Consider the following 57,671-nt stretch of genomic DNA (forward strand, 5'->3'; position numbering starts at 1 on the left):
CTCTTTCGCGAAAAAATGACATCGATTAAATTAATGGCTGTCACATTAGCTGTCATCGGCTGTGTACTAGTCAGCGGGCTTTTTGAAAATGCCATTGCTTTCTCCCTCGCTGGAATTTTATTAGGAATGGCTGCCAGTTTTGGATATGCTTTATATAGTATTTTTACCCGATTTGCAATGAATAAAGGGTATGACTCACTAACAATTAATGTGTATAGCTTTCTATTTGCCAGCTTAGGCGGTGCTATTTTTACTGATTTTGGGTCTATCACTCTAGCTTTAAAAGAATCACCTGTCTACTTCGGCTCTTTTTTACTATTGCATGCGGTCATTGCTAGTGTGGCCCCCTACCTTTTATTTACCTGGGGAATGAAATATGTCGATACCGGCCGTGCCTCTATATTATCCTCCTGTGAACCGGTAGCCGCCACATTATTTGGTTTATTTATCTATCAAGAGGTACCTACGCTGTTTGCCATAATCGGGATACTGCTAGTTTTAGGAGCTATCACCCTATTGAATTTGCCGAGAAAACAGGCTGTATTGGTTCAATCACAGCAGTATCATGAGCAGTAGATTGGAACCATAGTGGTGGAACCACGGTGGAACCACGGGGACGGGTTTCTTGTTAGATTCTTGCTCAAGGAATCCTAGTTCTGACAGAGTCTTGATTTCTAGCTCTATCCTTGTCAGAACTTGAGCCTTCTTCTGACAGACCTTTAATCTCTAGCGCTATCCTTGTCAGAACATAAACCTTCTTTTGACAGACCTTTGATTTCTAGCACTGTACTTGTCAGAACTTGAACCTTTTTTGACAGAGTCTTAATCTCTAGCTTTATTCCTTGTCAAAACTGGACGATTCTCTATTGATCTGACATTTTTTCATTTTAGGCTTTGTCCTTTTCAGTGATACATAGAAAAAAAGCGCCAGGAACCTTCCATTTTTTAGGGAAGCTCCTAGCACTCTATTTTTTATCTTGCGTTTACCGACTGCGGATTTAATGCTCGACTCAGTGCTTGTACATATTGATTTGTGGCACGCTGTCCGATTTCGGAAGTTGGATTAAGGAATTCGAACGCATGGTAGCCTCCTGGATAGATATGAAATTCTACCGGTACTCCCGCCTGTGCCAAGCGTGCGACATATTGGATGGTTTCATCACGGAAAGGATCCAGCTGCCCTACGCAAGTATACGTTGGCGGAAGGTTTGCTAGATTCTTCGCACGTGCCGGCGCTGCATAAGGAGAAACCTCACCGTTCCCATGCTCGCCCAAATACATATGCCATGCAGCCAAATTATTTCCCCGGTTCCAGATAGCCCGTTCATCAGTAATCTCATAGCTTGAAGGTGTTTCATTTCGGTCATCCACCATTGGATACAGCGGCATCTGGAATGCGATAGCAGGACCCCCGCGATCACGAGCCATCAGCGCCAAGGCAGCGGTTAATCCTCCCCCCGCACTCATACCGGCAATCGCCACGCGCGACAAATCAATATTCAATTCTTCCGCGGCATTCGTCATCCAGACTAAAGCCGAGTAACAGTCTTCAATGGCTGCCGGATATCGATGTTCAGGTGCCAGCCGGTAATCAACAGAAACAACGACACAATTTGCTTCCTCCACAAATGTCTGGCAAATTCCATCGTCTCCATCCGGATGTCCGATAACATAACCACCGCCATGAATCCAAAGCACAGCAGGAAGATTTGAACCATCTTGCCTTGCCGGTTCATACAGTTTAACTAACATTTCCTGGCCATCTCCGCCAGCAATGTAACGAGTAGAATTACGTACATAATTAGACTCCGGTACAGGAATAACGGGTGCCTGCCTTGCTGCTTCCAAGCCTGCAGGAAGATTTAGCGGCGGAAAAATCGTCAGCAATTCTCTTAATTCAGGGTTTACTCTATTCATAAAATCCATTTACAACACTCCCTTTAAAATAAATTTTATTACATTGATTGTTCATTTTGTACAGTGTTTTTAGAATAGGGTTGTAACTTGAATCCTTCATAACCCTTTAAGGCCATTTCGGTAATCATTTGATTATACGGGCCGTAACCACCTAGATAAATATTGAAGCTGCGCGGCTTGCCTTCGATATTCGCACCCGTATACCAAGAATCCGACTTCGCATAAAGCGTTTTTTCAACAACATCTTTACAATGCTCGCTCCAATTCTCTTCAGCAGTCACATTTGCTTCAATCGTTTTGATGTCATGCTCACGCAAATAATTTAGACAATCAGATATCCATTCCACATGCTGCTCAATAGCTATAGGCATATTACCTGCAACCGAAGGGCTTTGCGGGCCGGTAATCATAAACATATTTGGAAAGCCTGCAGTCGCAAGTCCATAATATGACCTTACTTGTGATCCATTGTCCCATTTATCCTTTAAAAGCACGCCGTCTTTTCCTCGGAGATCCAGTTTAAACAATGGACCTGTCATTCCGTCGTAGCCTGTGGCAAAAATCAGGATATCAAGTTCATACTCTTCTCCGTCAGCTGTACGAACTCCCTTCGCTGTAATCTCTTCGATCGGAGTATTTTTCACATCAACAAGAGTTACATTGTCACGGTTAAAGGTCTCATAATAATTCGTGTCTATAACCGCGCGTTTCGTGGCATAAAAATACGTTGGCATCAGCTTCTCTGCAACCTCAGGTTTTTTGACGGTTTCACGGATTTTGGAGCGAATAAATTCATTAACGGTTTCGTTCGCTTCCTCATCAGACATCAAATCTCGATAAACATAGGAGATTACTCCGCCTTTCTGCCAAGCTTTCTCGTACACTTCCCGGCGCTCTTCAGGGGTATCCTCAAGCGCAGAGCGTTCACCAAATTGCAGCGGAACGCCAGCCATAGATTCGTGTACCATCCGCCTCATTTCATGAAAATTTTCTTTCGCTTGTTTGATATATTCATGATCATACGGGTGATTTTGGGCTGGTGTCGTATATTGCGGTGTCCGTTGAAAGACATATAGATGTTCTGCCTGTTCGGCAACGACCGGGATGGTTTGAACCCCGCTGGAGCCATTTCCGATAACACCGACACGCTTGCCCTTTAAATCAACACCTTCATGTGGCCAAAATCCGGTATGATACCAGTTGCCTTCGAAGTTTTCTATTCCTTTAAAATTCGGAATATTCGTGGCATTAACAGAGATACAGCCCATTCCTGTGATAAGATACTTAGCTGTCACACTGCTGCCATCTGTAAAATAAATGCGCCATTTATTATGTTCCTCACTATAGTGGGCGCCTGTAATTTCGGTGCTAAATTGGATGTCTTTTCTCAGGTCCAGCTTATCGGCTACAAAGTTCAGGTAGCGCAGAATTTCCGGCTGCTCGGGATATCTGGAAGTCCATGTCCATTCTTTATAAAGCTCTTCTGAAAAAGTATAGTTATAATAGATACTTTCGGAGTCACAGCGTGCGCCCGGATATCGGCTCCAATACCATGCACCGCCTACACCGTCACCCTTTTCAAAAACACGGGCAGTGAACCCGTCCTCACGTAAACGATGCAGCATATACAATCCGGAAAATCCCGCTCCGATTACAACGGCATCATAATCAGTAATTTGTTCTAATGGAAGCTGCTTTTTAATAGAAGTCATGGTAAATTTCCTCCCCAATATTTTTCTTTGCTAGGTTCCAAGCTGCTTTCCTTATTCTCTGCCGTTTTAATCACAAATGCTTTCGATTCCATCGGTCCCCTTCCATTCGAAGGATTGATTGGACCATTTATAAATCTACCAAACTACTAACCATTTTCAGTCATTAAGACCTGTGATATTTCACCCTTTCTACCCTTAATAATTTTTTGAATATTTTAACTATTCAAATATATACAAATTATAAATCCTCTTGTAAAATAAAACTATTCCCCATAATAGACTGATTTGCAGGCTCCGATTAACCAAAAAGGTAGGAAAGCGTGGTGCCACAGTACCCCTTCTAAACCCTGTCCCTGTTTCGGAATATGAATGATACATTCTGCAAAACTGTCTTATATTTCATTTAGCATAGATTACTTCATTGACGGTTATTTGAAAAAGGATTTAACACCTACTATTTAAAGGTACAGATCTATCAATCAATTTTCCAGATTAAGCAAGGAATGACCATTCACTTATACAATTTAGTTGAATAAGGAGTTGAAAGCGTTGCCATTGAAGCCCATCCATTTTACAATGCAGCAAAAGCTCGAAAAGCTTGCTGAGATATCCTCAAGCGAAGAAAGAATTGTACAGCTTCTACAAACCTATGTAGAACTTTTTCCAATCAGAAACGCTCTCTTATTTAGATATTCTCCTTTAGGTCATCTTGCCGAAGGAATCATCTCCATTGATTCAACGGGAATCAATTATATTTTATCTATTCGTGATGATGTCCGCTCACTGCCTGGAATCTATGATGCTATCCAGGAATTCGGAGCAAAATATATCCCTTCAAAGGATTATTTTACCAAATTAGGCAGTAAATATATTCTAAACTCGGAATCCTTATACTCCGTGCTAGTCGTACCAATCTGCACAGGCTCTTCCGTCATCGGCTACATATGCAGTAATGAATTTGATGAGGAAACTGTCTTTGATCAGGAGCTGCTATCCGACCTCACTCGTTTTGGAACATTATCAGGCAAGCTTTTTAAGCCAATGAACAAAAAAGACACCAAGCATGGCCTAAGCAAAAGAGAGTTGGAAGTGATGGAAGAGCTTGCAAAGGGAGGGGTTATCAAGCAGCTGGTGGACACGATGGGAATCAGCGAAACAACCATCAAACAATACGTCAAATCGGTTATCAAAAAATTAGGCGTACAAAATCGCACCCAAGCCGTTGCAGAGTTGGTGAAACGAGGAATTATTTTTTGAAGCAAGGGTTCTGCCGCTTCATTTTAGTAAGAATGAAGCAGCAGAACTCTTGCTTCTTGTCAGGAAACCAGCAAAAATGTTCCAATGGTGATGATCAAGCCACCTAAAATGGTATGTTTCGTAGTTTTTTCTTTTAATATCACAAAACCTAAAATCATGGTGATGACGACACTGAACTTGTCAATAGGTGCGACAACTGACACTTTACCGATGGCGATGGCTGCGAAATAGCACAGCCAGGAAAGTCCGGTGGCCATCCCTGATAATATTAAAAAGAGATAGCCTTTCTTTGATATCGATTTCATGTTTTTATATGTACCTTGGAAAAATACAATGGACCATGCAAACACTAAAATTACGATGGTTCTTAGGAAAGTCGCAACATTCGAATCAACACCCTCCATCCCGATTTTTGCCAAAATGGATGTAAGTGCTGCAAAGACGGCCCCTATTATGGCATACACAATATAAATTTGAGAGCCGGTAAATCGTTTCTTTTCTTCATTTTTCCCGATTAATACAAAGGTACCAATCGCGATTAGAGCCCCTCCTGCTAATATCTGCGGAACAGCCTTCTCACCTAAGACGACTATAGATAATATGATCGTTAAGACAATGCTGGATTTATCTATCGGAACAACCTTTGAAACATCCCCCATGGCAAGCGCCCGAAAGAAAAACAGCCAGGATAAACCCGTTGCAACACCAGAGAGGGCAATATAGGTCAGTGCTTTTGTAGAGATAGTTGGAATTGTATCTAGCTGCCCTGTAACAAGTACAACAATAAAAGACATAACTAATACAATGACCGTTCGAATGGCTGTTGCCAAGTTGGAATTCACATTTTCCATCCCGATTTTTGCCAGAATACTAGTCAGTGAAGCAAATAAAGCTGCAAATAAGGCTAATGTAACACTCATACACTTCCCCTTCTTTTCCCGTTCTTTATAAAGGGATACCGTCAGAATCGCTGCAATCGGTACCCTTTACTGATACATCTTATATTATTGTTTGTCCATTTATACCTTTAGTTACTATAAGGTGATAGATTATAATTAACACTGTATACATTTGTATACAAATAGTCAATTAAAGTATTTCAATTTTTTAAAAAAATAATATAAAAAAGAAGCTGTCCTCAAAGGACAACCTCGTTATAATATAAAGTCATATATTTGAACTATTATTTTTAAAAATTAGCTCTAAAAGGGGCTAATTCCTCTTATTACATTAACCTATGAAACAGCTAATCCATTAAACATAATTATTGATAACTTACAGCCTGCTGTCCCATTTGAACCCATGCTGCCTCGAAGTTTTCCCTTGAGATTGCTGTGTACGGTTCCTCCGCTAAGGGATCATTAATGTAAACTGTATCTTCGTCATACCCAACAACTACGACACTATGCTCTCGATACGTAATTTGAACGTCGCCTGATTCTGTCTCCCATTCTTGAAATTCATCCTCCGGAAGAGAATTAAACCTTGAATTGACAATGACCCATACTGGAGATCCGTTTCTTATCATTTGATAAACAGAGTCTATACTTTGACCTGTCAAATCTACGATTCTATCTGGCAAATAACTTTCCGCTAACTCAGCTATTGGGCTATGATAAACCCCATAACCAGAGTTTTCAAACGTGTAAATATCCCCCACGAATCCCTCATTTGGATTTCCATAAAGGCCATACTGATCAAGGAATGGAACGGTCGTAATTTCCTCTGCAAGCGTCATTTTGTCAACCGAAACTCCCGCATACTGCAGGAGCATCGCCAGACTGGTAACTTCACACCCCCGAGCTAACTCAGGCATCTGCTGGATATGAGGAACATCATTGATGATGATTTGATCATCTTGATCCTGAATATCTGTTTGGATCTCATTTTCATCAGACACTTCAAAGTGTTCAAGCGTTGTATAGGAGAGTAATTGTTCTTTAAACTGATTCTCATTAAATAAATCTATCTTTGACAAATCCATATAGGCACCGGTTATCATAATCCCTACGGCCAATATAGCAGCTGGAACTTTAAGCTTCATCCTTAACCTCCTATTTCGGACCACGGGAACGAGTACCTCGGTTCAGCAATATTTCTTTTGGAAAAGCTACCCCCGTGTTCAAGGTATGAATCACATTATTAAGGACAAACCTTAAACATTCCTTAAAAAAGAAAAAAGACCACTTGTTTGTGATATCTAGTTTAAAAGGTTTAGTTTCCAAAAATTAACAAATTGTCCATATTCCTTTAGTAGAATCCTGATAATTTTTAATAAAATAGGCTTATAGAATAAGAAAGGAAGTGGCATATGTTACTAAAACGTAGAATGGAGTCAGATGAGTTAATGATAATAAGATCATTAAACACACGCATGGAGTTAACGGACAAGGAAAAGTTTCATTATTCAAACCTTGAAAAAGGCTATGCAGGGGAAGTTAAGTTTGATCAACTGGCAGAATGTCTTCAAGAGGAACGGTTTATCATCAATGACCTGTTACTTGAAATAAACAACTCTTTTTTTCAGATTGATACTCTAATGATTTCACAAAGTGGGATTCATCTCTTGGATATAAAAAATTTTCATGGCGACTTTTACTTAAACTCGGACAAACTTTATAATGCCGGCACCAATCGAGAATACAAGAATCCTATGGACCAATGAAAAAGGAGCACGACCCTACTCCGCCAACTGCTTCAAAACCTCAAGGAAAATTATCTTGTTAGTTCTGCTGTTATCTTCATCAATCCCGAATTCACCTTATATCAGGCTCCAATGGACCAACCCTTTATCCTACCAACACAATTAAATCGGTACTTGAATGATTTGAATAAAACTCCGACTAAGTTAAATGAAGGACACAAGAAACTTGCCCAAAAGCTACTTTCGCTACATCAAACAAAAAATCCACATACGAAAATTCCTCATTATCATTACGACCAGCTTCAAAAGGGCATTTACTGCAAAACTTGTAAATCCTTTCTGATTTCTACTAAAAATTATGGCTTTGAATGCAAGCAGTGCGGGGAGTTTGAAAAGAACGAGCAAGCAATTTTACGGAGTGTAAGGGAATTTCAGCTGCTGTTTCCTGACAGGAAGTTGACCACACAGATTATTTTGGAGTGGTGTAATGCGGATCTACATAAAAGGACATTCAGTAGAGTTTTAAAGAAGTACTATACTTTGAGTGGAAATACTAGTGATACCCATTATAAATAGGAAAAGTCCATTTATTTGACTTTGTCTGGACAAGGACCCGCTTTTGACAGATCCTTCGTGTTCACCTTTGCCTTTGTCTCGAGAAGGCATCGCTTCTGACAGATTCTTTTGTTTTCACCTTGCCTTTGTCTCAAGTTGGCCTTGCTTCTGACAGATCCTTTGTGTTCACCTTTGTCTTTGTCTCAAGATGGCCTTGCTTCTGACAGATCCTTTGTGTTCACCTTTGCCTCTGTCTCGAGAAGGCCTCTCTTCTGACAGATCCTTCGTATTTTCCTTTGCCTTTGTCTCGAGAAGGCATCGCTTCTGACAGATCCTTCGTATTTTCCTTTGCATTTGTCTCGAGAAGGCCTCGCTTCTGACAGATCCTTCGTATTCTCCTTTGCCTTTGTCTCAAGATGGCCCCGCTTTTGACAAATCCTTTGTTTTCACTTTTGCCTTTGTCTCAAGATGGCATCGCTTCTGACAGTTCCTTTGTTTTTCCCTTTGCCTTTGTCTCAAGATGGCATCGCTTTTGACAGATGCTTAGCTTCCACTTAAACTGTGTCGGGATTGAGATCAATAACCAGACAGAACCTTTGTTTAATACACATCAACTATTTATATTTTTCTCAAACAGCCTATTAGCTTTGTAGCTAAAGAAAAGATGTAAAATCATCATAACTGGAATAACAGCCCATGAAATGCCTCTCATAAGTGCAAAAGGAGTTTCAAATAGAAAAGCTCGCCAAAACGTGGCTCCCGACAGCTCCCATAATCCCGGTGTTAAATATAACTGTTTAGGATTCACGATAGCTTCCATATCAATAAGATCAGTGGTGATAAGGACAACTAAAAGTGGTAAAAAGCTTGTGGCCATTTGAATAGACATGGCAGATAATCGTTTGTATTTCCCTGCTTTTGATAGTTTGTCTGAGAAGATGTCCTCTTCACTCTGCCCATCCATTTTTTTAAAATATTGCGTTCCTGAGCTTTTTTTACCTGCAACATGCTCCCAGCCGCTGTCTTCAAATAATGTACAATAATCAATGAAATCTGATTGATTCTTAAATATGCGATAATCCACTTTGATTGTAGCATTTTCCGGTTCAGCTCGACGGAATTTATATCCAAACGATTTGTACACTAACTGATAGCCTTGTTTTGCCATTTCATTTAACCATTTTTCCTCTTTATCAAAGTCGATAAAGAATTTGAATTTTCTCATTTACATCCCTCACCTTACAAGTTTAATAGGCTTTTTGTCACACTAATCATGTGCTGCATTCGCGAAAAGTCTAGGTGCAAAACCTCTATCCCTTTTTCTGTAATGACATAGGTTTTTCTCCGTTTATCCTCACTTTTGACTGATTGAATCAATTGCTGCTTTAATAAATTCTCAATGGCTCCATAAAGGGTACCGGCCGCTATCCTTACTTGTTGGTTACTTAATTCCTCCACCTTTTGCATAATTAAATACCCGTGGGCAGGCTCTAATAAAGATAAAAGAATATAGTAGGTGGTTTCTGTTAATGGTAAATTTTTATCACGATTCATACTATCCTCCGGTCTCTTATAAAGACTAACTATACAGTTGAACTATATAATTTTAGTATATACAGTTAGACTGTATAAGTCAAAACTATTTCTTCAAATGAATAAAAAAGGGCGCGACCCAAAAATGAATCGCGCTAATTAATGAAAACTAAAGAAGAATGCTCGGCATCTTCCGAATTGAACTAAAAAAATGAGGAAACTCTAGATAATTCCCTTGAGACCTTTTTCAACTTTGGCTCGGGAACTATCACTCCTCGATAGTTCCCTTGGGACTCTTTCTAACCTTCGCTCGGGCACTATCACTCCTCGACAGTTCCCTTGGGACTCTTTCTAACCTTCGCTCGAGCACTATCACTCCCCGATAGTTCCCTTGAGACTCTTTCTACTCTTCGCTCGGGCACTATCACTTCCCGATAGTTCCCTTCAGACTCTTTCTAACCTTCGCTCGGGCACTATCACTCCCCGATAGTTCCCTTGAGACTCTTTCTACTCTTCGCTCGGGCACTATCCTTCCTCGATAGTACCAAATCAAATCACACTCTTACTTACTGACTTACATGAAGGGAATCTCCATAACTAGAAATAAAAATATCCCCATTTCTCGTTAAATAAATTCTTGTCCCCAATTGTGTTAGGGCATCTACTACCTCTTTTTCCTCGGGATTTTTATCCGAGGAAGTGATAACAGCGTAGGACAAACCTGAACTTAACCTTAAACAAGTTCGCTTATCATAAATGAGACCTCTTCTGCAAAAAGAAGAGGTCATTACAAATGGCCGTAAAACTATAGGGCTTTTCGTTTATCGATTCATCCTTATAATTCAAACCTTAATACTCCAATTCACTTTCAAAAAAACGTCCTGTTTCCTTTAGTCACCGACTCTTTCCCCATTAATATAATAAGCAGGCTCTAAAAAAGGAATAAACACAACCTCTACTTCATCCGCACCAGTTGACATAATATGCTTTGTAATGGATTGGGCGAACCGATCACGAGTTTCCTGTCCCCGTTCAAACCATTTGACTTCAATCAGCGGGAAGGATGGGATTTCTTCTCCATTAAATACAAAAGTGGACTGTGGCACTTCGAACGTAAAATTATCTGTCCCGCATCCACAAATATCTGCAAGCTCCCTTGCCAATTGCAGGCTGATTCTTTTCATTTCTTCCACTGTTACTCCTCGTATTACTAAGTGCGGCATTTGCATCTCCTCCGTTTTGCATAATATTCGGTAGCTATTCTATATAAATCTATTTCAACTATCAGGATTACTTGAAAAGCGATAATAGCCATATTTGATAAGAAAGCCTTAGTAAACCATATTAATCCTTACTTTCCAACCCATCTTTACTATAGTAGAATACAGGGGAAACATCAAAGGTTTATACTTAAACGTTTTTTCTTGTTGTCTACATTATTAAGATACAACAATTGGGAACAAAACAACCAAGTATTGTTTTGAAAAGATATAGAAATCAATGGATTAAAAGAGGAGAAATATGAGTAGAAAACTGTTTTTATCAGTATTAACTGTATTCTTAATTTTCATATCGGTTGGCTGTAGCAAACCAGAGGTACAGGAGGAAACCTATGCAGAATTCTGGAATCAGCTTGATAGAAACCAGAAGCAATGGCTCGTTTCAACCGAGCTGGAGAAGTTAAAAGCCAGTGGGTATTCAATCATCGTGGAAGAATATTATTTTATTGATCGGTTGGACCGTTACTATACGGATGATCCTCCTGGCGATTTACCTGTAAAGGAAGCCTTAAAGAAAATAGGGCTTTCTTCCGGAGTGATACAATTATAGGCTAGTCAATAGCTCATAAGTTTACCACTTCCTTACTTTCTTAAACAGTGACCGAGACCATTTTATATAATGTAATTCTTCCTGCTACGAAAAAACCTTCTTAAAATAAAGGAACGCACTCAGACTTTTTATGTATATGGAGCTAGGTTTAAAATGGAGTAATTTCCCTTCCTTGTGACACACTACAAGTAAAAAGTCTTGGAGGTTATTCGTTTTGGTTCAAACCAATCCAATCAGTGCTCCAGAGGTGGGGACGCTTTGGCTCACGTACACAGAAAAAACCCTTAATATGAGAATGTTGGAATACTTTATCGAAAAGTCAGATGACCAACAAGCTAGGAATATTACGGGTGGGTTGTGGCAGGAGCTGAATTTTTTTGTTTTACAAATGGAAGAGATATTTATAGACCAAAAAATGGTGAAGCCTGTTGGATTTACAAAAGAAGACGTAAACTTAGAAGCTCCTAAGCTATACGATAATGGATTTGATATTATGTTTGTCCGGGTATTAAAAGAAGTGAGTATGGGGATGTACACCATTAATATGAATATGGCCTATAACGATAAAATTATGCAGATTTATGAGGGACTCACTTCTGTTACTCAAAAAATTTATAAGCTATCTACCCTTTATCTGCTGGAAAAAGGAATTCTAACCCTTCCACCAAAAGTGACCATGCCAAAAACAAATGAATTCATTAAAAGCAAAAGCTATTTGAACGGGTTTAACCCTTTTAATGAAAAAAGGGCTTTAAATGACATTGAGCTTGGATTTCTTCACCATGGAATCGAGACAAATAATATTGGGTTGCAGCTGATTACTGGATTTGCACAATGTGCGGAGAACAAGGATGTAAAAAAATATTTTGTAAAGGGCATGGAGCTTTGTAAGAAACAAATTAAAGCATTTGAGGATATTCTTTTAGAGAGTAATGTACAATTTTCTGCTACATCTGGAAGCACGGTAACGAATTCAACAGTCGCTCCATTTTCCGATAAGCTTATGATGCATTGCGTCTACCTTCTTAATGGTTTTGGACTTGTCGGAAATAGTTTTGGTACATTTTTCAGTTTACGAAATGATATATCTATGAAAACAACCTTACTTGCCAAGGATGTATATTTCTATGGACAAGAAGGAGCTGAAATTAAGATTAAGCATGGCTGGTTTGAGGAACCGCCACAAATGGAGGATAGAGCTCAAATCATCAAAGGTGATTGAATCAATTTGTTTTTTTAGCCTAACAATAAGGTTAGTGTTATTTGATAGCACTACATTAAATGTGGAGGGATATATGATGAATACTTCACTTAAAGGCCTATTATCAACCTTGCTCTCTTTGTTGATTAAAGTTTTATTCTTAATTGAAAAGGTAAGCGCTAAGTTAAACTACTCATTAAGAAAACCAACTTTAGCCTAAGCATTAAGTATTCCAAGGTATATTTTTTCAATTCCACATTGCAATAAAAAGAGAAGTGGGTTTAGCCTCACTTCTCTTTGTTTCATATTGTTAAGCAACTTTCTCCTCAGCAATGGCTTTATATTTTTTCATTCGGAAAGATGCGATGATCAGCACTGTGGAAAGAACTAGACCAAGGTAGCCAAATAATGGATAGAAGATGGATACAAGACTTGTAAAACCAACAAAGCTAAGTCCGAAACCTGCTACGATGGAACCGATGGTAATGACTTTAAACTTTTTTGTTCCCGTGTGAGCGAAACGGGCACCAAATGAGTAAAACATACTAAGTCCTGTATTGAAAACCATTCCATATAGGATCAAGGAATAAATAAAGCCTAAGACTGGTGATAGATCATCTACGATTTTTAGCATTGGCATATCGTAGCCTGCAACAGCTTCGATGTTTGCAAGAATCGCATAGTGACTCAATAATATAAGAACACCAATCCCTAAGCCTCCAGCTAATCCTCCCCATGCGGCTATCTTTTCATTTTTTTCATCTCCGCCCATGACAATCGCCATGGATGCGCCAACCGCGATATTAAACGATACATAGTTAATCGCTGATAATGCCCAATTTGGTAAGGCCTTTGGTTGTTGGGCAGCAATCGTACTCAGTTGGGAAAGTGAACCATCCATCGTAGCTACCGTATAAATGGCTACAAGAATAACCGAAACGATTAGAAATGGTGTAATGCTCCCGATGATATTCACGACCCGACTAACATTATTGACTGCAGCCACACTTATTAGAATGACCATCAATAAGGCCCCTACCCAAAACGGTAATCCAAATTGCTGCTGAAGGGTAGATCCACCTCCAGCGATCATAACCACTCCCACTCCGATTAATACGGCCACAAGAATATAGTCGATAACTATACCAATAAATCTTCCACTAATTTTATAAATCACATCACTGTGGTTATTTGCCTGCATGCGGCTCCCCAATCGCGTTAGGATCATTCCAATATAAGCAAATAACGCTGTAGCAATAACAACTGCTATGGTTCCGATTAATCCGAAACTAGTAAAGTATTGTAAAATTTCTTGCCCTGAGGCAAATCCTGCTCCAATAATGATACCAATGAATGCACTGGCAATTTGCAATACTTTCTTCATGTATGTTCCCCCAATAAAATTTGACTTCAATGAATGGATCTGGGTTTGATTATAAGAATGCTTATGAATGACTCCCTACTGCTAAAAGATATCTCTTATTTTTAGCAACAAAAAAATAGTATTTTTAGAAATATTCATTAGTACCATTTATTTTAATATATTAAACCATAGATTTATAGAAGCAAATTAACTATGTAAGCGATTTTCATAAAAAGCATCTATAATTAGGTCAATCTACCTCCTCTATATGATGTTATTTCGTTTGATAGATTACGTAAGGCAAATTACCAACTTGAACACTAAAAAAGCTCTACTCCTCATTGAAGTAAAGCATGGTTTCTTGTAAGCCTATTTAATTCGAAAAAATGACGACATATCTTCCCGATTATGGTGGACATAAAAATAATCATTACTAGCTGGATCATAAACGTAGTCCTTTTTCCATTCATCCTTGTTCGCTATTATATCCTTTATCGCCTGAGTAAAAATTAGGATTTCTTCATCTGTCATAATGGGGTGTAGTGAAAATCGGACCCACCCTGGTTTAGCGGACAAATCTCCATGAGAGATTTTTTCCACAATTTGTTTGGATGCAGCTTGATCAATGTGTAAGAGATAATGGCCATACGTTCCTGCACATGAGCATCCGCCTCTTACTTGAATTCCATATCTGTCGTTGAGAAGACGCACGATTAAATTATAATGAAGGTTTTCAATATTAAAAGAAACAATCCCTATTCTATCCTTAATATTTCCAGCTAGAATGTGGACCTCGGGAAGCTTTTCCAATTGGGAAAATAAAAGACGTAGCTGCTCTTTTTCTCTTTTTAACATATTGTTTATGCCCATTTTACTTTTCAGATTCAAACAAAGCGCTGTCCGAATGGATTGGAGAATTCCGGGAGTACCACCATCCTCCCGCATTTCTATGCTATCAAGATATTTGTGTTCTCCCCAAGGATTGGTCCATAACACCGTTCCACCTCCCGGATGATCTGGGACTTTATTGGCGTACATTCTTGAATCAAAGACCAATACGCCGCTTGTGCCGGGTCCACCTAAGAACTTGTGCGGGGAGAAGAAGATGGCATCCAATTTCTCAAGCGGATCTTCCGGATGCATATTGATCTCGACATATGGTGCTGATGCCGCAAAATCAACAAAACACAGGCCTCCGTGTTGATGCATCAGTTTGGCGAGCTTGTGATAAGGAGTTTGAATGCCTGTTACATTCGAACAGGCTGTAAAGGAACCAATCTTCAGACGACGGTCCTCGTAAACAGTAAGCAGCTGCTCTAAATGATGAATGTCCACCTTTCCCTCCTTATCCTGTTTAATCAGCTTGACTTCTCCAAGAGTTTCAAGCCAAGAGGTTTGATTCGAATGGTGTTCCATCGATGTCATGAAAATGACTGGCCTCTCCCTTTCTGGAAGCTGCAGATGGTTTCTCCACATCTCCGGTACTCTCAGACCTAAGATCCGTTGCAGCTTATTGACAACCGAGGTCATCCCAAAGCCATCAAGGATGACAACATCATGCTGATCAGCATTGACATGCTCCTTAATAATTTTCCTTGACTGATTGTACAACCCAGTCATCATGGAGCTGGTTATATTCGACTCTGTATGGGTATTCGCCATAAAAGGTCCGAAATCAACGGTTATTTTTTCTTCAATTGGCTGATATAATCGCCCGCTTGCTGTCCAGTCGGCATAAATGATTTTCTTTTTCCCAAAGGGGGAATCAAATTCTTGGTTTAATCCAATCACATGTGAACGGAATGGTTGAAAATATTCTTCAAGGGTTTCAGCGTAGCGAAACGTTTTACTTCCAATGTTAGCCTTGATCATTTGCCCCACACCTTACACTTTTTATTTTGTATTTAATGTATGCAAGGCGCCTTTGGACTGATTATTATTTCACGTACTGCCTCATCAATGTAATATACCTCACCGCTCTACCCTAGAACTATGTTTGTGTATATTTTTTGAAAATTCTAATAACCATGTTGTCTGGATATTAACGTTATGATACTATTAGATATATGATCGCGATCACTTTTATATCATGATTTTTACTGTACAAGGCCTAAACTGCTAGTAAACGATACAAACAGAAAAGAGAAACTATTATTAAGGGAGGAGATTGACATGTTAAATAGCCATGACAGACCAATCAAGCTCGGTATGCACACCTACACCCTGCACTTTTTCGGTTTGGGCGAAAGCTGGGGGTTTGGAGAGGACTATGCCCTCCCTCAGACAATGAATCTATTGCAGCTGATGAATTTTGCCGTTGAATGGGGGCTGGACGGTCTGCAAATTACAAAGGTAGATTTGCAGAATCTCGACCCCGCGTATCTTGCCGAGATCAAAGCCGCAGCCGAAGAACGCGATTTGTTTCTGGAGTTCAATGCTTCATTCGATGCGCCAAGTGATTCGCGGGTAAACTGCACTGTACGGGAAGCACTGCAAATCGCTAAGGCAATCGGCGCAGATTTGGCAAAGTTCAGTCTTGATGTAAAGCGCCCTCGTCCACACTATGGCACCTGCTTTCATCCGGATGTCATGCGGCAGCTTGCCATCCGCTATGATGAATTCAAAGAAGCGCTGCCTCTGGTCGAAGAGCTTGGACTAAAGGTTGCCATTGAAAATCACTGCGACACCTATGCAGATGAGGTGCTTTGGCTTGTCGATCAGATTGATCATCCGTTGGTTGGCACCTGCCTTGACACAGTCAACTCCATCTCTATCACAGAGGGCCCGGAGGAAGCGGTGAAGAAGCTCGCGCCCAGTGCGTTCTCCTGTCATTTCGCCGACAATAAGCTGGTCATCGATCCCCTTGGCGCACACTGGATCGGCGTTCCACACGGTTCGGGCGATATCGACCTGTCGAAGGTCCTAAAGGTACTAAGAGAGCAGTCCACTTTGGATCGCGTTATTTTTGAGAATGAAATCCCCTTCCTCCGTCCGGATGAACCGCTGGAGGAAGCAAGAGAAAGAGAACTTCAAGCCTGCAAGAAGAGTATTGCTTATCTAAGAAACGTACTCCAGCTTGGTGTCAGAAATTGATAAGCATAAAAACAAAACGGACCAAAAATGGTCCGCTTTGTTTTTTATACAATAGTTCTATTTTATCAATCCTAAAAAGATCCCGAAATGTTTATTTTCGCGATCTTTATAGGATAAAAAAATACCACCTATTCACCTGTAACATCAAGTACAATTTTACCAACCAGTGTTTTAGAAAGGAAGGCCTTTTGAGCCTCTACAATATCCTTTAGTGGAAATTCTTTTGCTATTATTGGTTTAATTTTTCCTTCTTCGATAAAGCTAATCAGATTCAGGAAGGCTTCTCTTGTTTGATAGGTGCTTCCAAAGAGACTCAAATCTTTCAAATAAAGATCACGGACATCCAGTTCTACAAGAGGTCCACCAATAGCTCCAACCACTCCGTATTTTCCACCTTTTTTCAAGACTTCCAAAAGCTCTGGCCATTGATTTCCAGCAACCACATCTAAAACAACATCCACTTTCATTTTCCCAATCTTTTCAACATAGCTATCTCCTCTGAAGACAATTTCATCTGCACCGTAGCTTTTAACTCTTTCTGCTTTACTCTGTTCACAAACAGCGATAACCTTGGCACCTCTTACTTTTACTAATTGTACAAGTGCAGAACCCACTCCACCAGATGCTCCAGTGACTAGAACAACATCATCCTTTTCAACCCCTACTCTACAAATAAGGTTCTCAGCCGTTCCATATGCGCAAGGAAACGTTGCCAGCTCTTTATCAGATAAATGTGAATGGATGACAAAGGCTTCTTCTGAACGTACGGTTGTATATTCAGCAAATGTACCATCACGTTCTGACCCGAAAGTAGTACATTCTAACCCATTCTGACTTAATTCGCTTTCTTGTACATTACGTATTAAGACTCTTTCACCTAGTCTGTCTTGACTTACACCCTCTCCAACAGCGACAATCGTACCACAACCATCAGCTCCTTGAATTCTAGGAAATTCCATCGCTTGCCCAAGCCATGAACCATCGTCTTTAACGTCTTCATTAAATCCTGATGCCCCGCCTGTATTGGTTTCTGATTTTACACTTTTTGAATACCAACCTATACGTGTGTTCACATCAGTATTGTTTACAGCTGCTGCACCAATTTTCACCAATACTTCCCCTTCTCTTGGTGTTGGAACGTCTATATCAGAGCGATACTCTAATTTTTCAAATCCACCATTACCTGTTAAAAATACTCCAGACATTTTTTTCGGGATTGTGTACAAATCTCCACGTATTGTTTTTGGTATTATATTCATCATGTTCTCCTAAAAAATTTATTAGCAGGATGACCATCCAAGAGAACCTAGCTCAGCTTTCATTTTAGGCGGCCATCCTAGCAGATGTTTAACCTATTCCCTTCAAGCGAACAAATCATGATATAAATATGATCGCGATTTCCTACAGGAATAAAAAAATGCCTTTATTCTTATGAAACAATACTAGCGTGAGTTTCAACTAGCGAAACCCTTTTCGGTTCGATAGCAAGATACAAAACGATTGAATCTCCTTCCTGACGTACATCATAAGTCTTTAATCTACAATGTGCATCATTAAAAATGGATTCTCCTGTTTTAATATCAAATCCCCATCCATGTAGTGGACAACGTAAAATCTCTTCATGTCTTCCGTACTGATACGTATGTGGGTCACTTGGTAACATGGTTCCGCTTACTGTACCATAGACCATTGGTACACCCTGATGCGGACATTTATTTCGCACCGCATACAACTGACCCTTTAGATTAAAAATAGCAATTTCTGTTGCATCCACTTTAACTAATTTTCGTTGACCATCTTGTAACTCCTCTGCTGGACAAACGGTAACACTGATTAATTCACTCATGTTTCATTCTCCTTTCTATTATCAATTAAAGTTATAGGTATTTAAAGCGTTTTCATAGAAAATTTTATTTCGTAATTCTTTTGGAAAATGATTGAATACACGATCTGCTTGATCCCCATCCCAGTGTGGATAGTCACTGCAATAAAGAAGCATATCTTCGATTCCTCCCATTTGAATCAGTGCTACTAAATCCTTTGGACCATACGGTTCTTCAATTGGCTGCGTTCCTAAGCGGACATTTCGTTTAATATATTCGCTAGGTAATTCTTTTACCCATGGCACTTCTTCACGGAGTGTTTTCCAGTTTTTATCGATTCTCCATAACAGCGGCACAATTCCAGCGACGCCATATTCGACAAATACAAATTTCAGGTCAGGGAACTTTTCAAAAACCCCTTCAGAAACTAAACTTACTATATTTCTATGGGCATTTAACCCTAAACAAGTATGCCATTCCATATACGTTGATGCGGGACCTACGGCTTGTGCTGGAGCATTTTCCCCTGAGGCCTCCGAATCTGGATGGATCAACATTTGCAGTCCATAGTGTTGTGCTGCTTCATAAATCGGATACAAACTTCTATTGCCAAATGGGATTGTCGTCGTTTGTAAATTAACGGCTACCACGCCTGGTTTCTTTCCAATTCTTTCAATTTCTTTAACCGCTGCCACAGGATCTAGTGGGGAGACAAGCATAGACATTTTATAGCGGCTGTCCTTTTCAATCCAATTCTCATATTGCCAATCGTTAAAGGCTGAATTAAAGCCATTCGCGATATCTATATTGTGAAATCCACCCATTGTTGCATTACATGAATTCAAAATTCCAAATTGCGTGTTTGAACGATCAAACAAATCCTTTGCTACAAATGCAGGATCAGAACCTGGGATTGCCCCTTCAGGTGAGAACGCATCCTGACGTACGACTGAAACCGGGTTGATATATCGACATTCTGGAAAGCGAAATTCTGCCGCAGAGATTAACTTCCCGTTAAAGGCTTGTCTTTTAAATTTACCAATATTTAAACGTTTTTGAAGTGACTCATCACAATAGGGTACAAGGTCGTCAAGTGAATTTAAGTACGAATGAACATCAGAATCAATCACCAGCTGTTTTGTTTTTAAATCTTTTCCTTCTTCCTTAATTTCAGTAAGTCCATTAACCATTTAAATAACTCCTCCCCTTTTTCCAATCTGGTTTTAAAACAATTTTGTAATCACGATTTTTTGGTGATCGCGATTTCTTAACTTCATTATAATCTGTTTATAAATCTTTGTAAATATCAAAAAATTAGAATTACTTATTATCTTCTACATTTACTATCCCGATTGATCCTTTTTTCTTTCCCTCCATTTAAATGAATGATACAAGCAGGAGTACATATTTTTTCTTTATTTTTCACTTAATGGACTAGTTTCCGATTCTATTGCTATTTTATTTTTAACTAACATTTGTGGTTTTTTCAAAAAAACCATCAATATTCCTATAAAAATAAGTATTCCGCCTAAAAGGAAACTTCTGGAAATAACTTCTCCTAAAAAGAGCCAACCACATACTCCACCTATAACAGGAGAAAAAAAGTAATATATCGAGCCAATTCCTGCTTCCATTAATTCCATTCCTTTATTCCACAAGAAAAAGGCGGCTGCTGTAGCAATAATGCCTAGAAAAAGGACTGCCATTAAAATGGGAAATTCCTTAAGATGAATCATATCCTCTGCTTTTACATCAAAAAGCATAACAGGTGTCATAAAAAGAAGCGCTACTCCGGTCGAATAGGTGGTTATGGTAAGAGAAGAATACTTATTTGCAATTCTTTTAACCATTACACTATATAAAGCCCACGTTACCGCACCCAGGATTAAAATCAAATTTCCAAGTAAATGTCCCATTCCACCTCCTTCTTCTAATCCAATCACAAGAAATAAACCAGAGGTTGCCACTGCGACGGAGATGACATTCCTCCATGTTAGCTTTTCCTTGAGCAGGAAGTAAGCTAAAATCAGAGCAAAGAGAGGAGAAGAGGATGTAACTAAAGCCCCCATATGCGCTGTCGATAAATGGGTACCAATAAACCCACATGCATTCGAAACACAATACCCAATCAGTCCTAGCCATGCGATAAGTGGAAAATCGCTTCGCTCGATTCGCTGCTTCTTTTGAAAATACCAGCAAACCGCTAATAAAAGAAACGCCAAGAGATACCGAAGCCAGAGAAGAACATAAGGAGACACATACTCCAGCGTATATTTACTAACTACGAACATCCCTCCCCATATGCCCGCAGCTGCTAATAAGCAGATACTACCAACAAGAACTTTTGACCTCAATTTGACCCCTCCATAAGATAACAGAGGATACAGGGATTAGATACAAGCTTGCATTCTATTATCATATGATTTAAATGTTGACTCTACTCTACATCCAAGTTCCACTTACATTCCTTTTGTATTTACAATCGCTTTTTGAATTTCTTTTTCAACACCACTCACCGAACAGCTACATGATTTCCTGCCGTGCATTCGGGTTACTTTCCATAAGAAATTTGTTTGTTGTATCACTTACTTTAACGTTTTTTGTAAGCATACGAATAGCTGTCGACAAATCAATCCGCCGGTAGGTTTCTATCACACTGCCGTTCGATTTCAGGTCTATTCTTCCTTTTAGTAATTCCTGATATTCATCTTCTGAAAGGTACTCTAGCCTTTTCGAATCGTCTAATGCTGCTAAGACAAATTCTTCAGTCCTTTCATTACTCTTTCCTGTAAGATCAGCCTTTTGAACTCTGCCTGTTGAAGAGTAGGCAATACAGCTGACAATACGCTGCTCTGCACTACTAATTGTCTCCCTTAGAAATACTGACGAAGCTGGAGGAATATCTTCAACGAGTAAGCGAGTAATGCCGCGATCATTAATCTGCTCTAAAATCTGCTCCGGATCGTTTTCAACAATGATTTCCTTATGTGGAGGCCAAATTTCTAAGTTCCGAAAATCACCATGCTTCTTCCCGATGTGAAAGATAAAATATTCCGGATAGATTCTTAGCTTGCCATAATCGTTACCTAATTTCATACGATGAACATCATAGTAGCGTGTGATTGAAGCCATAAGCAATGAACTTACGCCAATCGCTCCACATGGGCTATTGACTACAATACCGATCCGATCCCTGTCACTAAATCCGGGAAACACATCCTCTAGTAAAGCCTGATCTTCCTCTATCGTGAATATATAATCCTCTGATTTCAGTAAATGAATAGTATGCATGTTTATCCCTCTTTACAATTATATTTTTTCGACATTGGAATAGACGACTTTAATAAGATCGCAATCCTATAATGATCGCGATCTTATTTTAAGTAAAAAATAAACCGACTTTATTACCTACAAATCAGTACCTTACTTCTTTTCTAATTCTTCCATTTTTTTACCCAAATCTTCCAATGAATTGATATCTTCCATATAGGTTGGAACTGCCAGACCCATCACGGTGCCTTCTAGGTTGACACCTACTGTTTCAATTTGGTCCTTGTATTTTTCATAATAAGAGCTATGAGCTGTTGGCAGCCATGCTCCAACGAATGCATCCGCACTGCCGCTTGCTAAACCAGCAAAAATGGGTGCCGCGTCTACCTGCATTAAGTTAACATCATACCCTTTATCCTTCAACGCCTTTGCCACGACATTTGTACTTGCGATTATATCAGTCCAACTGTTATAGACAAGTGTAATCTTTTCACCATTTACCTTCTCTACTCCTTCAATCCATTTATTCACAGTATCAGGATGCTCTTTTATCCACTTCCCTGCTGCAGCCTCAGGCTCTAATCCATCTTCAATCATTTGCATGACTAAGGCCAAATCCTCTGATTTCCATGCAAATTGCTTAAAAAATTTGTACGCATTTGGCTGATCTTCTTTAAATCCATTTCGAACAAGTGTATAAATTTTTTCTGGTTCCCCAAATATGACTTTGTCATCCTTTAGTAGCTTTAGATCATATTTAGAAAACATCCAATGTGGCTCCCATGCTGTCACAACGATTGGTTCCTTCTTTTTATATGCTTTATCTAAAGTAGCTAACATGGCTGAACTAGATCCTTCTACTAATTTCCAACCATCTAATTCATATTCATCTATAGACTTTTCCGTCAAACCGTGAATTCCGGATCCTGCTTCTATTCCGATAATTTCATAGTCGAAGAGTTCACCAACAGGCTGTGTGCCGCTTGCTTCAGAATCTACCTTTTCATTCGAGCTGCACCCTATCAAAGCAACTGAAAGCATGAAAGTCATTGCAAAACTGGGTATTAATTTTTTCATTTTCATTATTGGAACCTCCTCTGTTTTTTACCGATATTCTGAGACATTCTATCCAGTATGATGGCTAAAATAACAATCGATAGTCCAGCTTCAAAGCCCATTCCAATGTTAAGCTGTGTAACCGCACGATATACTTCGGTTCCTAACCCAGGTGCTCCAATCATAGCGGCAATCACCACCATAGAAAGGGAAAGCATAATGCTCTGATTAATCCCTGCCATAATCGTTGGTGTTGCTAAAGGAAGCTGTACTTTTAGCAGCTTTTGAAAAGGAGTCGTTCCAAATGCATCTGCTGCTTCGATTAACTCATTCGAAATTTGGCGTATACCTAAAATCGTCATTCTGATTGTAGGGGGCATTGCAAAAATAACTGAAGCAAATACACCCGGAACCATGCCTAAACCAAAAAAGAAGATAGCAGGAATCAGATAAATGAAGGATGGCATTGTTTGCATAAAATCCAAAATTGGAGATAATATGTTATTAATGCTTCTATTCATTACACTGGCAATACCTAATGGAACCCCGACTATCACGGAAATCAAAACAGAGGTGAGAACGAGGGACATCGTTTGAGCCGCTTGTTCCCAATACCCTAAATTAACAATCATTAACATCCCAATCAATGTAAAAACAGCTAAAGGCCAACGACTAACCTTCCAAGCTAATGCCGCTATGATAGTGATAAACACAAAAGGGTTAATGAATAAGATGGCATCACCTAAGGCTCCTACGACAGAATCTAATAGATTTGAAATCACACCAAACAGTCCGCCAAAGTTGTCAGTAAGAAAAGAGATAAAGCTTTCAACCCATACATCCAAAGGCAGCTTAAAGCCCTCCATTAAAATGCCCCCTTAGCAATCGAAGTGATCTTCGGTTCTATTAGACTTCTTGCTTTTTCTACTTTTTTAGAAATCGTTATGACATGATTGAGCTTGTCTTTATTGTTCGACATAGCTGACAATAATCTTTCCTTTGTAATGATGCCAGTACAGTTATTTTTGTTATCGATAACGGTGATAGGATACTTAGAATTCAGTACAAGGTCTGGTAAATCGACTAATAAGGTCTCTGGTTTTACACTTGGCAGATTGCGGTTTAAAATCGTTTCTAAAGGCTTACCCTCCTTCATTGCTGTGGTTAATTCAGCTAATGTGATCACTCCAATAAATTCTTTCTTACTATTCATAGCAAAAATATGTGATTGTTGAAGCGCTTGCATCTCCTGTAAGGCCTTTTCGGCACCGAGATTGATATCAAACATATGAATGCGTTCCTGAATATTTGACGCTTTAAGGACTTTGAACAAATCTACATCCTCGACAAATTTTCTTACATAATCATTTGCTGGTTGTAAAAGAATCTCTTCAGCTGTACCGATTTGGATCATGGAACCATCCTTCATGATCGCAATTCGATCGCCAATTCGTAATGCTTCATCTAAATCATGGGTAATGAAAATGATGGTTTTATGCATCGTTGCCTGAAGACGTATGAGTTCGTTCTGCATATCCTTCCTAATTAAAGGGTCCAGTGCACTAAAGGCTTCATCCATTAATAGGATGTCTGGATCATTAGCCAAGGCCCTAGCAAGTCCAACACGCTGCTGCATCCCTCCGCTTAATTGATCAGGATAGCGATCTTTATAACTCGCTAGTTCAACTAATTCTAAGGCATTTAATGCCTTTTCCGTTCTCTCCTTTGCAGGAACGCCCTGTACTTCCAAGCCAAATTCCACATTTTTTAAGATATTCTTGTGAGGGAATAGACCAAATTTCTGGAATACCATCCCCACTTTTTTTCTGCGAATGTCTCGCAGCTGCTCCTTATTCATCCCCACAATTTCTTCCCCATCGATGTATATTTCACCTTCAGTGGGATCAATTAATCGATTAAACATCCTAACGAGTGTCGATTTCCCACTGCCAGAAAGTCCCATGATGACAAAGGTCTCTCCCGATCGAATGTCAAAATTCACTTGATTTACCCCCACTGTCATACCTGCCATTTCGAGGATTTCTTGCTTTGATTTTCCTTCTCTTAGGAGTTTAATAGCTTGACTGGGATGCTGACCAAAAATTTTAGTAACGTTCGTAACCTTAATTTTTGATGTATGATCCATACTCTACCACCTTATTTTTTTAATTTAGTAATACGGAAATAGTGTTAATTGTACAAAATAATTCAAACTATTAAACAACAAAAAAAACATATTAAATATCATGATATTTAATAAATCGCGATTTTTCATAACCAAATAATATCACATTAAATTCAACAAAACAACAACTTTTCTAAATTTTCTAAAAATATAGACATTTAAGCATTCTCCTTTGATAAAGCTAGTGTGAGATAGTATCTACCGAAAAAAAGGAATGTCATGTAAGTCGACTTTTCGACTTATGACATCCCTTTTTTATTCTTTTCTTTACCTGTTCGCTACACCATATGTAATGTCTCGAATGTATTCCATTGTGATTTTCGAAGCCTCTTCAGGACTATAGGTTACCCGATTATTAAGTAAAGAAGTCATCATTCCCTGCCAAATTAGGATAGTCATCTCACTTAGCTTTTCAATATCATCTTTTCTAAATAGCCCCTTCTCCGCATATTTCTCTAAAACCGTTCTACTCCGTTTACTTAGATTCTGTTCAAGAAGGATTCCTTCCAATTCTTCTGGTAATTGAATGGTCTTGCTCTGATAAGTAGAAGAGTAATAGTTAATCAGGTCTTCAGGGTGTTCACCTAGATCCGCAATAAATATCGCATTATATATTTCAGGCTCCTTGAAAGAATGGTCACAGAAACATTCCCAACCCAATAAATATTTCTCTAAAGGTTCATCTGATCTGGCAACATAATTGGCTATATCTTCTAAATATTTTTCTACAAATGACATGGAGGCAAAAAATACAAGATGGGAAACCTCTGAGAAGTAATTATAAATCGTAGAACTGGTAAATCCTGCTTTTTTAGCAATTTTCCTGATACTTATATTTTTAATTCCCTCTTCTTTAATTAATTCAGTTGTTGCATCAATAAAATAATTGATCATTCGTTCCGTTTGAATCTCACTTCTAGCCATTCATATAACCCCCTTGTTTCGTTCTCTCTATACATAAGCTGCAGGAATCTCTACACAGCCTTATTAGTATCGTATTCAATTGTTAATCATGATTTTAAAATAATCATGATCTCTCTCATTTTTATAATGTTATATTAACTTAGTATACATAATATTACAAGTTGGAATAATTAATATTTAGAAAATTAAATATAATTACGATTAGATAAAAAGAGAACTCTGCGGACATTTTCTCCACAGAGTTCTCTTGATTTATTGAACCATTTCTAATTAGCTGTCTTATTCGTTGCAAAGCTAGGATTTTCATTTTTATTTGATTTGTTCATAGAGCTAGCCTCCGCTAAACTCATATTTTTTGTTTCTGGAGCCATGAATAACGAGACTAAAAATCCAATGAAAAGCACCGCGCCACAAATATACAACGTCGTTCCTAAACCGTATTTCGCCATAATGGCTGGAGAGAAAAAGGTACCAAAGGTTGAGGCAATACGTGCTACACCTGTCGTAAAGCCCATTGCCGTACCGCGAATATGGGTTGGAAACAATTCATTCGGATAGATCCAGCAATGTGCTCCCATTCCCGTATTAAACGTACCATAAATAACAAAGAGAGCTAGGATAAACACAAATGGCATGTTCATACTAGAGGTTGCTCCCAATACGAATAAAGAGATCGAACATACTAAGAATGCCCAATAAAGAGTTGGTTTTCTTCCGAACTTGTCCACTAAATAAAGGGCTGGAAACAGGCCAACAAGATAGATAAGATTAATAACCGCTGAACCAAGGTACTCCCTCGTTCCATTAGCAAAACCAAATTCTCCAAGAATCTCAGGAATATAGGTATTTATTCCATAGAGAGGCAGCACTTGAAGCGAATAGAAAAGCGTCACGAAAAGAATTAATTTTCCATAGCCATTTTTAAACATATCGAAATAGGAGGTTTTCTCCTTTGTCTCCGGCTCAACGGACATGATGACATTTTCACCGAATATTTTCTTAACAATTGCGTTTGCTTCTTTTTCCCTCCCTTTGCTGGCAAGCCAACGAGGGGATTCAGGCATATTCAAACGGGAAATCAGCATGAGGATGACAGGAACCGCACTGCTTGCAAGCATCCATCTCCAGCTGTCATCACCAAGTGACAACAAAAGATATCCGACTAAAAAGGAGCTAGCGTAACCGACATACCAGAGTCCATTAAGACCCCCAAGTAAGGAACCACGACTTTTTGTTGGTGAAAATTCCGTCATCAAGGCTCCTGCAATAGGATAATCCGCTCCTACTGCAATTCCTAATATAAATCGTAGAATAATCAAAGTCACGGGATCGTTGACATAGAACTGAAGGATGGATACAACAGCCATGACAACCATATCGATGAGAAACATCTTCTTTCGGCCAAGTATATCTGTAAGATAGCCTCCGATTACTCCACCAAATAACATACCCGCAAGAGTTGCTGCTCCGACAAGACCTATCATAGTTACAGACATATCAAGCTGCGTCTGCATGACGGAAAGTGCTACTGCAATAATTCCGATAATATATCCATCAAGAAATGTACTCCCACTTGCATAGGCAAACATTTTATAATGAAACCGACTTAAAGGCACTTCTTCCATTGTGAGGATCTTACTCATACATTACCTCCTATGACTTTACTAGATTTCGAAAGAATAGTAATATTCAGTATTTTTTAAATATTATTATAACTTATTTATTATCTAAATTAAATACAAAGGCTAGCTTCATTGTATACAATTACGATTTTGTACTAGATTGAACTTGGTTGGAACAACTGTTTTAGGATAAATAAGAACTTCAAATGATTTCTTAAATATAGATAAAACGTTTACATTTCTTGAAATATTGAATTAAAAAGCCACACTTTCTTATAGACCCTAAACAATCCTATCAAGAGATTCTCCAATTCTTGTTCAATATGTACAGCTAGTACTAGAGTAGAGTTGCAAGAACTCGTATCGTTTGCTTGCAACTCCTGCTCCAAAATTTTCAATAGCCTACTTAACCTTTTACAAAGACCGTTTTAATATTGGTAAAAAATTCGATGGCTGCTTGACCCTGTTCACGTGATAGAGAACTAGATTTTTTCATCCCACCAAATGGAGCTTGCAGTTCTACGCCTGCACTTTCAGCATTAATTCGTACAAGGCCTGCGTCGATTTCGTTAATAAAGGAAAGCATCTTTTGGATATTTGTTGTAAAAATAGATGCACTTAGTCCAAATTCTACATCGTTCGCTACTTCTATCGCTTCTTCCATTGTATCAACCTTCATTAACGCTAATACAGGACCGAAAATTTCCTCTTGCGCGATTGTCATACTAGATTCCACATTTTCAAAAACTGTAGGTTCTACAAAGAAACCATCCTCAAGCCCCGGGCCCTCACATTTTCTTCCACCATGTAAAAGGACTGCACCTTCTGCTTTTCCTTTTTCGATGTAGCTTAGTACCGTATTAAGCTGACTTTCACTTGCACATGGCCCCATCCAGGTTTCCCCATCCAGACCTTGTCCAACCTTTATTTCTCGTACTTTAGTGAGCAGCTTTTCCTTAAATTCATCGTAGACTGCACGTTGAATGATTACACGACTAGTAGCTGTACATTTCTGACCCGTTGAGCGAAGACCACCACTTATGGTTGCTTCGACAGCCTGATCGAGATCCGCATCCTCAGCCACAATCACTGGATTCTTCCCGCCCATTTCTAGCTGATATTTCGCACCACGTGCAAACGCCCCTTGGCCCACACGCTTTCCGACACCATCTGAACCGGTAAATGTAATTCCATTAATATAAGGATGATCAATGATGCCTTGTCCAATTTCAGATCCTGAACCTGTAACCATATTGATCACACCAGCTGGCAGTCCTGCTTCATGGAAGCATTCGATTACTTTAGCAGCTGTAACGGCTGTTTCGCTTGCCGGCTTAAATACGACTGTATTGCCATAGATAAGAGCCGGTGCCATTTTCCAAATAGGAATCGCCACTGGGAAATTCCATGGTGTGATGACTCCCACAACACCTAGAGGTGCTCTGCTTGTGAACATTAATGCTTCGCTATCTGTAGAAGGGATGACATCACCGACTTGGCGCATACCTTCTCCTGCATAATAGCGAAGAATGGATATACCGCGAGATGTTTCACCTTTCGCTTCTTGGAATGTTTTTCCCATTTCCTTTGTCATGGTTTCTGCGACTTCATCTAATCGTGCTTCTAATACATTTGCCACTTTATATAGAAACTCTCCTCTAGCAGGAGCAGATAATTTTCTCCAAGAAATTTGTGCCTTTTTAGCTGCGGACACGGCCTGATCTAAATCTTCTTTAGTAGATAGGGAAAGATACCCAACGATCTCATTTTTATTTGCTGGATTGATGCTAGCCTGAGTTTCATGTGAAGAAGCTGCTTGCCACTCACCATTTATATAATTCTCATATGTTTTACTTTCTGCTTTCACTGTCATGTAATCAAATCCTTTCTGTTCTTTGGGTCTCTTAAATATGTTTGTTGATTTCCGTTCCAGTCACTTCGCTTTCCGCGGGCGACCGCCGAGCCTCCTCAACACTTCGTGTCTGAGGGGTCTCGACTGTCTCGCTTCTGCCGCAGGAGTCTTCGTGCCTTCCACTACAATCAACCTGCTATCTAAAAATAAACACTGTGCTTTTGCACAACCAAACTTCTAAAAAAGTTTAGCTCCTAAGTAAACAATCAACGGAATGGTTAATAGGGAGCAAATGGTTGAGTAAACCGTTGCTTTTACCCCTAGTTCTTCATCCTGTGCATACTGTGCTAAAAATACCGGAGCAATGGTCATCGTAGGCATTGCTACTTGTATGATCATGACTTGCTTGATCATCATGGAGAAGTTAGTAAACAGCAACAGTATGATGGTGAAAATGGGAAGAATAATTAACTTCAATAAAATCGGTACAGTCAATTTACTAATTGTCACAGACCCCTTTTGCTTAAGCATCGTCCTAATCAGTATTCCAATGTACAGCATGGCAAGAGGGGTCGCTAAATTGGCTAATGTCCCATTTAGTTGTTGAATCATCTCTGGTGGTTTCATTCCAGTTATGATTATAAATAAGGCCAAAACAATTGAAATAAGTGGTGGATTGAATAATTGTTTTAAAGATGCAAGGGAAAACTGATCCTTTTCCTGTAATAACGCAATCGCTACTGTATATAAAATGAGACCGAGACCTGTATCAAAAGCAGCTGCAAATAGAGCCCCTTTTGGACCGAGTATGGCCGCACATAAAGGAATCCCAATAAATCCTGTATTTCCCAATCCAGCAATAATGGCAATTTTCCTTGCATTACTGGATGACTGGTTATTAATTCTTGCAATACCCCATCCTATTAGTAATCCTATTAAACTAATGATGATGGAAAGAATAAAAATAATAAGCAGCTCAGAAATTACCTCTTTCCCTATCTTCGTTTTAAAAGCACTATCTAAAATAATGCAAGGCACTGCGACATTCAGCATTATACTAATTAGGAGCTGCTTTGATTCATTTGTTATTTCATTTACTTTTGCTATCCAATAGCCAATGACAGAAATAACCGCCATCATAAACATAGGACCTAAGATTGATAGAAATACCAAGGAAAACTCTCCTCATACAAAGCCAGTAAACCTGCTGTTAGATTCCTATTAGTAGGCTCCTTTTACTTTGTGAATGTCACTTTTACTTCCCCTAATTGTTCAAATACAGCTATATATTCGTCACCAGGTACAACATCAATCGTACTAGCAAGTGCACCCGAAAGAATCACTTCTCCAGCTTTTAATACGACGCCAAACTCGTTTAATTGATTAGCTAGCCATGCGACACAAGCTGCTGGATGGTCCATTGCATTTTTCCCAAAACCTTCTCTTACTAATTGTCCATTTTGATAGACTTTCATCTCAATCTCAGGAAGATTCACTTCATCCAAGGAAACAGGTTTATCACCTAGAATATAAAGACCAGAAGAGGCATTATCCGCTACGGTATCCTGCAATTTTATATTCCAATCTTTGATTCTGCTGTCTACAATTTCAATGGAAGGAAGAACATAGTCTGTTGCTTCAAGTACATCTTCAACCGTAACATTTGGACCATGTAGATCCTTTTTTAACACAAATGCAATTTCAGCTTCAATCTTTGGCTGAATGACTTCGTCAGTAAAGGATATTTCTCCACCATTTTCAACAATCATATTCTCAAATAAATGTCCACAATCCGGTGTTTCAATTCCATACATAACTTGCATATCACGGGAAGTTAAACCAATTTTTTTACCAACAATTTTAAGGCCTTGAGCTAATTTTTCCTTCACCACTTCCAGTTGAACTTCATACGCATCCTCTAACGTCATATCTGGCTTTAATACCGTTAATGCGTCCATTGGTGTTTGATTTTTCTCAGCTTCGAATAAATGTTTTGCAAGAACTTTAATTTGATTAGATACTACTTTGCTCATCTGGGAGCCCTCCTTGTATTTGAAAGAATATATGTGAATTCATGACTTCTATTTGACTATCAATAATGATCGAACGTACTATCCATCTATTTTAAAATCTCTATTTCCTTTACACTTTGTAAATACTGTTCAGCCCATTGTGTCATAGCAAGTGTTAAGTCCGTTACTATGTAGTTCGCACCCCATTGAACAGCCTGCTTTGTTTGTTCTACATTACTAACATACACACCAGCTATTTTCCCGCTATCCTTAATCATCCTGATACTTTGCTCTATCATTTGCAGTACTTCAGGATGTCTTGGATTTTCTGCATATCCCATGGATACAGCTAAATCAAAAGGTCCGATAAAAAATACATCGACGCCTTCGATTGTTAAAAATTGGTCCAAATTGTTAACCGCTTCTACCGTTTCAATTTGCAGAATAACCATTAATTCTTCATTTGCTTTTTCTAAATATTCCATCTTATTAGGATATAAGCTATAGTTACAGGCTCTTGGTAAAAAATCGAATCCTCTTTTACCCAATGGAGGATAGAGTGCTGCATTTACCGCGTCCTTTACTTCATCTAACGTGTTTACCATCGGGATTTGAATGCCATTTGCCCCACTGTCTAATGCCTTTTGAATATATTCAGGCCGATTAACAGGCGTTCGGATGATGGATGGGATTCCAGCACATTGAGATCCACGGATCATATTTTCTAGGACCATATAATCCATACTTCCATGCTCATTATCAATGCATGTAAAGTCAAAACCCATTTGTGCTGTAAATTCTGTTAAACCAGGTGATGGAAAGGTGACGAAACAGCCAAACAAGGGGCCTTTGTGTAACCTTTTTTTCATATCGCTCCATAGCATATTTCTGCCCTTCTTTCTTATAGATTCATTATTTTGAAGACTAGACATACCTAGATGAAATCGCGATAAATAAGAAATCGCGATTTCCTTAAGGCATTAAAAAAATCCTTTTTCCAATGTTAGGATACATGAGCAGTATTTGTTTCCACTACTGTTACAAGCTTTGGCTCTTTCGTAAGATTTAACACAATGGAATTTCCTTCTTGTCGTACATCATACGTCTTTAATTTGCAATTTTTATCATTGAATACGGATTCCCCTGTTTTAATATCAAATCCCCATCCGTGTAAAGGACAACGTAAAATCTCTTTATCTCTACCATATTGATACGTGTGTGGATCACTTGGTAACATCGTTCCACCTATCGTACCATATACCATTGATACTCCCTGATGTGGACATTTATTTCGAACGGCGTAAACTTGACCATCAGTATTAAAAATGGCAATTTCTGATCCATCCACTTTGACTAATTTTCGTTGACCCTCTTGTAGCTCCTCTGCTGGACAAACAGTCACACTTGTTAATTCGCTCATGCGTCATACTCCTTTCTTTTAGCGATTGAAATTATACGTATTTAAAGGGTTTTCATAGAAAATTTTATTTCGTAATTCCTTAGGGAAATTATTGAATACCCGATCCGCTTGATCCCCATCCCAGTGTGGATAGTCACTGCAATAAAGAAGCATATCTTCGATTCCTCCCATTTGAATCAGTGCTACTAAATCCTTTGGACCATACGGTTCTTCAATTGGCTGCGTTCCTAAGCGGACATTCCGTTTAATATATTCGCTCGGTAATTCCTTTATCCATGGTACTTCTTCACGGAGTGTCTTCCAGTTTTTATCGATTCTCCATAACAGCGGCACAATTCCGGCGACGCCATATTCGACAAATACAAATTTCAGGTTAGGGAACTTTTCAAAAACCCCTTCCGAAACTAAGCTAACAATATTTCTTTGTGCATTTAATCCTAAACAAGTATGCCATTCCATATACGTTGATGCTGGACCTACGGCCTGAGCTGGTGCGTTCTCCCCTGATGCCTCCGAATCTGGATGGATCAACATTTGCAGTCCATAGTGTTGTGCTGCTTCATAAATCGGATACAAACTTCTATTGCCAAATGGGATTGTCGTCGTTTGTAAATTAACGGCTACCACGCCTGGTTTCTTTCCAATTCTTTCAATTTCTTTAACCGCTGCCACAGGATCTAGTGGGGAGACAAGCATAGACATTTTATAGCGGCTGTCCTTTTCAATCCAATTCTCATATTGCCAATCGTTAAAGGCTGAATTAAAGCCATTCGCGATATCTATATTGTGAAATCCACCCATTGTTGCATTACATGAATTCAAAATTCCAAATTGCGTGTTTGAACGATCAAACAAATCCTTTGCTACAAATGCAGGATCAGAGCCTGGAATCGCTCCTTCTGGTGAGAATGCATCCTGACGGACAACTGAAACCGGGTTGATATATCTGCATTCTGGAAAGCGAAACTCTGCAGCAGAGATTAACTTCCCGTTAAAGGCTTGTCTTTTAAATTTACCGATATTTAATCGCTTTTGAAGCGACTCATCACAGTAGGGTACAAGGTCGTCAAGTGAATTTAAATAAGAATGAACATCAGAATCGATCACCAACTGTTTTGTCTTTGTTGATTCTGTTACACTGCTTTCATTAATTGCATGAACCATGTTACTTATTCCTCCTCTAATAAACCTTTATTAATTAAGATCACTAAAATATCTTCTCTATTTGTTTATAGAGATATTTTTATTACCGTGATAATTTAATGATCGCGATTTATTAACTAGAGTATAAACCCTATTATGATGTTTGTAAATATAAAAAGAGTAAATTTTCTAATTATTTCGACGATGTTCTTGTCCTGTTTTAAAACATCCCTGTTAAACCTGAAGCCTAACACAAGAAAGAGATAGAAACGTATAAACAAGTTTCTACCTCTAGACAAAGAATATTTACTTATTGCATAGCCTAGCCATTAGTCAGCGATTGATACATTTCAAAAACGGTTTTCTCTATATTGCATTGTCCGTTCAAATAGAAAAGCGACGTTTCACTGTTACTTAGTTCCTTCATTATTTTTTTATAAAACGAATGGGCAAAGACACTGATATTGATAAAAACGGCATCCACCCGCTGAATTTTTGAAATATCTCGATTGATCTCACTCACATCAATAAATTCTACGTTTGGCAGGTGCTCTTTTAATTTTTGTCTCCAATTCAGTGGACCGCCGAATAATACGATTCTCTTTGTTTGGATATAATCAATCATGGCTTCGAAAGAGAGAGCATCTTTCATTTGGGCTTCCTCTTGGTATTTTGAATGGACATAGTCTCGAAGGGCATGTACCTCTCTTGTGTGCTCCTCCATCGTCTCTATTTGCTGCTCTAGCTTACGAATTTTAGAATAGGCCTCACGTAGTTCGGACTGTAACCCATCGATTTCGACTTGTTGCCTTCTGTTTGTCCGCTTCCACTCCGTCTTCTTGCGTAAAAGATATGCCTCCTGCTCGTTAATTCTCGCTTCTTTGGCTTTCATTTCAACATAATAATCCTGTTTCGATTGGTCCAGGTATAGCCTTTTTGCTTTTTGAAAATGCTGGCTTAGGCATTTCATATAGAGGCATGAGATAAAAAACAAATCCTGATCATCATGACAGATGTATTTGTATTTTTTTGCATACACCAGCTCCAAAAACATCATATCAAGATCTTTTTTGGTGAACCGCATATGCTCAGTTGCCTCTAGCTCATGAATGCCAAGGGTTTTCAGCCACCCGCCCAATGCTCCGATATATTTAGTAGGCGTGACTTGAAACACTTTCTTTTCTAGCTTTTTCGTATCCCAATTGGGATTTGTCTCGTAGATTTTTTTATACCGATGGCCGATGAGAAACTCAATAAAAAAGCCTAACGAATCAAAGCGAAAGTTCTTTGGAATATGGTATTCCTCATAAAGATCATCAATTTCCACCCGATGCTTCTCAATCGTCTCTTTTGAAAACATGACTTTTTCCAGCCTTGTTTCGTTTACTGTTGTAAAAAGTACGTTTTGAAAGGACTGCCAAGCCACATTTGTTCGATTAATGGGTTTGTTCTCTCGGGCAGAAAGGTACCAGAGGACGATATTTTGGTTTATCAATTCGATTTCCTTGATATGCTTTCCCTTTTGCCTTTTGGCAAAGCATCGCATGAAATGTTCAAAATCGATTTGTGTTTGCTGCTGTGCATATTGATAGGCAAATTTGTAGCCCTTTTTTAAGATTTGATCAAGTAAAAGATAGTGTTGATTTTGATAGCACCACTCCACGATTCCTGCTGCCTGTCTGATTTTTTCTTCGCTTTTTGCTGTGTACCTTGAAAAAAGCGGATTTCCTTTCATTCCACTACTTTGATAGGCTTCATAGAATTCCCACTCATTTGTTTTATAGCATTCCTCTAGATAGGAATGTAAATAGACATTCCCACCCAACGCAATGGATAAGAATGACAGGATAATTTGATCCTCCTGCTGTAAAGCTTCTATTTTATACATCATGTAATTTTCGCCTCATTCATATTCATATTCTTCGTTATCAATTTAACAATATTGTAATCTATGGTTTTATCTACCACAGTGATTTTTGTTAACTTTCATTAAGTTTCGTTTAGTTTTGCTAAGTTTTATTCATTTCCAGTCCATTATAACGTATGAAGTGAGTCGGTAACATTACTTTATAAGAATGATTCCTTTCTTTTTCACATGTTGTAATTCTAGGATGGCAAAAGGGAAGATGGATCCGCTGACTTAACTCATAACCCTTCCTTGACATAGCATTTTGATATACCTACATTTAAAAGAGATCGGCCAAATTGTTTTATGTATTACTACTAGAAAGGATGCGTACGTATGGAGGATAAAAGGAAGATTCTTTATGAACGTGGTACGGATGAACTAAGAATGAAAAACATCAATGCCCATAGACTTGTTCATGAATTTAACAATTGTCCAATAGAAGATTCTAATAGAAAATAGGAACTTATAAGGGAATTGTTTGGAAGTGTAGGAGTAAATCCGAGTATTGAACATAATTTCCATTGTGATTTAGGATACAACATTCACGTTGGGGACAATTTCTATGCTGGTTATAACTGTACGATTTTAGATATGGCAGAAGTAAGAATTGGTGACAACTGTATGATAGGCCCAAATGTTGGACTATATACAGCTGGGCATTCAATCGAGCCGAAAGATCGGAATAAGAGTGGTTATGCCATTTCAATACAGATTGGGAATGATGTCTGGATTGGCGGCAGCTGTGTTATTTTACCTGGAATAAGGATTGGCGATCACTCAATAATTGCGGCAGGTTCTGTTGTTACGAAGGATGTGCCCTCTAATTCAATCGTGGCGGGAAATCCTGCAAAATTACTAAAGACGATCTAGAGAACAACATTTATTACATAAAAAAAGAGCTGAAATATACAAGAAGGCATAAATTGTATATTTCGGCTCTCTTCTAAGGAACGCAGCCTCACTTCTTATATGGTGATCCCTATCCTTCTTTCTTACATGTTACCATGAGAAAATTAATTGAAGGTTTATCCTTCTTATCCTTATTGGGCTCGTCAATTTCTGAACACTCTATCAGCCCATATTTACCAAATTCTTGTTTGATGGAGTCCGAATCATAAAAATAGATTTTTACCCCGTCCATTGACTCGAAATAGTCTTGATCCAATTGTTTTTCTTTACCAAACATGGGGGCCTTTTTGGACACGGTTGTAAAAATCATATATCCATTTGGCTTTAGCTGATGATAGCAATCCCTAATAAACGTTTCTCTTTCTTGATGATTCAATAGGTGAATAAGTGCATGCGAAAATATACCATCATAGCGTTTATCATCAAAGGGCATGTCCGTTACAGAACCATGAAAAATAGGGATATTTAGTCCATTTTGACTCGCCAAATCAATTGCTGTTTTTGAAATCTCAATACCTGTCACATCGATACCATTCTCTATAAAAACCTTTGCATTTCTGCCATATCCAATCCCTGGAATTAATATGTCCCTAACATTTTTTTTAAGGAAAAAATCCTTGGTTAAGATGGCAGAGTCTGTAGGCTCGAACCCCCACATCGTTTGTTTATCTATGAAGCTTGATTCCCAGAATTCCATTTTCCTTCTGTCTCCTTAATGTAAGATATTAGTTGGCTAATCCTGATTGCCACTATTGTTTCTTTATTTTTTGAGTCATTTTAAACTATAAAGAGTAATTATCTTTTTGTAAATTTTCTTAGGTTGTAAGTAAATCTTGTTACTTGAACCATTCATTTAAATGACCAATTTGTTAACCCTGTTCCATTGAAATAACTCCTCGTGTATAATATAGAAAACGCTTTCAATATTTTGTTCGTAAACTAAGGAGGTATGATTGTGTATCCCCACCAAACAAAATTACGTATGCAAACCTTTGAAAAGTTAACAGGAGAGCAGCTGAATGAACAAGAAAATCATGCATTTTTCAACTATTCTATCGTATTAATCGGTATTGTCATAATGGTATGGCAATCAATGATATAAAAAAGTCCCCTTCTCTATGGATAAAAATGAGGGAATCGTTAAAATAACGAATTGAATCTTCGGACAGAAGTAAGCGAAATATCTTCGGATGTGTCCGAACTCTGGGCATCTTCGCACTGGAGTATGCGTAATATCCTCGGACGCGTCCGAAGTCTGAGCATCTTCGGACTGGAGTATGCGATATATCCTCCGTTGTGTCCGAACTCTGGGAATCTTCGGACTGGAGTAAGCGATATATCCTCCGTTGTGTCCGAACTCTGGGAATCTTCGGACAGAAGTAAGCGAAATATCTTCGGATGCGTCCGAACTCTGGGCATCTTCGGACTGGAGTAAGCGATATATCCTCCGTTGTGTCCGAACTCTGGGCATCTGCGGACTGGAGTAAGCGATATATCCTCCGTTGTGTCCGAACTCTGGGCATCTTCGGACTGGAGTAAGCGATATATCCTCCGTTGTGTCCGAACTCTGGGCATCTTCGGACTGGAGTAAGCGATATATCCTCCGTTGTGTCCAAACTCTGGGCATCTTCGGACAAGAGAAAGCGAAATAGTATCGGGTGACCAAAGTAAAATTATAAGAAAAAGCATGGCGAATTCTTGCGAATACCCATGCTTTTTCTTTCGTTATTTCATTTATTTTTTTTACCTTTTGTACCGCAAAAGAGAACTCTGTTTCAGGAAAAAACAAATTTTCGTTAATGACCGGCCTTTTGATCTAAACCACCTGATTTATGAAACACAGCAACACGTTCAAGTAACGTGGCACTTGACTCGTTTAAGCCAATGATTTGAGCTTTCATTCCATTCTCATGGAATTTCAGAACCACCTTATCAATAGCATTTACACCTGATTCATCCCAGATATGTGCACGAGACAAATCGATATCCACTGTTGTGATATTCTCTTGTTTGAAGTTGAAGGAAGAAACAAAATCGGTTACAGAAGCAAAAAACAACTGACCCTCTACCTTGTATTCCACTTTTTGCAGTTTAGTGTTTGCTGTTTCGGTCACGTTCACTTTTGAAATTTTCGATGCGAAAAAGAGCGCACTTAACACAATACCGAGTATCACACCAATGGCCAGGTTATCAGTCAATACGACTACAACAACCGTCGCCACCATCACAACTGCATCTGTTTTTGGTAGCTTGTGCAGTCGTGTTAAGGAACCCCAATCAAATGTACTGATCGATACCATAATCATAACGGCTACAAGCGCTGCTAAAGGAATTTGAATCACGATTTTATTTAACACGATGATCAGGAACATTAAAAACACACCAGCAACAAACGTGGAAAGACGGCCGCGTCCACCCGATTTCGTATTAATAACAGATTGTCCAATCATCGCACAGCCTGCCATACCTCCGAAAAAGCCATTTACAATGTTAGCTATTCCCTGTCCCCTGCATTCTGCATTTTTGTTACTTGTTGTATCGGTCATCTCATCAACAATTTGCGCTGTTAATAGCGACTCGATTAAACCAACCAAAGCCAATGACAGAGCATACGGAAAAATAATACGTAAAGTTTCTAGGTTCAATGCAATATCCGGAAGGAAAAAATGTGGCAATGTGTTTGTAATGCTGCCCATATCCCCAATGGTTTTGACACCACTACCCGTATAAATGGCAATCAAACTAATCACAATAATCGCAACAAGTGGTGATGGAATCGCCTTTGTTACTTTAGGAAAAAGATAAATGATGGCTAATCCACCGGCTACCATGGCATACATGGGCCATGATTCACCTGAAAACGATGGTAGCTGGGCTGAAAAGATTAAGATGGCTAGCGAATTGACAAACCCTATCATAACCGAACGAGGAATAAATTTTACCAATTGTCCGATCCGTAATACTCCTAGCACGATCTGTATGATTCCTGTTAAAATAGTAGCTGCCAGCATATACTGAATTCCATAGTCTTTTACTAATCCAGCGAGTACAAGAGCCATCGCGCCTGTTGCCGCGGAAATCATTCCAGGGCGTCCTCCGACAAATGCAATCACCACAGCCATACAAAACGATGCATATAAACCAACCATTGGATCAACACCCGCAATAATTGAGAATCCAATGGCCTCTGGTATTAAAGCCAATGCGACAACAATTCCGGCAAGAATATCTGCCCTCACATTGGAGAACCATTCTATTTTTAATTTGTTACTCACTTCTGCATCCACCTCATCTTCTTTGTTTATTAGACTTTAACTCTTTTAAAGTCAGGTTCGATTACAATAGTACTAGTCTATCATTTGCGTTCCCAAAAAGGAACCATTTTGAATCTTTTTTTACCAATACAAATTATGGTATGATGGAAGAAATGTCTGAATCGTTAAAGGAGCTATTATGTTAGTTGGATATATGAGACCCTATCATGAAGATCCCGAATGCAGTGATCAGCTGCTGCTGTTGAATCGGATGAATTGTGAAAAGATCATCAGGGAAGAACATGGCTCAGCCAAAAAAAGAACACATCTCAAGGATATGCTCCATCATCTCAAGCCTGGCGATAAAATCATTATTACAAAGCTGTTTGCTTTTGCTGATTCAACGCAACACTTAGTCGAATTATTAGAAACTATTGATCAAAAGGGTGCCTATCTACAATCCATTACGGAAGGCATTGATACAAGCCTTCCGGAGGGATATCGCTTCCATGACATAATCAAGCACCTGCTCGTCTTTCAAGGTGATGTGATCAGTGAAAAAACAAAACAGGGCATGTATGAAGCCAAACAAAAGGGCATCTCAACGGGAAGACCAAGAAAACCTGATGAAAATGTAAAACGCGCCATTACAATGTATCAAAGTAAAAAGTATAGTCTAGCTGAAATCAAAGAACAAACAGGAATTAGTAAATCGACTTTGTATCGATATCTTGAAAGTGAAATGATGTGATTTTAGGCTAATCACTCAGTTTCCCTCCTGCGCAAATTTTTGAATACGTTCTCCTATTTCATCACGGACACGTTGGAAGAATGCCCATTTTTCTTCGTCTGATCCTTCAGCTTTTGCAGGGTCATCAAAACCCCAGTGAACTCGTTTTACCTGTGGAGGAGTTACTGGGCAGTGGTCTGCTGCGTGTCCGCATAACGTAACAACTAAATCAGCATGGTTTAGAATTTTAGGATCGATAACATCGGACGTTTGAGTAGAAATATCTATGCCCACTTCTTTCATTGCTTTTACAGCATTAGGATTTAGCCCATGTGCTTCAATACCAGCACTACGAACTTCCCACTCATTATTTAAATATTTCTTAGCCCAACCTTCTGCCATCTGGCTCCTGCAAGAGTTTCCTGTACATAAAAAATAGATTGATTTTTTGTTCGACATTGGTATATTTCCTCCTGATTTAATTATTGTATGGTAGCTCGAAAATACTTCCTTTCCCATCGTAAAGCTACATGAACAAGAGCAATTAGGACAGGAACTTCTACTAACGGACCAATAACGGCAGCAAAGGCTTCTCCGCTGTTAATACCAAATACTGCAACTGCAACAGCAATCGCTAATTCAAAGTTATTACTTGCAGCTGTAAAGGAAAGGGCTGCAGTTACCGGATAGGTCGCTCCTGCTTTGCGAGAGGCAAAAAAGGATACTGTAAACATAATTAAGAAGTAGATTAGCAATGGAATCGCAATGCGAACCACGTCTAATGGTAAGGCAATCATCTGATCTCCTTTTAATGAGAACATCATCACAATCGTAAATAATAAAGCGATTAGTGTAAGCGGAGAGATTTTAGGTAAAAATTTACCCTCATACCATTCCTTCCCCTTCACTTTTAACCCGATAAAGCGTGTCAACATACCAGCCACAAAAGGTATTCCTAAATAAATCAGTACACTCTTTGCAATTTCCCACATCGAGATAAAGACAGATAAATTGTCTAATCCGAATACACCGGGAAGGACATTTAAGAAGAAATAAGCAAAAATGGAATAGAATAAGATCTGAAAGACAGAGTTAAACGCTACTAATCCTGCTACATATTCACGGTCCCCTTGTGCTAAATCATTCCAGACAATAACCATGGCAATACAACGGGCCAGTCCAATCATGATTAAACCAGCCATATATTCAGGTTTATCATGTAAAAAAATAATGGCTAAAAAGAACATTAAAACAGGACCAAGCAGCCAATTTTGAAATAAAGATAGCAAAAGCACCTTCCAATCTTTAAAAACTCGCCACATTTCCTCATATTTTACTTTGGCAAGTGGTGGATACATCATAATAATTAGACCAATAGCTATTGGAATATTTGTGGTACCTGCTGAGAACGTATCTAGTACCTTTTTAAAATTCGGAAATATTACCCCGATAAAAATACCTAGAAACATGGCTGCAAATATCCATATTGTTAAGTATCGATCTAAAAATGAAAGCTTTTTTGTTAAACTTTGATTCGACATCTGAATCACTCCTTCTTGATGACATTAACAACAATTGCATTTAATAATTGAAATTTCTTCTAACTCGTCTATAATGGCTTGAATATGCGGTGGTAAAGGGGCATTTAATCGATAATGCTTCCATGTTCCTGCTGACCTTTCTGCAATGATTCCAGCTTCTTTTAACTTTTTTAATTGTTGACTGACAGCAGGTTGAGATACATTTAAAACATCTACGAAATCACAGGCACAGACTTCCCCTTTTTTAAGACAGGCTAACAGCTTTAATCGATTAGGATCACTCACAGCCTTTAACTGCTTTGCCATTCGTTCAAAACTCTCCAAATAAGTCATCCTTTCTTTATATAATCATTTGATTATATAATACTTCTCTTATATATTAATGGCAAGTCTATTATTCAAGCAATCTGTCCGTTACTTTCGTGTTTCATCATATCCTATTTATCTTTATTCAACTATCATGCCCCCAAGCACAAAAAGCGACTGCTCTACTGAACAATCGCACACTATATAGTAGTACAAAGAATCAAAAAAATATGAAGCTTATCCTTTAACAGCTATAATGATTTTTTTCATCATTTTAATGATTATGTATACAAAATTAGACTTAACACACTATCTTAAGCCTTTGAATGGTCCTTGTCCTTCAAAATATTGATCGATTATTTCTAAAACACCACTTTCATTATTCGAAGGTGCCATATATTTCGCTGTGTTTTTAACTTCTTTGCTGCCATTTTCCATCGCAAAGCTATACTTTACATGCCTTAGCATCTCGAGATCATTGCCACCATCACCAAATGCCATGGTTTCATCATCTTTAATCTTCCATTTTTCTTGTAATAATTGTATACCAGAAGCCTTATGATTCTCGGCAACAATTAAATCGATACTTCCATGCCCACTAGAAACAGGTGTTACTAAATTCCCAATTCTACTATGCAGCAACTCCCTTAATTGAACAGTTTCGTCTTTCGGACAACCTAATGCAAATTTTAAGATCTGATCAGTAACCACTTCGAAACTTGTTACCCTCTTTAACCGGTGATAATACTTATTCACTATTTCAAAAAATGGATCCGATACACTCTCTAGCACATATGCACTTTCTTTTCCGCATAACACAACCGAAAGTTTAGTATGTGCTGCCAGCTCTTCAAGAATAAGACTTACAAGCTTTTTGGGTATATCAACTGAAAATACTTCTTCTCCTTGATCCACAATAAAAGCACCATTTTCAGAAACATAGCTGATTTCATCCTGTATATCACCAAAGAATGATTTCAATTGATAATATTGATTTCCACTTGCAACAACAAAGTGGATTCCCAGCTCTTTCATTTTTAGATATTGTTTATAAAATCTTTCATTATCATATTTCATTTGGTTATTAAGAAATGTTCCATCCATGTCTACAGCTATGAGCTTTATTGCCATTCCGGTTCCTCCAATATCATGAACTTATTACACTTTCCCCAAATAGCTTCTTGTGATAGTGGGAATGTTGATGTTCCCATTCCTGCTATATGTTTCAAATACCTTCGTTAATGCAGTAATGAAGGGTTTGTACTCCTTGTCAGTCTCTTTCGGGGAAAAGGAAGCTGATACATACCTGCCCAAAAATCCGGTTAATGTAATGTGTAAGTCATTGCGAAATTGTTTACATTCATATGTTCCATCTTTAAAAAATTGCTGAAATAGAATTGGGTTTTCTTCTATCCCTCCGCTAAAGCCTTTATAATTTGGACAGTATGTTTGACAAACCTCAGCACTTTCCTTGTTGATATCGGTTGACATATCACGGCTATTCCACACAAGGGCTACTTTCGCATTCGGCTTCAAAATCCGTTGACATTCCAATCTGAACTGCTCGATGTCGAACCAGTGAAATGCCTGTGCGACTGTTATTAAATCGAGACAATGATTATCTAGAGTTGTCTGTTCAGCCGTGGCTTTTACTGAAATAAATCGGGTATCAAACTTTACTGTTTGTTCCGCTACTGTTCTCATCTGATCATTTGGTTCCACTCCGATTACAGTATATCCCCTTTCCAAAAGCTGCCTGCTTAAAATTCCCGTCCCTGATCCAATATCCGCAATCAGACATTCCTCGTGTAAGCCAGCCTCGGAAATTAGATATTCAATATACTCAAGAGGGTAGCTTGGACGATATTTTGCATATACTTCGGCTTTATCTGTGAATCTATCTGTTGATTTCATCAAACCACTCCTCCTCTTGTATCGCTATCGGTCGAAATTTATTTTTCCAACAATAAGGTGGAATTAATTATGCCATACTTGCATGTTGAATCCAATTCTCTAGAGGCCATCTCTCGTTTTAGATGACGGGTATATACCAATGAAAAGATTTCTAAAAGGCTTTTCACTATTTGTGAAAAGCCTGCAGTAATTATTCTGTTTTCATCCGCTTAATTCTTATGGTCGCCGTCAAAAAGGTGATGAGCCCAGTCAAGAGAATAATGGTGCCGCAAGCTGCAAACAGGACGAACATTTTTTGACCGCCGTCTGTTGAAGCTTCATAACTGAAATAGCTTAGGGAAAATAACGCTACGCTAATCAGGAATAAATAATAAGCATACCATTTTCTCACCCGCTTAAAAAGAGCGTTTCCTACTAATAGTAGTAAATATAAACCGCTTACTGTCATAATCATGGGAAAGGTAGGCCGGTATTTGGCAGCGTAAACAAAAAAGTCCCATTGTAAAATATCACTTGATTCCTTAACATAGCCACCCATCAGCTGAGAAATCGGTGTTGAAGTCCCCCATTCTGATGGTCGATCCAAAATCGCACTGCCTTCATACCAGGCAGCAAGAAAGGAAAATAAAAAAACAACAAAGGCAGTACAGAACTGAAAAATAAATCGCAGCATGAAAAATAACCTCCCATTTAGGATTTGACAACCTTCCTTTTGTGGTACTCTGGCTGATTTTCCATTAGATTCATCCCTCTTACAACTCTACCGAAACTAAACAAGCTGTTTTAACAGTTGCTTTTTTTCAAATAGACTTTAGGCACCGCCATATGCAATTTTGTAGTATGTACTAAATTCTTCGTTTGGTGAAAAAACCCTTCCTGGCGCAGCAAAATTCCTGTTGCTAATTAATTTAAAAACGATTATTCCTTTATGAATCGAAGGAAAGACAATCGGCATTAGTTAACTTTTTTAGCTAATCAATATTCGTACAATCAGAAAAGGCGATACCTTGTTTAAGTATCGCACCAATTCCCCGTGTTTACTTAACAACAAAATACATAACTAGAACATACCATTCTCATTGGGAGAATTCTCCGGTATCGCCTGACCTACATCCCAGAATTCAACAATGAGGTCATTATGGAACCGAAAGATATGAACCACAGCTCCCCCAGGGTCGGCTTTGTTTTGCTTAACATGGGAGTGGACCGCAACCATGTCACCTTCATCGATGACCTGTTTAACCTCAAATACTTTATCAGGATTCGTCACAGCATTCTCTTCCATAGCGAGCATCAGTGAGTCAGCATCTCCTTGAAAAAAGGGGTTATGATGGCGGAAATCCGGACTACTGTACCTTTTGTATGCTTCGCGTACGTCCCCCGATGCAACCAGCTGTAAAAACGACACAGCCTTCTCTTTTAGAGCATTATTCATTGAACATCATCCTTTCTTTATACGTGCTGCCTTTGATACCTTTTTAACAAAAAACTTATCCTTTCACATACCTTTATCAATTCTCCAGAAAGATAAAAGATACCTTCTTCCACTATCCTGTCCTTTTTTTAGAACAAAGCATGCAGCTTTTCGTATCATTTTTTATCAACCATATTCAAACTTAAGAATTAACGTATTTTATCAACTAGAAGAGTACGGTCTACTCTCTACGAGATAAAACCATCATCTATTGGAATAATAAGCAAAGGACTTTAAATTGATGGAGGTAAATAAGGAATGAGGGATACTAACGCAAGTAAAGCTACACCTAAATTGCACTTTATGCTTAAGTCTACGCCGCCAAGGATAACTTTTCATCAGGATATGACAGACGAAGAACGAGAGATTATGTTAAAACATATTGCCTATTGGACGGAAAAGCAAAATCAAGGGATTGCTCTAGTCTTCGGTCCTGTATCAGAGCCTTCAGCTCCTCACGGACTTGCCGTCATTGAAGTTGAACATGAAGCGGAGGTCCCAAAGCTTATAGCAGATGACCCAGCCGTACTAGCTGATATTATGAAAACTGAATTTTATCCGATGAAGGCTGTGGTACCGAGCCGATAGGGTTTACTATGTAAGAGGGTCTGATAATAACTAAAATGAAATTAAAAATGTTGTTTGCTGGTTCATTAAAAGAAGAAATAGGCATTTTACACGAGTTCGTGGATTGATAGTTCTCGTGACTTGGGTTGAACATGGCTTGTGGGCACTATCATGGATTGATAGTGCCCGTGACTAGGGCTGAACATGGCTTGTAGGCACTATCGAGCATTGATAGTTCCCGTGACTAGCACTTAACATGGCTTGTAGGCACTATCATGGATTGATAGTGCCCGTGACTAAGGCTGAACATGGCTTGTGGGCACTATCGAGCATTGATAATGCCCGTGACTAGGGCTGAACATGGCTTGTAGGCACTATCGAGCATTGATAATGCCCGTGACTAGGGCTGAACATGGCTTGTGGGCACTATCGAGCATTGATAGTTCCCGTGACTAGCACTTAACATGGCTTGTAGGCACTATCGAGCATTGATAGTTCCCGTGACTAGGGCTGAACATGGCTTATGGGCACTATCGAGCATTGGAATAAGAATTGATGATAACAAAAAAATTGAACGTCTTAAAATCTGTTACCGTCACACAAAATTTATAATAAAACGTAAAACTTATATTGAAATAATTATTTTAAATATTTATAATATGAAAGCATATTATATATTAATCACTTATTAATTTTTTGAAAAATAAATATTCTTCTAAAATAATAAGCGTTAATTATTTCATGGAGGTTTTAGTTTGTCTAATAAAGTACCATTTTCATTTATAGTCGTTATAGGTTTAATGCTATTTGCTCTATTCTTTGGTGCAGGAAATCTAATCTTTCCACCAATGCTTGGTCAATCAGCCGGTATGAATATCTGGACTGCTAATGCAGGGTTTCTAGTAACTGGAGTTGGATTACCGTTGCTTGGCGTGTTAGCATTTGGTTTTTCAGGGAAAGATGATTTACAGTCGTTAGCAAGTCGTGTCCACCCTGTCTTTGGTATTGTATTCACAACTGTTCTTTATTTAGCCATTGGTCCGTTATTCGCCATGCCTAGAACAGGAAATGTTTCCTTTGAGATAGGGATCAAACCTTTTTTATCCGAAAATTCAGGACCTGTTCCTTTGCTTATTTTCACCATTATCTTTTTTAGCATTACGTGCCTTTTTTCACTCAATCCCGCGAAAATTGTCGAAATCGTAGGGAAAGTATTAACTCCAATCAAGCTAACGTTTATTGGAATCCTAGTAGTAGTTGCTATTATTCATCCAATTGGAGATTTTCAAGCACCTGTAAAGGGCTACACTGCTCAACCATTTTTTAATGGGTTTAGAGAAGGGTATTTAACAATGGATACTCTTGCATCCTTTGTGTTTGGCATCATTATCATTAATGCCATTAAAGAAAAAGGTGCAACAACAAAAAAACAAATTTTGGTTGTGTGTGGAAAAGCGGCTGGAATTGCTGCCTTTACCCTTGCAGTCATTTATTCAGCTCTTGCTTACATGGGTGCTTCAAGTGTCGAAAAACTTGGACTTTTAGATAATGGAGCTACTATTTTGGCAAAAGTCTCGGAATATTATTTTGGAACCTATGGTGGAATCCTATTAGGATTACTGATTACGGTTGCATGTTTAACAACGAGCATCGGGCTTGTTACAGCATGCTCTGCATTCTTCCATAAGCTATTTCCAAAGGTTTCTTACAAAACAATAGCTATTTGTTTATCTATTTTTAGTGCCATCGTTGCAAATATTGGACTTACACAGTTAATTGCGATTTCTGTACCTGTATTAACAGCTATTTATCCATTAGCTATTGTATTGATTTTCTTAACATTTCTTCATTCTTTATTTAAAGGAAAAGCGGCTGTATATCAAGGGAGCTTACTTTTAACCTTTATTATTAGTTTTTTTGATGGATTAAATGAAGCGGGTATCCACCTTGAATCGATTAATCATTTCTTTACGGCTATTCTTCCTATGTACGAGATCGGACTGGGCTGGGTTATTCCCGCTATTGTTGGGGGATTCATAGGGTATGGCAGCAGCCTATTACGAATGAAATCCAACCTTAAACATCAACTCGATTAATACGACGGCTGGAGCCAAACTTATGAGGAATATACTGTGCTCCGACTTAAATTCTTATTTAAAGAAGCAAAAAGACCTGCTGTATAAGCAAGTCTTTTTATTATGTATTGATATTTATAGATTTATTGATTTCTATAAATAAACATGCCAAAGAGCATAGGTATGATCATCAAAAGTCCTACTGTTAAAGTAGGGATAGGTAACTTCGAGGAATAAATAGCACCCATCTCTCCTAGATAGCCTGCGGTTATAAAAGGAATAGCCGTTTTCGTTTTGTCTGCACCCTTTTTCGCAAAAAACCAAGCGTCCCATACGGCATATACATAGAAGCCCGGATAGAACAACATACCGTCATAGACCACTACTTCTAATGCTTGACTATGAAAACCATTGAAATCAAGTTGAATCGCTTTGTTTATGTTTCCAACTGTATTGTCCCAGTGCTCGATGACAACAAAGATAATCCCTTTTAAGAATTGTCCATTATAGATTTGTCCAAACCCTGGCATGAGCATAGAAAATAATGAAGAAATATTTCTCATATCAAATTCCTTTTTTACAAAACATTATTCCCAATAGTTGGTACTTTATACTAATTGTTATATAACATATAAAACAAATACATGTTTATCGCCTAACTGTTATATAACAAATATTCTTATATTTTCTCAATGAACTTCCATCGTTTTTAGTAAGTCTTATTTATGTTATATGTATATAATCCTCCATTCGTCATACTCAAGAAAACAAGGGACATCCAAAGATTTGTCCCTTGCTACTCTTTTTACCCATTCAGGTTTGTTATCGCTTCCAATTCTACCTTCTCTTTTTTAGAACGAATACCCATCCATACGAGGACACCACAAACTCCTAAAATCAGTGCCATAACATAGAATGCGTAGTGAAAGCCAGCTGCCATCGTAGAAGCTCGTTCGATGAAAATTCCTGTTACATAGGGTCCAACCATTCCTCCGATTGAACCAACTGCTACAAAGATTCCTTGCGCCTTTCCTAAATGCTGTGGCTGAACAATTTCAACAAGGATGGTTGGTCCTAATACAAGGATGACTGCTCCCAAAGTTAAACCTAGAGATAAAAAGGTAACAGCTAACGTTGATGAACTCGTTAAACTGCCTAATAGATAAAAAAGTCCCCCTGTTACTATAACTGGTCCCATCACAAAGACCCTTGATTTAATCATACTCCCCGTTTTACGATATAATCGATCGGAAAACATTGAAAAAAACAATTGTGATGCAATGGTTAATAAAGCTGGTGCCGTTACGGCTAATGACAAGCCAGCATTCCCTAATTTTAAGACGGTTGCAAAATAATTTGGTACCCAGGACATGAAAACGGACATGGACCAATAGGCAGTAAAACCGGTTAATATGACAATTAAGAAGTTTTTTGATAGAAAGGTAGGTAGAAAACTTTCTTTAGCAGTATTCGAAATGACTTGATTACCCTGTTTGTCTTCAAGCGAAACCGGTTTTTCTTTTCCAAAAATCGCCCAAAACACTAGCCAAATTAACGTAGAAATTCCTGCTGCTAAAAATGCGGAACGCCAACCGAAGTTAGTAATGAGATAGATACAAACCGGTGCGGAAATGGATAATAATACAGGTGCACCAATTGAGACAAGGGAAAGGCCTGTTCCTGTTTTTTCTCTAGGAAGCCATTTAGAGGCAGCTGTCATCGCTAATGCATAAGATGGACCTTCTGCAACACCAAGTATAACTCGTGTTAATAATAGAATCGGCAGGCTATAAATAAATAAGGTTGAAAATTGTACGACTGCCCATAATATAACCATTATCGTAATCACATGCTTTGTTCCAAACTTGTCTGCTATAGACCCACCAAGAATAGCTGAAACTGCAAATAACCAATAGAAGGCACTACCAATCAATCCCCATTCAGTTGGTGAAAGCCCTAATTCATCCATGATCGGTACGGACGCAAATCCAATCATCGCTTTTTCTACATTACTAATCCCAATCATAAGAAATAACAGTAAAATCATCGCCCAAGCTTTTTTGGTTATTTTTGAGTTTAGTTTCTCCATCCCTTTTCCTCTCCTCACTAGTAACGAAGCATCCTATCAAAGTGTTTTCACATGATTTAGATAGAAGCTCTTCGAGACACATGTTTAAAATAAATTTCACCTATTTATTTGATTTCTAATTGATCATCCTATTAAAAGATCAAAGCAATTCAATCGTTGAGAATTCAGAGATGGTTCAATTTTTATGAAACTAATAATCACCCTGTTCCAGCCATTACTAGAAGCACGATCAAAAACGATCAACCACTGAAATTCCTAGATTCGTATACTCGCTCATTCCGGCGATTACCTGATAGGCCTCATCTAAGGACACCCGCTCCGTTACTAATTTACTAGGATCAATATTCAAGCTGTCTATTAGGTTAAACATCGCTGGATATCGTGAGGTCGGCATGCCTGAGCTTCCAACCAATTGAATCTCTTTCGCAACCATCATATCGATCGGAAGGGAAATAAAGCCCTTTTCCTTTTTGGTCGTCAACCCGATTTGCAGATGACGGCCGCGCTTTCCTAGACCTAAAATGGCATTTTGACAGGTATCTGAGATTCCTAATGCATCAACAGAAACATCCGCTCCACCTCTAGTAATCTCACGAACTGCTTCTACAGGATTATTTTGTGCCCCATTTACCGTGATATGTGCGCCTAATTGCTTGGCTATCTCTAATTTATCCTCGCCAATATCCACGGCAATTACTTTCGCACCAAGAGAGCTTGCTAGTTGTATAGCTGATAAGCCTACCCCGCCACAGCCATGTATCACGACCCATTCACCCGCTTGAACCTTTACTTGATCAACAATCCCATGATAGGCGGTTACAAACCGACAGCCTAATGAGGCAGCAGATACAAAATTCATGGTTTCGGGTAAGGTAACGAGATTTCCATCCGCATTTGGAACATGGACATACTGACTATATCCTCCCCAATAGTTGATTCCTGGTATCACCCGGTTATCACATAGATTCTGATGGCCTCCTAGACAATGCGGGCAGGTATTATCACTTTGAGCGACAGGAACAATGACTTTATCACCCTTTTTAAACTTCCTAACATGATTTCCGACTTCCTCTACGATGCCTGTAAATTCATGGCCCAAGACATGAGGGAATTCCTTCACCACATTTGCATCTCCTGCCCATATATGCCAATCACTGCGACAAATTCCATTTGCCATCACCTTGATGATGACTCCATCTGGTGTTAGGGCTGGATCGGAAACCTCCTTTACCACCATTGGTTTCCCTGTTTCTTCTAATAAAAGAGCACGCATCATTGATTCCCCCTGTTTTTCCTTATTGTCTCGTCCATGGTTTTCATTTTATTACAGTGCACTTTTGTGGTACGTAATGCTATGGTAATTAACAAATTCATTTAAGCCATGAATACCTCGTTCCCAGCCCATACCGCTTCTTTTTACCCCACCAAAAGGAACTAGATGCATGCCAAGTGGCGAATCGATACTTCCATTGATACCTGTACAGCCGGCTTCTATTTTTCTGGCAACAGCAAGGCCTTTCTCGTAATCCGATGTCCAAACAGAAGAACCTAAACCATATTCTGTATCGTTAACCATTCGGATAACTTCTTCTTCGCTTTGATACGACACCAGTGGAATAACAGGACCAAACTGTTCACATTGGACAATTTCTTGATGATTCTTCACATGAGTGACAACCGTTGGATGGATGTAATACCCATTCTTCCAATTATCCTGTTCAAGCTTCGTACCCAATTCAGTTACTTGAGCATATTGCTTTGCCCTTTGAATAAGAGAGGTAACATATTCGTATTGGTGTTTATTATTAACAGGCCCGAATGTCGCATCCGGATGTAAACCATGACCAATTTTATATTGATCGACATAGCTCATGAAAATACGACATGCATCCTCGTATAATCTTTCAGGAATATAGATTCTCTTTGTCGCTACACATACTTGTCCAGAACGTCTAAAGGTTAAGTTTGAAAGCTGCAGCATAACCTCTTCAAGCTTGGCATCTTCTAGAATGATCGCAGGATCATTACCGCCTAATTCAAAGTGCACTCGTTTTAACGAGTCTGCAGCAGATTTCATAATGTTAATCGCCGTTTTTTCTCCACCGGTCAACGTAATTTTTCGTACAAGTGGATGGGATGTTAAGGCTTCTCCGACTTCAACATCTCCATGAACAATGTTTAGGACACCTGGTGGGAGTAGCTTTGACATTTCTCTAAATGCAAGTGAAACAGCAAGAGATGCGTTCGGTGATGGTTTTAGTACAACGGTATTTCCCGTTACTAAAATCGGCACGACTTTCCCCATGGCAATCGCCATCGGTACATTCCAAGGTGTAATCGCAACAACTACTCCAAGTGGCACCTTTTCTATACTGATTCGTGTGTGTTCATCCTCAGCATATGTAGGCTCGAAAAATTCCTGCGCAAGCTTTACCGTTTCCCGAATGGACATGATAGATCCCTTTATATCCACGAGACAGGAAGAAAAAAGCATACCTGTTTCTTTTGTTAGTAATGTTGCATAGTGATTACTATTTTTTTCAAGAATATCTGCTGCGTCTAAAAGCAGCTGGATCCTTTGTTCGAGGGGCGTATTCCGCCAAGAAAGAAAGGCTTGATGTGCTGCTTTAACCGCTAGGTCAACGTGATGGGCTCTTCCTTGTGCTACGGTTCCAACCCTATCCGTTAACCTTCCAGGATCCACAATCTCTATATACCGGTCTGTCTTCACATCCTCATGATTAATCCATAAATCGATTTGATGAACATTCACTTGATTTATACTCAACCTTTTCATCGCTCCTCTTTTATATTTTCTAAATATTCAGAATTCAAATTGTAAAACAAGCACCATCAAATTCTTTCAGGTTGCTTTGCATAGCTTTTATCATAGGAGTTAGACAGAATCATAGTGGCAGCTTCCAAATCCAAAGGTCTTGGTGAAAATACGGAAGGTTTATAGAATTTATCTATGTTCGCCAACATTTCTTCCTTGTTTGGTATAAATGATTTCATTGTCGGCATATTCGCATCACTATACAAAGAGTTCACGGTAGCTCTTGCAATGTCACCTATTTGTTCTGAAGATGCTTCAGCAGGAATATCTGCTCCCAAGGCTTCTGCTACTAATCGAACTTTATCTGGTGCAACAGGTGCGATATAGGAAAGTGCTTCTGCTAAAAGAAAGGCCACTGCGTTACCATGCGGGATGGAATAAACACTGCTAAGAGGTGAGCCTAAGTCATGCGGGATCCCGCCAAATGGTCCTCTAAGTGACATGCCTGCTAGTGTGGCAGCCAATGCCATACCTTCGCGGGCTTCCAGATTTGATCCATCTTTTACTGCAGTACGTAGATGTTTTCCAACAAGTGTGATGGCCTCTAATCCCAGCACATCACTAATTCTGTTACTATGTTTAGACGTTACCGCCTCAACGGCATGGCATAGCGTATCAAACCCTGTTGCTGCGGTAATAGCAGATGGTAGATTTACATGAAGGGCAGGATCAATAATCCCCAAGCTTACTCCACAAATAATGGGTCTCTTGATATGGGTAAGACTGTCCGTAATAACCCCTCCAGGTGTCGCTTCACTGCCTGTACCTGCTGTCGTTGGCAGCACAATAAGTGGCTTCATGATTTTCTCATCAAGGGGAGCAGAATCTAGTTTTGCATAATAATTACTGATCGGACCCTTATAAGATAATAGGATTCTTACGCCTTTTCCTGTATCCAACGAGCTCCCCCCGCCTACTGCCAGGATGCCGTTCACGTTTTCTCGTAACCCCAGCTCTGCAGCCTCGTTTACGGAATAATCGGGTGGGTTCGGCTCTACCTTATCGTAGGTCACAATTTCAATTCCACTTGAGGTAACATACTCTGTAATGATATCGACAATCCCTGCAGACTTTATTCCTTGATCATAGATGAAAAGAACCTTCGTTACTCCCAATTCCTTTAGCTTTTCTCCAATCGTTTTAGAAGAACCCATTCCAAATAGTAATTTATTTGGGCTATCAAATACACTTGCCATGTTTCTCATTCCTCCTTTTAGTTTCCTCACCATTCTAGTAAACCTTTTAAAAGGCACCCCCTTTTAATAAATGATATCGCTTGCATAATAATTAGTCAGTATACTGACTAATTGGGATAAAAATCTTATCCATTTATATAGTGAAAAATTTTTAATTACTATTTCTTAATTTTTTAAGTGTAGCAACTAAAAATTCTTTCTCCTGATCAGTTAAATCTTTAGATAAAAATCCATTGACTTCTACGGCTTGCTCCAGCATGGCATCTTTAATAGCAAATGCTTTTTCTGTTACATAGATCAAGCTAGATCGTTTGTCAGACGGATTAATTCCTTTTCTAACATAACCGAGATTTTCAAGTTTATTGACGATTCCACTTATGGTCGTCCGATCCTTTTGAATCATTTCGCCTAATTGCAGCTGGTTAATTCCATCCTTCTTAAATAAATAAGTAAGGGCCACTGCTTGTTCCGGAGTAAGAGTAAATTCAGACAGTCTCTCCTGTGCAAGTGCAAAAGCTTTCTGATTGCACTTGGAAAGTAGAAACGATAAGCTATCATTTAGTTCAAACATGAAAATGACTCCTATCTGATAAATTGGTTCGTTATCGATCGAATCTTACTAATTTTTACTTCACTGCAAATAATCAGTATGCTGACTATTTGCATGTTAGCATAGCTCAATTGTTAAGTCAATATTTAGAATTTTTAAAATATTAAATATTACTCCATCTGTACTAACTGCTATAGTAATATAAAACCAACCATTGATTATGTATTATCCATATACTGATGCTATAAAAATAGTCGTTTCTCTAAGAAACGACTTCAAATAAAGTGTTAGTTCTTTTCGTATTCTTTTTTTAAAATAGAAAAAACCTTTGTGTCACGAAATTCTCCTTTAATAAACTCGTTCTTTCTTAAAATACCTTCGAGCTTCATTCCAACCTTTCGCATCACATTCTCTGAACCTATATTATCCCTGTCACATCCACCTTCGATTCGATTTAAGCCAATCACTTCAAAGCCGAATCTGATTAACCCCTGAAGGGCTTCAGCTGCATACCCCCGTCCCCAATACTGTTTATTTAAAACATAACCAACCTCTGCCCTGCTATGTTTTTCAGACCAGGCTATAAATGCACAATTCCCGATAACCTTGTTGCTTTCTTTGTGAACGATTGCCCAATCGACAGATTGACCCTTTTCATGTCGGTCCATGACCACTTTTACAAAATGATTGAGGGTTTCCTCTTTCGTCTTCGTAACGTCCCAGGTCATATGATGCGTTATTTCAGGGTTAGAGAAGATCTCAAATAAGTCATCAAGATCCTCTAATGCTATCCTTCGTAATAAAAGTCGCTCTGTTTCCAAAACGGGTATCTCTTTTAGAAAATTCCCGATTTCCATACGGTCCACCTTTACTTTCTCTGATCTAATTGTGAGGATCTAGCAGTTGAAACCTGTTCGGACTGATCTCTTGGGTTACGCTTGTCCCTTGTCTAAAGGTAGCTTTTGTTCGGACTGATTCCTCGGGTTGCGCTTGTCCTTTGTCTGAAGGTAGCCCTTGTTCGGACTGATTCCTTGGGGTCCGCCTGTCCATTGTCTGAAGGTAACTCTTGTTCGGACTGATTCCTCGGGTTGCGAACTTCCCTTGTCCGAAGGTGGGACTTGTTCGGACTGATTCGACGGGTTGCGCTTGTTCCTTGTCTGAAGGTAGCTCTTGTTCGGACTGATTCCTCGGGTTACGCCTGTACCTTGTCTGAAGGTAGGACTTGTTCGGACTGATTCCTCGGGTTGCGCTTGTCCTTTGTCTGAAGGTAGCCCTTGTTCGGACTGATTCCTTGGGTTACGCCTGTCCCTTGTCTGAAGGTAGGACTTGTTCGGACTGATTCCTCGGGTTACGCCTGTCCCTTGTCTGAAGGTAGGACTTGTTCGGACTGATTCGACGGGTTGCGCTTGTTCCTTGTCTGAAGGTAGCTCTTGCTCGGACTGATCTCTTGAGTTAGGCTTGTCCCTTGTCTGAAGGTAATCTTATTCCGCTGCTAACTCCCCCAAATACAGTCTATTAGTAAGGACCAAACTATTCCTTTATGATAATTCTTTTATATACCATGCATCCATCGCACCATGCTCGGAGCCATCTAGTGGTCTATCAAGCTGTTGGAAGCCTAATTTACTATAAAGATGGTTTGCTGTTTCGAGTTTCTTCAATGTTTCTAAGTAACAATGTGTATAGTGTCCCTTTGCGAAATCGAGTGCTGCCTTCATCAGCTCCTTCGACAAACCCTTGCCTTGTGCTTCGGGTGTAATGTATAGCTTTTGTAGCTCGCAAATCCCCTCCATCTCTCCAAAGGGGGCAATACCCACTCCGCCAACCACTTCATCCTGTTCATTCACGGCAACCCAATACTTCGCATGGGGTTGTTCCTTGTAAAATTGTGATAAATGCCCTAGCTGAG

56 protein-coding genes (2 of these 56 only partly in view) are annotated in these 57,671 nt (G+C 38.9%); 13 read left to right on the forward strand and 43 right to left on the reverse strand.

What is annotated here, in order from left to right; translation table 11 throughout:
• Positions 1-576, forward strand: the 3' portion of a protein-coding gene (locus ACHUFV_RS10365; protein WP_394233775.1) for a DMT family transporter. 345 nt of this gene lie to the left of the window's left edge; only the last 576 of its 921 coding nucleotides appear in the window; its start codon lies beyond the left edge, outside the window; its stop codon occupies positions 574-576.
• 396 nt (positions 577-972) lie between these two features.
• Here ACHUFV_RS10365 and ACHUFV_RS10370 read toward each other — a convergent pair whose 3' ends face one another.
• Positions 973-1,926 carry an alpha/beta hydrolase gene (locus tag ACHUFV_RS10370; RefSeq protein ID WP_394233777.1) on the reverse strand — a complete coding sequence of 318 codons (954 nt, stop codon included), beginning with the start codon at positions 1,924-1,926 and terminating at the stop codon, positions 973-975.
• 29 nt (positions 1,927-1,955) lie between these two features.
• Complete coding sequence (locus tag ACHUFV_RS10375) at positions 1,956-3,629, reverse strand: flavin-containing monooxygenase (protein WP_394233779.1); 1,674 nt, start codon at positions 3,627-3,629, stop codon at positions 1,956-1,958.
• A gap of 528 nt (positions 3,630-4,157) precedes the next feature.
• Here ACHUFV_RS10375 and ACHUFV_RS10380 point away from each other — a divergent pair.
• Positions 4,158-4,886 carry a LuxR C-terminal-related transcriptional regulator gene (locus tag ACHUFV_RS10380; RefSeq protein WP_394233781.1) on the forward strand — a complete coding sequence of 243 codons (729 nt, stop codon included), beginning with the start codon at positions 4,158-4,160 and terminating at the stop codon, positions 4,884-4,886.
• Positions 4,887-4,945: 59 nt separating this feature from the next.
• Here ACHUFV_RS10380 and ACHUFV_RS10385 read toward each other — a convergent pair whose 3' ends face one another.
• Together ACHUFV_RS10385 and ACHUFV_RS10390 are read right to left on the reverse strand one after the other, a co-directional pair.
• Positions 4,946-5,806, reverse strand: a complete 861-nt coding sequence (locus ACHUFV_RS10385) for an EamA family transporter (RefSeq protein WP_394233783.1) — start codon at positions 5,804-5,806, stop codon at positions 4,946-4,948.
• A 344-nt stretch (positions 5,807-6,150) separates the two neighbouring features.
• Positions 6,151-6,930 (reverse strand): C39 family peptidase, encoded by a 780-nt coding sequence (locus ACHUFV_RS10390; RefSeq protein WP_394233785.1) that lies wholly within the window; start codon positions 6,928-6,930, stop codon positions 6,151-6,153.
• A 267-nt stretch (positions 6,931-7,197) separates the two neighbouring features.
• Between ACHUFV_RS10390 and ACHUFV_RS10395 the strand changes: the two genes are divergently transcribed.
• Both ACHUFV_RS10395 and ACHUFV_RS10400 read left to right on the forward strand, forming a co-directional pair.
• Positions 7,198-7,551 carry a nuclease-related domain-containing protein gene (locus ACHUFV_RS10395; RefSeq protein WP_394233786.1) on the forward strand — a complete coding sequence of 118 codons (354 nt, stop codon included), beginning with the start codon at positions 7,198-7,200 and terminating at the stop codon, positions 7,549-7,551.
• Between the two features lie 111 nt (positions 7,552-7,662).
• The gene (locus ACHUFV_RS10400; RefSeq protein WP_394233788.1) at positions 7,663-8,106 is read left to right on the forward strand and encodes a DUF6671 family protein; all 444 of its coding nucleotides are present in this window, start codon (positions 7,663-7,665) and stop codon (positions 8,104-8,106) included.
• Positions 8,107-8,695: 589 nt separating this feature from the next.
• Here the strand turns inward: ACHUFV_RS10400 and ACHUFV_RS10405 are convergent.
• From ACHUFV_RS10405 to ACHUFV_RS10415, 3 genes are all read right to left on the reverse strand, one after another.
• Positions 8,696-9,310: a DUF2812 domain-containing protein gene (locus ACHUFV_RS10405; protein ID WP_394233790.1), complete on the reverse strand. Its 615-nt coding sequence runs from the start codon at positions 9,308-9,310 to the stop codon at positions 8,696-8,698.
• A 14-nt stretch (positions 9,311-9,324) separates the two neighbouring features.
• The gene (locus ACHUFV_RS10410; protein WP_394233792.1) at positions 9,325-9,639 is read right to left on the reverse strand and encodes a PadR family transcriptional regulator; all 315 of its coding nucleotides are present in this window, start codon (positions 9,637-9,639) and stop codon (positions 9,325-9,327) included.
• 869 nt (positions 9,640-10,508) lie between these two features.
• On the reverse strand, positions 10,509-10,841 hold the full coding sequence (locus ACHUFV_RS10415) for a DUF1904 family protein (protein ID WP_394233794.1): 333 nt from the start codon (positions 10,839-10,841) through the stop codon (positions 10,509-10,511).
• Positions 10,842-11,139: 298 nt separating this feature from the next.
• Here ACHUFV_RS10415 and ACHUFV_RS10420 point away from each other — a divergent pair, with 298 nt between their 5' ends.
• Positions 11,140-11,448 (forward strand): hypothetical protein, encoded by a 309-nt coding sequence (locus tag ACHUFV_RS10420; protein WP_394233796.1) that lies wholly within the window; start codon positions 11,140-11,142, stop codon positions 11,446-11,448.
• Positions 11,449-11,662: 214 nt separating this feature from the next.
• On the forward strand, positions 11,663-12,670 hold the full coding sequence (locus tag ACHUFV_RS10425; RefSeq protein WP_394233798.1) for a DUF3231 family protein: 1,008 nt from the start codon (positions 11,663-11,665) through the stop codon (positions 12,668-12,670).
• 289 nt (positions 12,671-12,959) lie between these two features.
• On the opposite strand, the gene ACHUFV_RS10430 is transcribed toward ACHUFV_RS10425, so the two are convergent.
• A complete protein-coding gene (locus tag ACHUFV_RS10430) occupies positions 12,960-14,033 on the reverse strand; it encodes a YkvI family membrane protein (RefSeq protein WP_394233800.1) in 1,074 nt (357 codons plus the stop codon).
• A 348-nt stretch (positions 14,034-14,381) separates the two neighbouring features.
• Entirely contained in the window at positions 14,382-15,884 is a 1,503-nt protein-coding gene (locus tag ACHUFV_RS10435) for an aminotransferase class V-fold PLP-dependent enzyme (protein ID WP_394233802.1), read from the reverse strand.
• A 300-nt stretch (positions 15,885-16,184) separates the two neighbouring features.
• Here ACHUFV_RS10435 and ACHUFV_RS10440 point away from each other — a divergent pair, with 300 nt between their 5' ends.
• A complete protein-coding gene (locus ACHUFV_RS10440) occupies positions 16,185-17,105 on the forward strand; it encodes a sugar phosphate isomerase/epimerase family protein (RefSeq protein ID WP_394233803.1) in 921 nt (306 codons plus the stop codon).
• 128 nt (positions 17,106-17,233) lie between these two features.
• On the opposite strand, the gene ACHUFV_RS10445 is transcribed toward ACHUFV_RS10440, so the two are convergent.
• From ACHUFV_RS10445 to ACHUFV_RS10525, 17 genes are all read right to left on the reverse strand, one after another.
• A complete protein-coding gene (locus tag ACHUFV_RS10445) occupies positions 17,234-18,364 on the reverse strand; it encodes an alcohol dehydrogenase family protein (RefSeq protein WP_394233805.1) in 1,131 nt (376 codons plus the stop codon).
• A gap of 170 nt (positions 18,365-18,534) precedes the next feature.
• Positions 18,535-18,951, reverse strand: a complete 417-nt coding sequence (locus ACHUFV_RS10450; protein ID WP_394233806.1) for a Rieske (2Fe-2S) protein — start codon at positions 18,949-18,951, stop codon at positions 18,535-18,537.
• 21 nt (positions 18,952-18,972) lie between these two features.
• Positions 18,973-20,118: an amidohydrolase family protein gene (locus ACHUFV_RS10455; protein ID WP_394233808.1), complete on the reverse strand. Its 1,146-nt coding sequence runs from the start codon at positions 20,116-20,118 to the stop codon at positions 18,973-18,975.
• Positions 20,119-20,343: 225 nt separating this feature from the next.
• The gene (locus ACHUFV_RS10460) at positions 20,344-21,282 is read right to left on the reverse strand and encodes a DMT family transporter (protein WP_394233810.1); all 939 of its coding nucleotides are present in this window, start codon (positions 21,280-21,282) and stop codon (positions 20,344-20,346) included.
• A 169-nt stretch (positions 21,283-21,451) separates the two neighbouring features.
• Positions 21,452-22,219, reverse strand: a complete 768-nt coding sequence (locus ACHUFV_RS10465; protein WP_394233811.1) for a hypothetical protein — start codon at positions 22,217-22,219, stop codon at positions 21,452-21,454.
• A 132-nt stretch (positions 22,220-22,351) separates the two neighbouring features.
• Positions 22,352-23,281, reverse strand: coding sequence for a glycine betaine ABC transporter substrate-binding protein (locus ACHUFV_RS10470; protein ID WP_394233813.1), 930 nt, complete (start codon positions 23,279-23,281; stop codon positions 22,352-22,354).
• Complete coding sequence (locus tag ACHUFV_RS10475) at positions 23,281-24,120, reverse strand: ABC transporter permease (protein WP_394233815.1); 840 nt, start codon at positions 24,118-24,120, stop codon at positions 23,281-23,283. Before ACHUFV_RS10475 ends, ACHUFV_RS10470 begins: the two co-directional genes overlap by 1 nt.
• Positions 24,120-25,400: a quaternary amine ABC transporter ATP-binding protein gene (locus tag ACHUFV_RS10480; protein ID WP_394233817.1), complete on the reverse strand. Its 1,281-nt coding sequence runs from the start codon at positions 25,398-25,400 to the stop codon at positions 24,120-24,122. Before ACHUFV_RS10480 ends, ACHUFV_RS10475 begins: the two co-directional genes overlap by 1 nt.
• 306 nt (positions 25,401-25,706) lie before the next feature.
• A complete protein-coding gene (locus ACHUFV_RS10485) occupies positions 25,707-26,363 on the reverse strand; it encodes a TetR/AcrR family transcriptional regulator (protein ID WP_394233818.1) in 657 nt (218 codons plus the stop codon).
• Positions 26,364-26,629: 266 nt separating this feature from the next.
• Complete coding sequence (locus tag ACHUFV_RS10490) at positions 26,630-28,006, reverse strand: MFS transporter (protein WP_394233819.1); 1,377 nt, start codon at positions 28,004-28,006, stop codon at positions 26,630-26,632.
• A gap of 385 nt (positions 28,007-28,391) precedes the next feature.
• Positions 28,392-29,858: an alpha-ketoglutaric semialdehyde dehydrogenase GucD gene (gucD, locus tag ACHUFV_RS10495; RefSeq protein ID WP_394233821.1), complete on the reverse strand. Its 1,467-nt coding sequence runs from the start codon at positions 29,856-29,858 to the stop codon at positions 28,392-28,394.
• Between the two features lie 216 nt (positions 29,859-30,074).
• On the reverse strand, positions 30,075-31,010 hold the full coding sequence (locus tag ACHUFV_RS10500) for an AEC family transporter (protein ID WP_394233823.1): 936 nt from the start codon (positions 31,008-31,010) through the stop codon (positions 30,075-30,077).
• Between the two features lie 62 nt (positions 31,011-31,072).
• Positions 31,073-31,870, reverse strand: a complete 798-nt coding sequence (locus tag ACHUFV_RS10505) for a 2-keto-4-pentenoate hydratase (RefSeq protein WP_394233825.1) — start codon at positions 31,868-31,870, stop codon at positions 31,073-31,075.
• A gap of 86 nt (positions 31,871-31,956) precedes the next feature.
• A complete protein-coding gene (locus ACHUFV_RS10510) occupies positions 31,957-32,718 on the reverse strand; it encodes an HpcH/HpaI aldolase family protein (RefSeq protein WP_394233827.1) in 762 nt (253 codons plus the stop codon).
• Positions 32,719-32,852: 134 nt separating this feature from the next.
• Positions 32,853-33,269, reverse strand: coding sequence for a Rieske (2Fe-2S) protein (locus tag ACHUFV_RS10515; protein ID WP_394233829.1), 417 nt, complete (start codon positions 33,267-33,269; stop codon positions 32,853-32,855).
• Positions 33,270-33,287: 18 nt separating this feature from the next.
• Positions 33,288-34,433 (reverse strand): amidohydrolase family protein, encoded by a 1,146-nt coding sequence (locus tag ACHUFV_RS10520; protein WP_394233831.1) that lies wholly within the window; start codon positions 34,431-34,433, stop codon positions 33,288-33,290.
• 301 nt (positions 34,434-34,734) lie between these two features.
• Positions 34,735-36,303: a hypothetical protein gene (locus ACHUFV_RS10525; RefSeq protein WP_394233833.1), complete on the reverse strand. Its 1,569-nt coding sequence runs from the start codon at positions 36,301-36,303 to the stop codon at positions 34,735-34,737.
• Positions 36,304-36,654: 351 nt separating this feature from the next.
• Here ACHUFV_RS10525 and ACHUFV_RS10530 point away from each other — a divergent pair, with 351 nt between their 5' ends.
• Together ACHUFV_RS10530 and ACHUFV_RS10535 are read left to right on the forward strand one after the other, a co-directional pair.
• On the forward strand, positions 36,655-36,780 hold the full coding sequence (locus tag ACHUFV_RS10530; RefSeq protein WP_394233835.1) for a hypothetical protein: 126 nt from the start codon (positions 36,655-36,657) through the stop codon (positions 36,778-36,780).
• Positions 36,781-36,795: 15 nt separating this feature from the next.
• Complete coding sequence (locus ACHUFV_RS10535) at positions 36,796-37,191, forward strand: sugar O-acetyltransferase (protein ID WP_394233836.1); 396 nt, start codon at positions 36,796-36,798, stop codon at positions 37,189-37,191.
• Between the two features lie 109 nt (positions 37,192-37,300).
• Here ACHUFV_RS10535 and ACHUFV_RS10540 read toward each other — a convergent pair whose 3' ends face one another.
• The gene (locus ACHUFV_RS10540; protein ID WP_394233838.1) at positions 37,301-37,927 is read right to left on the reverse strand and encodes a class I SAM-dependent methyltransferase; all 627 of its coding nucleotides are present in this window, start codon (positions 37,925-37,927) and stop codon (positions 37,301-37,303) included.
• Positions 37,928-38,185: 258 nt separating this feature from the next.
• Here ACHUFV_RS10540 and ACHUFV_RS10545 point away from each other — a divergent pair, with 258 nt between their 5' ends.
• Positions 38,186-38,332 carry a hypothetical protein gene (locus tag ACHUFV_RS10545; protein WP_394233840.1) on the forward strand — a complete coding sequence of 49 codons (147 nt, stop codon included), beginning with the start codon at positions 38,186-38,188 and terminating at the stop codon, positions 38,330-38,332.
• A 694-nt stretch (positions 38,333-39,026) separates the two neighbouring features.
• Here the strand turns inward: ACHUFV_RS10545 and ACHUFV_RS10550 are convergent.
• Positions 39,027-40,505 carry a SulP family inorganic anion transporter gene (locus ACHUFV_RS10550; RefSeq protein WP_394233841.1) on the reverse strand — a complete coding sequence of 493 codons (1,479 nt, stop codon included), beginning with the start codon at positions 40,503-40,505 and terminating at the stop codon, positions 39,027-39,029.
• Between the two features lie 178 nt (positions 40,506-40,683).
• Between ACHUFV_RS10550 and ACHUFV_RS10555 the strand changes: the two genes are divergently transcribed.
• On the forward strand, positions 40,684-41,235 hold the full coding sequence (locus ACHUFV_RS10555) for a recombinase family protein (protein ID WP_394233843.1): 552 nt from the start codon (positions 40,684-40,686) through the stop codon (positions 41,233-41,235).
• Between the two features lie 15 nt (positions 41,236-41,250).
• On the opposite strand, the gene arsC is transcribed toward ACHUFV_RS10555, so the two are convergent.
• The 7 genes from arsC to ACHUFV_RS10590 all read right to left on the reverse strand — a co-directional run bounded on the left by arsC (position 41,251) and on the right by ACHUFV_RS10590 (position 46,410).
• Positions 41,251-41,673, reverse strand: coding sequence for an arsenate reductase (thioredoxin) (gene arsC, locus ACHUFV_RS10560; protein ID WP_394233845.1), 423 nt, complete (start codon positions 41,671-41,673; stop codon positions 41,251-41,253).
• Positions 41,674-41,696: 23 nt separating this feature from the next.
• On the reverse strand, positions 41,697-42,755 hold the full coding sequence (gene arsB / locus ACHUFV_RS10565) for an ACR3 family arsenite efflux transporter (RefSeq protein WP_394233847.1): 1,059 nt from the start codon (positions 42,753-42,755) through the stop codon (positions 41,697-41,699).
• A 24-nt stretch (positions 42,756-42,779) separates the two neighbouring features.
• Positions 42,780-43,088 carry an ArsR/SmtB family transcription factor gene (locus ACHUFV_RS10570; RefSeq protein WP_394233848.1) on the reverse strand — a complete coding sequence of 103 codons (309 nt, stop codon included), beginning with the start codon at positions 43,086-43,088 and terminating at the stop codon, positions 42,780-42,782.
• A 282-nt stretch (positions 43,089-43,370) separates the two neighbouring features.
• On the reverse strand, positions 43,371-44,192 hold the full coding sequence (locus ACHUFV_RS10575; RefSeq protein WP_394233850.1) for a Cof-type HAD-IIB family hydrolase: 822 nt from the start codon (positions 44,190-44,192) through the stop codon (positions 43,371-43,373).
• A gap of 27 nt (positions 44,193-44,219) precedes the next feature.
• Positions 44,220-44,975: a class I SAM-dependent methyltransferase gene (locus ACHUFV_RS10580; protein ID WP_394233852.1), complete on the reverse strand. Its 756-nt coding sequence runs from the start codon at positions 44,973-44,975 to the stop codon at positions 44,220-44,222.
• A 190-nt stretch (positions 44,976-45,165) separates the two neighbouring features.
• Complete coding sequence (locus ACHUFV_RS10585) at positions 45,166-45,648, reverse strand: DUF4306 domain-containing protein (RefSeq protein WP_394233854.1); 483 nt, start codon at positions 45,646-45,648, stop codon at positions 45,166-45,168.
• A 387-nt stretch (positions 45,649-46,035) separates the two neighbouring features.
• Entirely contained in the window at positions 46,036-46,410 is a 375-nt protein-coding gene (locus tag ACHUFV_RS10590; protein WP_394233856.1) for a nuclear transport factor 2 family protein, read from the reverse strand.
• A gap of 297 nt (positions 46,411-46,707) precedes the next feature.
• Between ACHUFV_RS10590 and ACHUFV_RS10595 the strand changes: the two genes are divergently transcribed.
• Positions 46,708-47,037, forward strand: coding sequence for a YciI family protein (locus ACHUFV_RS10595; protein ID WP_394233858.1), 330 nt, complete (start codon positions 46,708-46,710; stop codon positions 47,035-47,037).
• A 734-nt stretch (positions 47,038-47,771) separates the two neighbouring features.
• On the forward strand, positions 47,772-49,112 hold the full coding sequence (brnQ, locus tag ACHUFV_RS10600; protein ID WP_394233860.1) for a branched-chain amino acid transport system II carrier protein: 1,341 nt from the start codon (positions 47,772-47,774) through the stop codon (positions 49,110-49,112).
• 122 nt (positions 49,113-49,234) lie between these two features.
• Here brnQ and ACHUFV_RS10605 read toward each other — a convergent pair whose 3' ends face one another.
• From ACHUFV_RS10605 to ACHUFV_RS10640, 8 genes are all read right to left on the reverse strand, one after another.
• Positions 49,235-49,654 (reverse strand): hypothetical protein, encoded by a 420-nt coding sequence (locus ACHUFV_RS10605; RefSeq protein WP_394233862.1) that lies wholly within the window; start codon positions 49,652-49,654, stop codon positions 49,235-49,237.
• Positions 49,655-49,896: 242 nt separating this feature from the next.
• Complete coding sequence (locus ACHUFV_RS10610; protein ID WP_394233864.1) at positions 49,897-51,180, reverse strand: MFS transporter; 1,284 nt, start codon at positions 51,178-51,180, stop codon at positions 49,897-49,899.
• A gap of 229 nt (positions 51,181-51,409) precedes the next feature.
• On the reverse strand, positions 51,410-52,456 hold the full coding sequence (locus ACHUFV_RS10615) for a zinc-dependent alcohol dehydrogenase family protein (RefSeq protein ID WP_394233866.1): 1,047 nt from the start codon (positions 52,454-52,456) through the stop codon (positions 51,410-51,412).
• A gap of 48 nt (positions 52,457-52,504) precedes the next feature.
• Positions 52,505-53,968 carry an aldehyde dehydrogenase family protein gene (locus tag ACHUFV_RS10620; protein ID WP_394233868.1) on the reverse strand — a complete coding sequence of 488 codons (1,464 nt, stop codon included), beginning with the start codon at positions 53,966-53,968 and terminating at the stop codon, positions 52,505-52,507.
• Between the two features lie 65 nt (positions 53,969-54,033).
• A complete protein-coding gene (locus tag ACHUFV_RS10625) occupies positions 54,034-55,212 on the reverse strand; it encodes an iron-containing alcohol dehydrogenase (protein WP_394233870.1) in 1,179 nt (392 codons plus the stop codon).
• 151 nt (positions 55,213-55,363) lie between these two features.
• Positions 55,364-55,783, reverse strand: a complete 420-nt coding sequence (locus ACHUFV_RS10630; RefSeq protein WP_394233872.1) for a MarR family winged helix-turn-helix transcriptional regulator — start codon at positions 55,781-55,783, stop codon at positions 55,364-55,366.
• A gap of 266 nt (positions 55,784-56,049) precedes the next feature.
• Positions 56,050-56,619, reverse strand: coding sequence for a GNAT family N-acetyltransferase (locus ACHUFV_RS10635; protein ID WP_394233874.1), 570 nt, complete (start codon positions 56,617-56,619; stop codon positions 56,050-56,052).
• Positions 56,620-57,300: 681 nt separating this feature from the next.
• Positions 57,301-57,671 carry the 3' portion of a GNAT family N-acetyltransferase gene (locus tag ACHUFV_RS10640; protein ID WP_394233876.1) on the reverse strand. The gene runs 109 nt beyond the window's last position, so 371 of the gene's 480 nt are visible here — the last part of the coding sequence; the start codon falls outside the window, past its right edge — the gene reads right to left on this strand; its stop codon occupies positions 57,301-57,303.

The organism is Niallia oryzisoli (assembly GCF_043641075.1).
Taxonomy (GTDB): Bacteria; Bacillota; Bacilli; order Bacillales; family Cytobacillaceae; genus Bacillus_BD; species Bacillus_BD oryzisoli_A.

Bases quoted from the DNA above. Each gene is read 5' to 3' on its own strand.
- ACHUFV_RS10370 (WP_394233777.1), bottom strand. From the start codon at position 1,926: ATGGATTTTATGAATAGAGTAAACCCTGAATTAAGAGAATTGCTGACG.
- ACHUFV_RS10375 (WP_394233779.1), bottom strand. From the start codon at position 3,629: ATGACTTCTATTAAAAAGCAGCTTCCATTAGAACAAATTACTGATTAT.
- ACHUFV_RS10385 (WP_394233783.1), bottom strand. From the start codon at position 5,806: ATGAGTGTTACATTAGCCTTATTTGCAGCTTTATTTGCTTCACTGACT.
- ACHUFV_RS10390 (WP_394233785.1), bottom strand. From the start codon at position 6,930: ATGAAGCTTAAAGTTCCAGCTGCTATATTGGCCGTAGGGATTATGATA.
- ACHUFV_RS10395 (WP_394233786.1), top strand. From the start codon at position 7,198: ATGTTACTAAAACGTAGAATGGAGTCAGATGAGTTAATGATAATAAGA.
- ACHUFV_RS10400 (WP_394233788.1), top strand. From the start codon at position 7,663: ATGGACCAACCCTTTATCCTACCAACACAATTAAATCGGTACTTGAAT.
- ACHUFV_RS10405 (WP_394233790.1), bottom strand. From the start codon at position 9,310: ATGAGAAAATTCAAATTCTTTATCGACTTTGATAAAGAGGAAAAATGG.
- ACHUFV_RS10410 (WP_394233792.1), bottom strand. From the start codon at position 9,639: ATGAATCGTGATAAAAATTTACCATTAACAGAAACCACCTACTATATT.
- ACHUFV_RS10415 (WP_394233794.1), bottom strand. From the start codon at position 10,841: ATGCCGCACTTAGTAATACGAGGAGTAACAGTGGAAGAAATGAAAAGA.
- ACHUFV_RS10420 (WP_394233796.1), top strand. From the start codon at position 11,140: ATGAGTAGAAAACTGTTTTTATCAGTATTAACTGTATTCTTAATTTTC.
- ACHUFV_RS10430 (WP_394233800.1), bottom strand. From the start codon at position 14,033: ATGAAGAAAGTATTGCAAATTGCCAGTGCATTCATTGGTATCATTATT.
- ACHUFV_RS10435 (WP_394233802.1), bottom strand. From the start codon at position 15,884: ATGATCAAGGCTAACATTGGAAGTAAAACGTTTCGCTACGCTGAAACC.
- ACHUFV_RS10440 (WP_394233803.1), top strand. From the start codon at position 16,185: ATGTTAAATAGCCATGACAGACCAATCAAGCTCGGTATGCACACCTAC.
- ACHUFV_RS10445 (WP_394233805.1), bottom strand. From the start codon at position 18,364: ATGAATATAATACCAAAAACAATACGTGGAGATTTGTACACAATCCCG.
- ACHUFV_RS10450 (WP_394233806.1), bottom strand. From the start codon at position 18,951: ATGAGTGAATTAATCAGTGTTACCGTTTGTCCAGCAGAGGAGTTACAA.
- ACHUFV_RS10455 (WP_394233808.1), bottom strand. From the start codon at position 20,118: ATGGTTAATGGACTTACTGAAATTAAGGAAGAAGGAAAAGATTTAAAA.
- ACHUFV_RS10465 (WP_394233811.1), bottom strand. From the start codon at position 22,219: ATGCATACTATTCATTTACTGAAATCAGAGGATTATATATTCACGATA.
- ACHUFV_RS10470 (WP_394233813.1), bottom strand. From the start codon at position 23,281: ATGAAAATGAAAAAATTAATACCCAGTTTTGCAATGACTTTCATGCTT.
- ACHUFV_RS10475 (WP_394233815.1), bottom strand. From the start codon at position 24,120: ATGGAGGGCTTTAAGCTGCCTTTGGATGTATGGGTTGAAAGCTTTATC.
- ACHUFV_RS10480 (WP_394233817.1), bottom strand. From the start codon at position 25,400: ATGGATCATACATCAAAAATTAAGGTTACGAACGTTACTAAAATTTTT.
- ACHUFV_RS10485 (WP_394233818.1), bottom strand. From the start codon at position 26,363: ATGGCTAGAAGTGAGATTCAAACGGAACGAATGATCAATTATTTTATT.
- ACHUFV_RS10490 (WP_394233819.1), bottom strand. From the start codon at position 28,006: ATGAGTAAGATCCTCACAATGGAAGAAGTGCCTTTAAGTCGGTTTCAT.
- gucD (WP_394233821.1), bottom strand. From the start codon at position 29,858: ATGACAGTGAAAGCAGAAAGTAAAACATATGAGAATTATATAAATGGT.
- ACHUFV_RS10505 (WP_394233825.1), bottom strand. From the start codon at position 31,870: ATGAGCAAAGTAGTATCTAATCAAATTAAAGTTCTTGCAAAACATTTA.
- ACHUFV_RS10510 (WP_394233827.1), bottom strand. From the start codon at position 32,718: ATGAAAAAAAGGTTACACAAAGGCCCCTTGTTTGGCTGTTTCGTCACC.
- ACHUFV_RS10515 (WP_394233829.1), bottom strand. From the start codon at position 33,269: ATGAGCGAATTAACAAGTGTGACTGTTTGTCCAGCAGAGGAGCTACAA.
- ACHUFV_RS10520 (WP_394233831.1), bottom strand. From the start codon at position 34,433: ATGGTTCATGCAATTAATGAAAGCAGTGTAACAGAATCAACAAAGACA.
- ACHUFV_RS10525 (WP_394233833.1), bottom strand. From the start codon at position 36,303: ATGATGTATAAAATAGAAGCTTTACAGCAGGAGGATCAAATTATCCTG.
- ACHUFV_RS10530 (WP_394233835.1), top strand. From the start codon at position 36,655: ATGGAGGATAAAAGGAAGATTCTTTATGAACGTGGTACGGATGAACTA.
- ACHUFV_RS10540 (WP_394233838.1), bottom strand. From the start codon at position 37,927: ATGGAATTCTGGGAATCAAGCTTCATAGATAAACAAACGATGTGGGGG.
- ACHUFV_RS10555 (WP_394233843.1), top strand. From the start codon at position 40,684: ATGTTAGTTGGATATATGAGACCCTATCATGAAGATCCCGAATGCAGT.
- arsC (WP_394233845.1), bottom strand. From the start codon at position 41,673: ATGTCGAACAAAAAATCAATCTATTTTTTATGTACAGGAAACTCTTGC.
- arsB (WP_394233847.1), bottom strand. From the start codon at position 42,755: ATGTCGAATCAAAGTTTAACAAAAAAGCTTTCATTTTTAGATCGATAC.
- ACHUFV_RS10570 (WP_394233848.1), bottom strand. From the start codon at position 43,088: ATGACTTATTTGGAGAGTTTTGAACGAATGGCAAAGCAGTTAAAGGCT.
- ACHUFV_RS10575 (WP_394233850.1), bottom strand. From the start codon at position 44,192: ATGGCAATAAAGCTCATAGCTGTAGACATGGATGGAACATTTCTTAAT.
- ACHUFV_RS10580 (WP_394233852.1), bottom strand. From the start codon at position 44,975: ATGAAATCAACAGATAGATTCACAGATAAAGCCGAAGTATATGCAAAA.
- ACHUFV_RS10585 (WP_394233854.1), bottom strand. From the start codon at position 45,648: ATGCTGCGATTTATTTTTCAGTTCTGTACTGCCTTTGTTGTTTTTTTA.
- ACHUFV_RS10590 (WP_394233856.1), bottom strand. From the start codon at position 46,410: ATGAATAATGCTCTAAAAGAGAAGGCTGTGTCGTTTTTACAGCTGGTT.
- ACHUFV_RS10595 (WP_394233858.1), top strand. From the start codon at position 46,708: ATGAGGGATACTAACGCAAGTAAAGCTACACCTAAATTGCACTTTATG.
- ACHUFV_RS10605 (WP_394233862.1), bottom strand. From the start codon at position 49,654: ATGAGAAATATTTCTTCATTATTTTCTATGCTCATGCCAGGGTTTGGA.
- ACHUFV_RS10610 (WP_394233864.1), bottom strand. From the start codon at position 51,180: ATGGAGAAACTAAACTCAAAAATAACCAAAAAAGCTTGGGCGATGATT.
- ACHUFV_RS10615 (WP_394233866.1), bottom strand. From the start codon at position 52,456: ATGATGCGTGCTCTTTTATTAGAAGAAACAGGGAAACCAATGGTGGTA.
- ACHUFV_RS10625 (WP_394233870.1), bottom strand. From the start codon at position 55,212: ATGGCAAGTGTATTTGATAGCCCAAATAAATTACTATTTGGAATGGGT.
- ACHUFV_RS10630 (WP_394233872.1), bottom strand. From the start codon at position 55,783: ATGTTTGAACTAAATGATAGCTTATCGTTTCTACTTTCCAAGTGCAAT.
- ACHUFV_RS10635 (WP_394233874.1), bottom strand. From the start codon at position 56,619: ATGGAAATCGGGAATTTTCTAAAAGAGATACCCGTTTTGGAAACAGAG.